Genomic DNA, 43,691 nt, shown 5'->3' on the forward strand with positions numbered 1-43,691 from the left:
GCATTGGCCCTCAGGGCCAGGTTGCCGTCCGTGCGACAGCACGCGGAGGGAACATGAACCCGGTGCTGCGATTACCCTCCACCTGGCTGGGGCTGCCCATCCTGTTCGCCTGCGGCTTGACCTGGTTCACCTACGAACTGCCGGCCGATTACCTCGAGGGTCTGCTCCTGCTGGCGGTGACCGCGTCGGCCATCGTGCTCCTGGACGTGCTGGCCGGCGTGCGCATCCCGGCGGCTGCGCAGTTCCGCGCGCGCCACTACGTCGGCACCCGCGACTCCTTTGTGGCGCTGGGTCTGGCCGGCCTGATCCTGCTGTTCTGCCTGCTCGACCTTGCGCTGTATCCGATTCCCTTGTTCGACAAACCTTCGGCGTACGCCTCGATGGCGGGCGGTCGCGAGCACATCCGGCACGTCTCCGACATGTGTTGGGTCTTGCCTCCGATCGGTCTGCTCTGTGCCCGGCGCCGCTGGCTGCGCAATTTCCTGATAGTTGCCGGCTTCGTGTTCCCGGTACTGGTGATCGACCGAAATCGCCTGTTCGCTTCGGTGTTCTCGTTCGCACTGCTGATCCTGCTGCGACGGGACCCGGAGAGACCGCCACCCTGGAAGGCTGTCGGCGCACTGGCGTTGGCGGGCGTCAGCGTGTTCTCGATCCTCGGCATCGTGCGTTCCGGCACGCTGGACTACGTCACGCTGCCGTTCGGCGCGATGTACCGCGCCGCGCCGCAGGGCATCAAGTGGTTGCTGCTGTACGGCAGCGCGGGCCCCTACAACTTCAGCGCGATGCTGGCCAAGCATTACGTCAATGCCGACTTCCTGATCAACCAGCTCGTTCCCCTGCATGGCTCGGTCGTGACTGCCGGCACAGACATTCCGCTGGATGCGCCGAACATCAACGTGGGCACGGAGTTCTTTCCGTTCCTGCTTGCACTGGGTCCCTACGGCGCCGTGATTTCGGCGTTCGTGTTGTACGCCATGCTGCTGTGGAGCGTGCGGCGGCTGCGACCGACGGTGCCGCTGTTCTCCCTGTTGATCTTTCTGCGCATGTCCTACGTGTGCGTGATGTCGCCGTTCGCGCCGCAGGCTTTCACGTGGACGAATGCAGGTTTCATCGCCGTCTGCCTTTTCCTGCAGCTGTTCGCGGCGTGGCTGCCGAACCGAAAGGCAGGGGATGGCGCCATGACTACACAAGCCGTGTCTTCGTTGTCTCTCCAGCGAGTACAGAATCATGGAACAAGATGAAATCTATCTGGTCGATCTGTGGCGGATCTTCGCGCGCGGGTGGAAGTGGTTCGTACTCGTGCTGGTGCTGACCCTGGCCTGCACCTATGCGTTCGCGCATCTGGTGAAACGCCAGTGGGAGGCGACTGTCTGGATCCAGATAGGGCAGGTCGGAGCGGTGCCGCCAGGGCAGGATCCCAAGGTCGAACCGCTGCAGCGCGTACTGGAGCGGCTGCAACTGGTGCCGTTCCAGAACGAGGTTCTTCAAGATGCCGGCTACGCGCCGAATTCGGCAGTGGCCGGCCTCTACCGCAAGAGCCTGAAGCTGGATCCGCTGCCATACGCAGGTCCGCTGATCAGGCTGAGCGTACGGTCTTATTCCCGGCAGCAGGCAGACGCACTCGCTACCGCGACGGCGCTACGGCTACACACGATCCACCAGCCTCTCGAAGCGGTACAGCTGACGTCGGCACGCGGGCGCCTCGCCGGGATCGAGAGCGACTTGCAGACTGCACAGGCCGACGAAGCCCGGTACCGGAAAGCGAGCCAACCAGAAAGCCTGGGGGGGCCGGGAAGCAAGGATGTCGCCAATCCGATGCTCGCGAGCTTGCTGCTATCCAACAAGGAGGGTGAGATCCGTGGCCTGCAGCAGGCCAAGAATGATCTCGTCGAACGGCTCGGGCCTACCTACACCTACGAGACCTCGACGGTCTGGCCGGTCTACGTCCCGGAGCAGCAAGCATTTCCGAACCCCGCGCTGACGTGGGGCATCGGCCTTCTGCTGGGGATTTTCCTTGGCTCGTCGGCGGCGCTGGCCAGGAGCGTGGCACGACGTTCGGCGTAGCCGCCGCATGCGCTGACTGCCAATCGTATTCAACCAAAGCGAATCGCATCGGCACCCATGGGGCAGGCACATGAAGATGCGTTTGCCTTGGATCGGCGGGGGCCGATGCCGTATGTCGTGGCGCATGGTGAAGGATGTTCCGCCGGAGCAGAGATCGAGATGAAAAGGGAGCACGAATTCGGGCGGCAGACTCTGGAAACCGCGATTCCTCCGCGGCCCGCGCCCCCTGCATGGGACGTCGGCGGTTCCCTGGATGAGGCGAAGCTGCTCGATACGCAGCGTGCCTTCGACAGCGTGGCGGCCGACTACGACGGCCCACGCGGCAACAACGAGCTGATCCAGCGCATGCGCTCGACCGTTTGGGACAGCGTGTGCCGTGAACTTCCCTCCGGCGGAAGCCTGCTCGATCTGGGTTGCGGTACCGGTCTGGATGCGCTCGAATTCGCGCGGCGCGGCTATCAGGTTGTCGCCACCGACTGGTCGCCACAGATGGTCGCGCGCACGCAGGTGCGTGCCGCCGCCGCAGGCATGGAGGCTCGCGTTGCCACCGAGCACCTCGGCATCCAGCAGCTCGACCGGCTCGACGACTCCTTCGACGGCATCTACTCGAATTTCGGTCCGCTGAATTGCGCGCCCGACCTGCATGTGGTCGCAGCCGAATGCGCGCGCCTGCTGCGGCCGGGCGGTCGGCTGATGTTCTCGGTGATCGGACGGATCTGCCCATGGGAACTGGTGCACTATGTGCTGCGCGGACGCTGGCGGCGGGCCGGCGTGCGCGCCGCGCGCGGTGCCACCGCGGTGGGCATGAACCGCCACACGATCTGGACCTTCTACTACACGCCACGCGAGTTCTACCGCGCCTTTGCCGCGCATTTCGAGCTGACGAGCTACCGTGCGCTCGGCCTGTTCCTGCCGCCGCCCTACCTGGTGGACTACTACCGCCGCCACCGTCGCTACTGCGCCGGCCTGGGCTGGCTCGACGATCGCCTCGGGGCATTGCCGCTGCTGCGTGGCATGGGCGACCACTTCCTGATCGTGATGCGGCGACGCTGACGCCATGGGCTTCTTGCAGGCCATGCTGGACATCAGTCTGTGCCGCGCGGTCACGGTCACTCCGTCCGGCGCCTCGCACGCTCCGCTGCCGATCCGGGCTACGCGGATCGGTGCTTCGCTGGCCGCGCGGGCCTGGCGCATCGACCTGCGCGATCACCTGATCTTTCCCGGACTGATCAACGCGCACGAGCATCTGCACGTCAACGCCGTGCCGCCATTGCATGCGGGTGCACCATTCGCCAACAGCTACGCGTGGATACGGGCGTTCCAGGCGCATTTCACCGAACCCGCCGTCGCCGCCGCACTGCGCTTGCCGAAAGCGCTGCGGCTCCGCCATGGCGCACTGAAGAACCTGCTTGCCGGTGTGAGCTGCGTGGCGCACCACGACCCTTGGCATCCTGCGCTGGACGCACTGGATTTTCCGATAGCGCTGTTGCGGGACTACGGCTGGAGCTACGCGCTGGGCTGGCCCGGTTACGGGCCACCGGTGCGGGCGAGCTTTGCCGCCACGCCTGCCGGGCGACCCTGGATGATCCATCTGGCCGAGGGTACGGACGCCATCGCGCAGGCGGAGCTGGCACAACTGGATCGGCTCGGCTGTCTGGCGGCGAACAGCGTGCTGGTGCACGGCGTGGGCATGCGCGCGGCGGACATCGATCGCGTCATCGCCACCGGCGCCGCGGTGGTCTGGTGCCCGACCAGCAACCGCAACCTGCTCGGGCGCACACTCGACCCGCGACGCCTGTGCGCAGCCGATCGCCTTGCGCTGGGCAGCGACTCGCGACTCAGCGGTGCACGCGACCTGCTCGAGGAGATGCGCGGCATCGCCGCCCGTGGCGAGCTCACGCCCGCGCAGGTCGTGGCGCTGGCCACGGCGGCGGCGGCGCGCATCCTGCGCCTGCCGGGACGCGGCAACCTCGCGCCGGGCGCGCAGGCCGACCTGGTCATCGTCGAGGACCGGGGCGGTGCGGCACGCAGCCTGACGGACCTTGAGCGCAGCGAGATCCGCGCGGTCGTGCGCGACGGTGTGCCGTGCATCGCCGACCCCGACTTCGCCGAGTGGTTCGCGGTCGCCGGCGTCGATGCCGTATCCGTACTGCTGGACGGCCGGCCGAAGCTGCTGGCCGCGTTCCTGGCCGAGCCGGACCTGCTCGCGCTCGAGCCAGGGCTCGAACTCGCCACTGCGTGCAACGCGCCCGGGCGCGAGCGCGCCGTGGAAGCGTGGTGCCCATGATGGCGCACGAGCCGCTGCTGGAGCCGGCCGAGGCCTACGCGCTGTGGGCGTCCGCATATCCGGCATACGCCCACAACCCGGTGATGCGCGCCGAGGAGCGCGCGATGCTCGGGTTGATGCCGGCCTCGCTACGCGATCAGGCGGTAGTCGATGCCGGCTGCGGCAGCGGGCGCTACCTGCTGCATGCTTTGCGGCGCGGCGCGGCGCGCGCGGTTGGCGTGGACTTGTCGCCGCAGATGCTGGAGCGCGCCGATGCGGAGCTGGCCAGCTTGCGTACCGCTGCGCAGGTCACCTTGTTGCAGGGAAACCTGGAGGCCTTGCCGGTGCCGGATGCCCAGGCGGACCTGACGATCTGCGGCCTGGTCGTCGGACACGTCGAGCACCTCGGGCAGGCACTGGCAGAACTGCGCCGGGTGACCCGGCCCGGTGGCATCCTGCTGTGCAGCGATGTGCATCCGATCGGGCATGCCCTGGGCTGGCAGCGCGACTTCAAGTCCGGCGGCAGCCATTACGCCGTGCGGCACACGCCGCACCTGTATGGCCATTGGCATGCCGCCTGCACCATGCTCGGGCTGCGCATCGAGCAGGTGCTGGAACCCATGCTCGACCCGGCCGAGATCCCCGCCGGTGCCCATTTCGATCCTCGGGCGCTGGAAGTACCCGTCGCGCTGGTGCTGCGGTTGCGGCGCACCCCCGACGTTGCCGGCATCGATCCCGCTTGCACGCAGGCCTGCCCATGACCGCTCCGCGTACCTTGCTGATCAATCCGACGGTCACCTCGCGCTCTAGCGCGCGATTCCCGCTCGGCCTGCTGCACTTGGCGGCGGCGCTGGACCGCGGCGGCAGCAGCCGCATCATCGACGGCAACGTGGACCGCGACTTCGTCAACGACAGCGTGCGTGCGATGGAGCAAGAGCATTTCGACGCCGTCGGCGTGGGCGTAATGGGCGGTCCACAGGTAGCCACGGCGATCGCGGTGTCCAAGGCGATACGCGCGCGTTTTCCGGCGGTGCCGATCATCTGGGGCGGCTATTTCCCGACCCTGCACACGGACGCCACCCTGGCCGCACCTTACGTGGACTACGCGATCCGCGCGCAGGGCGAGGAAACCCTGCCGGCACTGGTTGCCGCCCTCGTCGGCGACAGGTCCGGGCTGGACCGTATCGCCGGCCTGTCCTGGAAACGCGCCGGCACGGTGGTGCATAACCCGGCCCGGCCCATCGTGCGTCGCGACCCCGCAGGGCTGCTGCCTTACGACAAGCTCGGCGATCCGCGCCGCTATCTGGCGCGCACCTATCTCGGCCAGCGCACGGTGGCCCACCAGGCCGCGATCGGCTGCCGCTACCACTGCACGTTCTGCGGTGTGGCCGCGATGTTCAATGGCGTGACCCGGCTTCCGGCCGCCGAACGGCTGGAGCGCGAGCTTGGCTATTTCAAGCACGTGCTCGGCGCCGATGCGGTGCAGTACTTCGACCACAACTTCTTCGATCGCGAGGCGGACATGGTGCCGCTGCTCGAGGTGATGGCCAGGTTCGAGCTGCCGTGGTGGTGTTTCGCCCGTTCCGATGCGCTGCTCAAGCTCTCGGAGCCCGCCTGGAAACTGGTGCGCAAGAGCCGGCTGCGCATGGCCTACATCGGTGCCGAATCGCCCAGCGGCCAGATGCTGCACGACATCCGCAAGGGCACGCGGCCGGACCAGACCCGGGAGGTGGTCGAGCTGTGCCGCCGCCACGGCGTGATCCCCGAGCTGTCATTCATGGTCGCTCCGCCGGAAAACACGGAGGAGGAAACCGAGCGCACGTTCGAGTTCATCCGCGAGATGAAGCGGATCAATCCGCAGACGGAGATTGTCATCTACGTCTACACGCCGCTGCCGGAGCACAGCCGCCACGAGAAGGACCGCGCCAGGCGGCCGGGTGCGCCGCTGCTGGACGTCGACGGCGAACCGGTGGTGTTTCCCACCACGCCGGACGAGTGGGCGCAGCCACACTGGGTCGACTACGCCTGCCACATGGATGCCCCATGGCTCACCGATCGGCTGCGTCGCCGCATCAATGATTTCGTCACCGTGCTGCGCTGTCGCTACCCGACGGTGCAGGACTTGCGCGCACCGCCATGGGCCAAACGCAGGCTCAGCGCGATGGCCGGCTGGCGCTACCGCTTCCGCAAGTACGACAGGCCGTGGGAGCTGACCCTGGCGAACCGGTTGGTACGCCTGCGCATGCCGCAGGTGTCTGGCCTGTAGACGGGGGCCGGCCATGCACGTGGTGCAGATCAATTTCCTGCCCGCGCCCCGCGGCCTGGATCTCGCGGCGGTGCTTGAGCGCTGGCCGTCGCTGGCGGACATCGCGGAGCTGGTGGCGAGCGCCGGCGTCAGGGTCACCGTGCTGCAGGCGGCCGCTCGGGCCGAGCAGCTGACGCGTGCCGGCGTGGACTATCGCCTCGTCGACATGCGTGGAACCTGCACGGTGAATGGTCGGGGCCGCCGTTTCGCCGATGCCTTGGACGGCAGCGGCGTCGATGTGCTGCATGCGCACAGTCTGGCCTACGCCGACGACGCTTTCGCGGTGGCCGGAAAACTCGCGCCGGGAGTGCCGGTGGTGTTCCAGGATCATGCCGACCGGCTGCCGCGCTGGTGGCGGCGACCGCGCCATCGCCGCCGTTTCGCGGCAGCCGCAGGCGTGGCGTTCACTTCGCTCGATCTCGCGCGCTCCTTCGTCGCCGCCGGCCTGTTCGGTGCGGCGACACGTCTCTTCGCCATACCCGAATCCAGCAGCCGTTTCACACCGGGGGATCGCGCGCGAGCACGCGCGGCGACCGGCGTGCATGGTGAACCTTGCGCGCTGTGGGTGGGTCGTTTGAATCGCGGCAAGGATCCTTTGACGGTGCTCGACGGCATCGCGCTGGCGGCGGAGCGCATGCCCGGCTTGCGCCTGTGGTGCGCCTTTGGCGAGGAGCCGATGCTGGCCGAGGTGCGGGCGCGCATAGATGCCGATCGTCGGCTGGCCGACCGCGTGCACCTGCTTGGCCGGGTAGCGCACGCGCAGGTCGAGGCGCTGATGCGCGCCGCCGACCTGTTCGTCTCCGCCAGCCGCGCCGAAAGCAACGGCTACGCGGCGATGGAGGCCATCGCTTGCGGCCTCACGCCCGTACTCACGGACATCCCTGCATTCCGCACGTTGACCGGCAACGGCCGCATCGGCCGGTTGTGGCCGTGCGGCGATGCGCCGGCGCTGGCCGAGGCGCTGGTCGATGCCGCAGCGAACCGGGCTTCGCCGCAGGAGGTGCGTGCGCATTTCGATGAGACGCTCTCGTTCAATGCCGTGGGGCGGCTCTGGGCCGAGGCTTACGCGCGGGTCCTCGGCGATCGCCGCGGTGACGCGCCATGAAGATCGCACTGGTGGTTCCCGGCGGGGTAGATCGCAGCGGCGAGTTCCGCGTGATCCCGGCGCTGCTGGCGCTGATAGGACGGCTTGCGCGCACACACGAGGTGCATGTCTTTGCCTTGCACCAGGAGGCCACGCCGGGCCGCTGGGAACTGGCCGGCGCGCAGATCCACAATATCGGCGAAGGCCGGACGCGGCTGCGTGCGATTTCGGCGATCCGGACCGAGCATCGCCGCGCGCCGTTCGACGCCATCCACGCGATCTTCTCCGGTTCCTGCAGTCTGGTCGCCGTGGTTGCGGCAAAGCTGTTGAGACGACCGAGCCTGGTGCACATCGCCGGTGGCGAGCTGATCGCGCTGCCCGGGATAGCCTACGGCGGCCGGCGCACGTGGAAGGCGCGGCTGCGCGAGGCGCTGGTGCTGCGCGGCGCCGATGCGATCACCGCCGCCAGCACGCCGATCCTCGATTCCTTGCGTGCGTTGGGGCTGGAGGCCAGGCGCGTACCGCTGGGTGTCGACCTGATGGTCTGGCCGCCACGCGCGCCGCGCGGGCGCGATGCGGGGCCGGCCCGGCTGATCCATGTGGCCAGCCTCAACCGCGTCAAAGACCAGCCGACCCTGCTGCACGCACTGGCACTCCTGGCAGAAGCAGGCCTGGAATTCGAAATGGACATCGTCGGCGTGGACACCTTGCAGGGCGAGATGCAGCGGCTCGCCTGCCAGCTCAGTCTGGACGGGCACGTGCGCTTTCTCGGCTTCAAGACCCAGCGCGAACTGCGCCCGCTGATGGAGTCGGTCGACCTGCTGGTGATGTCATCGCTGCATGAGGCCGGACCGCTAGTGACGCTCGAGGCCGCCGCCGTAGGCGTGCCCACGGTAGGCACGGCGGTCGGGCACATCGCGGAGTGGGCGCCGACGGCGGCGCTGGCCGTGCCGGTCGGCGACGCGGCGGCGCTGGCGGATGCCATCGGCCGCCTGCTGGGCGACGAGGAACTGCGGCTTCGCCTGGCCGCCGGCGCCCAGTGCCGCGCGTTGCGCGAGGACGCCGACCACACCGCTCGCACCTTCGAGGCGCTCTACCGGCGCCTGCACTCCGCATGCGCATGAAGGGCGCCACGGCGTCGCCGCTCGCCGGGCCGACGGGTCCGGCGCCGAATGCGACCGCCAACCGCATGCCGTCGCTGGACGGATTGCGGGCGATCTCGATCCTGATGGTGTGCTACGGGCATCTGTGCGGGACGCGGCATTTTCCGATTTCCATCGCGCAATACGGCCGCTGGTGCGGCGATGTCGCGCATCTCGGCGTGCTGGTGTTTTTCGTGATTTCCGGCTTTCTCATTACCTCGCTGCTGATGAGTGAGCGCGAGGCGACGGGCGGGGTCTCGCTGAAGCGCTTCTACCTGCGCAGGATCGTGCGCATCTTTCCCGCGTTCTACGCGTTCGTCCTGGTCATGGCGATCGCGACGGCGGCGGGTATGACGCAACTGAGCGGCCGCGACTTTGCCTACGCGCTGACCTACACGGTCAACTTCGAGCCGGACCGTTCCATGCAGATCGGGCATCTCTGGTCGTTGTCGGTCGAGGAGCAGTTCTACCTGCTGTGGCCACTGACCCTGCGGGTCTTGCGCGGGCGTCGTGCCTTGCTCGCCGCCGTTGCGGCAATCTGCGTCGGCCCGCTGGTGCGTTTCGCCATGCATGAGTGGATAGCCAACGTCGATCCGCATTTTCCGGCCAGCATGTTGACGAGCTTCCCGGCGATGTTCGATTACCTGGCCGCAGGTTGTGCCCTGGCGTTGCTGCGGCCATGGCTGCTGACCCGGGCGTGGTATCTGTGCCTGACCGGAAGTCGCTGGCTACTGCTCGCGGTGCCGCTGGTGCTGCTGGTCAACCGCATGGGCAGCCAGCCCATGGCGATACTGCTGGGGTCGCCGGTGATGAATCTGTGCCTCGCGCTGCTGATCGAGGCCAGCACGCGTCATGCGCGCAACCTGGTGGGTCGCTTCCTGAACTGGAGGCCGGTGATGTTTCTAGGCGTGCTGAGTTACTCGCTGTATCTGTGGCAAATGCCTTTTCTCGACCACCGATCCAACGCGTGGATGAACGCATTTCCGCAGAACCTGATGCTGGTTTTCCTCGCGGCGCTGGCATCGTATTTCCTGGTCGAACGCCCGTTCGTCCGCCTGCGCAGAAGGTTGAGGAGCGGCACAGACCAAGGCTGCAACCACGACGCGGGCGGCATATGCATCCCCAACTGACCAAGCAGGTGCGAGCGGTTCTGCGATGAAACTCCATGGCCATCTCCCTTCGTGGCGTGGTTCACCGCGGATGCCGGGCCCGACAGGTGCGCGCATGCCATCGTTGGACGGCATCAGGGCGGTTTCGATCCTGATGGTGCTCTATGGACACCTCAGTGGTACGCGGAATTTCCCGGTCTCGAACCCCGGTGGGTATGGGCAATGGTTTGGCGATGTCGCCCATCTGGGCGTGCTGGTGTTTTTCGTGATTTCGGGATTCCTGATCACTTCGCTGCTGCTGAGCGAGCGCGAGGAGACCGGCACCATCTCGCTGAAGCGGTTCTACCTGCGTCGGGTTTTGCGCATCTTTCCCGCGTTCTACGCGTACATCTTTGTCGTGGCGGTCGCAACGTTATTGGGCATGGCACACCTGGCCGGCAGGGATTTTGCCTTTGCGCTTGCCTTCGCGTTCAATTATTCCCCTAGCCATCCGTGGCTGTTGGGCCATCTATGGTCGTTGTCGATCGAAGAGCAGTTTTATCTGCTCTGGCCGTTGCTGCTGGCAAGCATGCGCGAGCGCCGTGCGCTGATGGTCGCGATTGTGGCGATCTTCGCGAGTGCGTTGTTGCGTGCCGCCATGCGCGCGTGGGTGCTCCACGTGGGTCCCAATGTGCTGAGCAACATGGCGACTTTCCCTACCATGTGCGACTACCTGGCCGCTGGTTGTGCCCTGGCTCTGCTGCGGCCTTGGTTGCTCACTCAGACGTGGTATCTGCGGCTGACTGCGAGTCGCTGGCTGGGGCTGACGATACCTTTGGTTCTGCTGCTCAATCGGGTGGGCGGCGAGCCGGTAGTGATACTGCTCGGAACACCGGTGACGAACGTATGCCTCGCACTGCTGATTGAATCGAGTACCCGCCATGCGGGTTCGATGGTCGGGCGGCTCCTCAATTGGAAACCCGTCGTGTTTCTCGGCGCGCTGAGCTACTCGCTGTATCTGTGGCAGGAGGTCTTCCTTGCTCGAGGATCCGAGCGATGGATGAATGCGTTTCCGCAGAACCTGATGCTGGTTTTCCTCGCGGCGCTGGCATCGTACTTCCTGATAGAGCGCTCGTTTGTTCGTCTGCGCGGGCGGTTGCGATACAACGCCGGTCTGCATGCACCCGCGCCGGGCATCGCAGATGGGGAGAACGCGGTACTTGAATCGTCGATACCGAACGCGCGCTGTGGGCAGGGGTGAATGGTGGACGGAGAGAAACAAACCATGGCCGGGTTGCTTGGCGATACCTCGCAACGCGATTACGCGCAGAAACTGGCGCTGTTCAACGCCTTCGCGCGGCCGGAACTGCGCGAGGCGATAGCCGCGCTGGCAGTGCAGGCAGGGCAGCGCGTGCTGGACGCTGGCTGCGGCACCGGCGAGGCGGTCGGCTGGTTCCACGAATCCGCGGAGGATCGCGCGTTGGTGGTGGGGATGGACCTTGCAACCGCGCACGTTCGCGCCGCCCGTCGCGGCGCGCCAGTGCACACGACTATCCTGCAGGCCGACATGCTGCGGCCGCCGTTGGCGGACGGCAGCTTCGACCTGGTCTGGGCCGTCAACGCCATCAATCATCTGCACGATCCGATCGCCGGGGTGCGGACGCTGGCGACGCTGCTGCGGCCGGGTGGCCGCCTGGTGGTGGGGCAGAGCTCGCTGGTGCCGGACATGTACTTTGCGTGGGATGCCCGCCTCGAACAACGTGTCAATGACGCGGTGCGCGCGTACTACCGCGAGCGCTACGGCCGCAGCGAGCACGAATTCACCGCCGTACGTGCGCTGGTCGGCTGGCTGCAGGCGGCGGGGTTGCCGTTGGTGACGGTGCGCACGCGGATGATCGAGCGCACTCAGCCACTCGTCGAAGCGGACGAGCGCTACCTGCACGAGGCGATCTTCTGCGATACCTGGGGCGAGCGCTTGCGGCCCTACCTGCCACCGGAGGATTTCGACGCACTGGCGCGGCTGTGCGATCCGGACGACGAGCGCTACGCGCTGCGGCGGCCGGACTTCCATTTCCTGCAGAGCCTCACGCTGGCGGTGGCGACGAAGGCCTGAACCACGGCGTGCTCAGGCGGTCCGCGGCTCCGTGAAAGGCTGGCCGTGCCGGCGGCGCCAAGCCTGATGGAAGCCTGCCGTGTGGTGCAGCTGGGTGGCCTGGGCCAAGGCTTCCTCGGAGACGACGCGGCCGAGGAAGAGCGTGTGCGAGCCGACCTCTTCGCTGTGCACGATCTCCAGCTCGCGGATGCGCAGCGCCGCCGCCACTGCGGGTATGCCGAAGGTACGCGAGCGTCGTACCGGGAACGGCAGCGCCTCCCAGTCCGTGAGTGGCTGCTTATGGTGCACGCTGAGTGCGTAGACGGCGTCCTTCATCGCCGCAGGCATGCAGGAGAGGGCGACCCGGCGCGATTCGCGCATCGTAGGCACGGAAACGTTGGTGCTGCGCAACGCCAGCGCAAACAGCCCGCTGCGCCCCAGCGGCCCGATCAAGTCCATCGGGAAGATGTTGTGGTGACCCGGCGCGTCGACGGAGACGAGGATGACCGGCCGCGGGCTCAGGTAGGCGATCATCAATTGCTGGGTCGCGGCAGGCGCCATCAGGGAGTGCGGCGATGGAGCGGTTCGCTGCATGAGGCGGTTCTGCAACCAGGTATTCCATGGGCGCAGCGGCCAGGCCAGGCAGCGATGCCCACCGGCCGCGACGTGATAAAGGGTAAGCGTACTGCCTTCGCTGCTGACCGCCGCCGCGCGCGCCAGCTGCAGCACCCCGAGCCGCCGGCCGCTGGCGCGGTCGCGATACTCGAGTGTCGGGTGCGGCCCGGCATCCAGGCTGGTCGCGATGGTGAGCGGCCGCAGCGAGGCCACGGTGTGGTCACTGGTCACGTCTGCCGTGGCACCGTTCCAGCACAGGTTGGCAGCGACTGCCTGTTGCGGCGACGCGACGGCGACCACCGACCATTGCGGCAGCGGGCGGACGAACGGCCTGATCCAGTCCTTCCACATCTTCAGACCCTCCGGAACAACAGGAACATGTAGAGCTCGGAAGCCAACCCGAGGCCGCGGGGAGCGAGGCGCTCCAGCCGGAAATACGGCATCGCCGCCCGCGCCACGATCCGTGGTGCGAACCGGTGGATGCGGCTTTCGCTCGGGATGGCGTAGTGGCCGCGGCGCACGAGATTCAACAGGTTCGCCCGCCACCAGCGATAGCGTGCGTCGCCGAGGCAGTAGGGATTGAGCAGGCTGGCCAGCACGAAACCACCTTGCTGGACCACCCGCGACAGCTGCTCGAACAGCACGGCGTGGTCCACGAAATGGTTGAGGACCGCGAAGTTCGCCGTGACCGCCTGCACCGTACAGGCGAGCGGCGAAGCGACCGCGACGATCGACTTGCTGGCGATCTCGTCGTGGCAGTGCCGCATCAGGCAATCGTGCATTGCCTCTGCCGGTTCGAACACGAACGTCGGGTGGCCGTTGGCGGCATAGGCTTTTGCATCGATGCCTGTGCCGGCGCCGAAATCGAGCACGGCTGCGCCCGCGGGCAGCAGGTCCAGCGCCAACTGCTGGAACCTAGCCCGTACCGCGCGATCCCGCGGCGAGGCCAGCATGAATTCGTGGTACTGCTCGCCAGTGTGCATGCCGTCAGTGCCCCGGGGGCAAATCCGCTACTTGTTCGTCGATAGGGCGCGAGGTTCCAGCGCCGCGCGCACCACATACAAGGTGTCCATGCGCGGCACCGGCCGGACCAGCCAGGTCAGCACGCGCCGATGCCTGGACGAGGTGATCCAGTCCTGCCCCTGCAACCAGAGCTGGGTGCGCGCCATGTCGGCGCGCTCCTTCCGGGCTTCCTCGGTAGGCCGGACATGGCGCGCAAGATGGCGCACGGCCTCGCCAAAAGAGCGCGACCATTCGACGCCGGCGAGTGCGTGCAGCCACAGCTCGGAGCACGACACCCGGGTCAGGGTCTGCCGTCGCGATACCGTGCGCAGCAGGGGAGGGCAGTCGCGCTCGATCCGTGCGAGCACCGTTTCGGGAACGGCATGCCGGTAGTAGCGCGCCACCAGCCGCAACGGCGGCAACGCCCACCAGGGCGCATCGTCACCGTGGGGACCCCACAGCTCGTTCCAGTCGCGCGCGACCATGCGCGTGGCCAACAGCGAGATGTCGTTGAGGTGCATCAGGCGCAGGCTGCGACCACAGATGTTGCCCGCTGCGTGCAGCAGCAAGTGACTCATCAAGGCGCCGGTCGACGGATAGGGATTCAAGCCGGGCCGGGGCTCGCGGGGATAGATCCGTTCGGTGATGTCGACGGCGGCTACGGGCAGCCGTTCCTGGATGCGCGTATGCAGTTCGATGTTCACCGGCGCATCGCGGTGTTCGCCCAGTCCAGCGTACGGCTGGCCGTTGGCGGGTTTGAACACCCGATGTTTCCATTGCGCGAACGAGGCTTCGTAGCCGAGCTTCTGCAGCAATGCGCCCGCGGCCGCGACATCGGCTTCACGCACCAGCAGGTCGATGTCGGCCATCGGTCGTTCGCCCGGCGCATAAATGCCCTCGGCATGCAGCGCCGAACCCTTCAGTGCGACGACGGGAAAGCCCGCGGTGCGGGCTCCCGCATCGATGCGCATGAGCAGTTCGATGATGCGGTGATGGCGCTGCTCGACATGCGCATGCTGGCTGGCGAGGAAGTGCCGCCACGCGGGATGGTCCCAGGTCGAGTATTCGTCGAGCAGCGGCGCTACGCCGTGCGCGACGGCGGCGGCGGCGGCCAATTCCCATTCCAGCTCGCTCCAGGCAGGCGTCTCGCCGCCCGGCCGCGCCAGAGCCAGCTCGGCAGCCAGTGCCTCGGTGGTGCGACGCAGACCGTCCTTGATGGTGGCGAGGGGCGGCAACATGGCAAGGATTCAGTTCGCTTGCGAGACGATGCGTTGTGGCGCCAACGGCGGTGTCGCATCCTTGTTGCGGTGTGCCTCCTCGGAGGAAATCAACACTTCCCAGCGTGCGGCGAGCGCGGCGCTGGCCGCACGGTAGCGTTTCGGTGGCGCGCCGACTTTCGTCTGTTGCAGCAGGACTTGCTCGTGCAACAGGTCGCGCACACGGCGGTAGAACTCCGAGTCGTAGGCGCCCCGGAACATCATGGCCAGGTCGCCGCTGTCCCGCCAATGCGTCTTCCGGCCGAGCTGGGCTTTCACCAGTTCGTAGAACCGCGTCCCGGGCAGCGGGTAGGACACGCTCACACCAATGTCGTCCGGCGCAGCCTGGGCAACCAGTTCGCGGGTGGCCAACAGGTCGGGCAGCTGCTCGCCCAGATAACCGAGCTGGATGAAAAAGCCCACGCGAATGCCGTGCCGGCCCAACCGTTCCCGCGCCACGATCAGCTCGGCAACCCTGGTGCCTTTGTTCATGGCGTCGAGCACGCGCTGGCTGCCGCTTTCGGCACCGAGCCACGCCTCGGCGCAACCGGCCTGCGCCAGCGCTTCGGCCATGCGCTCGCTGATCAGGTCGGCCCGGGTCTGGATGGTGAACGGCACCGCGCCGTCGCTGGCACGCAGGTGTTCAGCGAACTCCGTCACCCAGTCGACGCGGAAGCCGAAGATGTCGTCCGCCATCCAGATGTGGTCGGGCTGGAAGGCGTGCTTCAGATGGCTCATCTCCGCCGCGACATCCGCCGGGGTGCGCTGCATGTAATGGTTGCCCCAGATCGGCTTGGCGCACCAGTTGCAGCGGAACGGGCAGCCGCGCGACGCGGCCATGTTGAGACTGAAGTAGCTGTGCCGTTGGTACCAGGCGGCACGATAACGCTCGATGTCGATCAGGTCCCAGGCCGGGTGCCCGGCTAGACGCGGATCGGGTGGCAGCGCACCGACGCGCGTCTGCTGCAACTGGCCGCCCGCCTGCGCAGCGACGCCGGCGAGACCGGCCACCCAGGCCGGCGCGGCGATGCCGGGTTGGTGCTCCAACCGGTCGACCAATGCAGCCAGGGCCGCGATGCCCTCGCCGACCAGGACGGCTTCCGCGCCTGCCGCGAGAAAGGCCTCCGGATGATCGGAAGCGTCCGAGCCTGCCACGATCACGCGGGCGCCGGCGGTGCGCGCGCCGGCGATCATGCGACAGGCTGCCTCGCGCATGCAGTCCAGGCACATCTTGGTCAGGAAGTTGAAATTGTCCTCATAGAGCACGACCAGATCCGGGCGCACGTCGTGCAGGGATACCTCGAAATCCTCGACTCCCTCGGCGAGCATCGCGTCGAACAGCGCGACCTCGTGGCCGAGCTGACGCAACAGGGCGGCCACCTGGAGGGTGGCGAGCGGGGGATAAGGCTTGCCGCGCTCCCACTGCTTCCGGTCGTACTTCAGGTAGTAGGCGTGGCCGACCAGGATCTTCAGCATCGCTATGGCCTCCGATGGCCGATGGGACGGGCTGTGGTGGCGCCATGACGGGCGATGGTTGCGTTCGAGCCCGCTGTTTTCCGAAGTGAGTGCCCTGTCGCGGGGCTTCGGTTGCCTCGTGGCAACGCGCCGTTGCGCCTCGACACGGCGGCCGTGACGGCGGAGATGGCTGCGTGCGCGCAACCTTTTCCCGCCGCACCCGTACTCACGGGCTATCTGCCGCGAGCTGCGCGACGAGGTTGGCCTTGACGATCCCCCACGGCATGCCAGACACGGATGCCGACCCTTTCCGTGAGCGCAGCGCCCCTGCGTTCTCCGTACGCAAGGCGATCCTGGGTGCCGACTTCCGGTTCGACAGTGCCAGCGCGGCCTTGCTGCAGGTGGTCGAGACCGCTTATGCCGGCCTGCCGCCCCATCGCCTGCCAGTGACTGCACCGGAATTGCACATCGAGCTGCGGCTGTTGCCGCGCAGAGCCGCGCCACCGGGAGCCGAACCATTGCCGGTGCGGACGCAATCCGGCGCCGGTTTGCTGTGCGGCGTGATGGACGCGTCGAACTACGTGGTGCTGGCGCCCGCGCAGCGACAGGCGCTGGTAGTGACCTCGGAAGACATGCTCGACCAGCCCTACCACTTGCGCTACGAGCTCGTGGAATTCGCCGTATTCACCCTGGCGACGCGCGTGCTGGGACTTGTCCCGCTGCACGGTGCCTGCGTGGGTCGGCAGGGGCGGGGCGTGTTGCTGCTGGGCGAGAGCGGCGCGGGCAAGTCGACACTGGCATTGCACAGCCTGCTGCACGGCCTGGATTTTCTCGCCGAGGATGCCGTCTTCGTGCAGCCGGATACCTTGCTCGCCACTGGCGTAGCCAACTACCTGCACGTGCAGGCCGACACGCTGCATCACGTGGGCGACCAAGTAGCCCGGCACTGGCTCGACTGCTCGCCACGCATCCACCGGCGCAGCGGCGTGGAGAAATGCGAGGCGGATCTGCGACAAGGGCCCGGGAAGCTTGCAGCAGCTCCCCTGGATCTGGTGGGGGCGGTGTTCGTGTCCGCCGAGGAGGCCGGCGACGCGGACGTGCTGCTGGGCCCGGTCCGCCTCGGCGACGCGGTAGCGCGCCTGCGCGCCAACCAGTCGTACGCGGCGACGCAACCGGGTTGGGACCGCTTCGAACAGCAGCTGATCCGGCGCGGCGTCCACGAGCTGCGTCGCGGCCACCATCCGCGCGACGCCGTCGCTGCGCTGCACGGGCTGCTCGACGGGGTGCATTGATCGTCCAGCGGTTATGGCCACCACCCGACCAGCACGTGGCGCGGTCGTTGGACATCGTGCAGGGCATGCAAGCGGGCAAGATGCCTGTGACGGGCGGTCACTGAACAGGCCTACCCGCTGAACCGGAGTGAGCGACGGGTGGTCCTGGCGGACTTCGTGATGCGAAGCGTACCGGCGGCGCACAACTTCTTGCCTGGCGACCCGCACTCACCGGCATGCGAAATTCGACGAGGGAGCAACGTTGCACCGAATCGTCGGGCAACGCCTCTGGAACCGTGGCTGCCGACCGGCCGCGCGATCCGGCGACGGGGCCCGACGAACCTTTGATGACGCACGTCCGGTCGCTGGACCTGCTGCGCGCGCTGCTGCGTTCCCTGGCGCACAGAGATCTACTGGAAACCGCGGTGTACGTCGTGTTGTCGCTGGGCGCGGCCATCGCCGGCAGCCTGGCGGCGCTGCTGCTGGTGCCATTGGTCCAGCCGGGCCACGTGTTGCCGTTCGGCGGGGGCCTGCTCGATGCGCGCCGCAGCGTCGGCGCGCAAGCGGCGAGCTTTGCAGTGGCCAGCGGTGCGTTTGCACTATTGCGCTGGCAGGCGGCGCGGCTGGGTGCGCGGCTGGTCGGCCGCTACGGCGTGAATCTGCGCCGCGAGGTGCATGCGCGGTTGATCGACGCGCCGCTGGCGGCACTGGCCGATGCGACGTCCGCGGAAATCGCCAACGTGCTCACCCACAACGTCGAAATCCTGGTGCAAGGCTTCAGCGCCCTGCAGCAGCTCCTGGTGGTCGGCATCACCGCGGCGGTCAGTCTGGGTTTCGCGTTCTGGGTCGCGCCGCCGCTGTTGCTGGCCGTGCCGCTGCTGGCGGGCCTCGGGCTGGCCGCTTCACGCGCCTATGGCCGCGAGCAGGCATGGGTCGCACGTCGCTACGTGGCCGACATGACGCAGCTGTTCTGGCACAGCGAGGACTTTCCGCGACGCCTGCGCCACGTGCGCTCGTTCGAACGCGAGGCTGCGGAGAAGGCGAGCTGCGGCGCGATCGCCGCCCGGCTCGGCCACGGCTATCGCCGCCAGCTGGAGCTGGTGGCCTCCGGAAGGCTGGTGCTCGAACTGCTGGCGATGCTTGGCATCACGTCGCTGTTCCTGCTTGCCGATCGCTGGCGAGGCGTGGACCGGGCCTCGCTGATCGCCGTATGCCTGTTGCTCGGGCGCCTGCTGCCCTACCTGGTGGCAACGCGGCAGAGCTTCCAGCAACTGCGTTCGGCTGCCCCGGCCTTCGAGCTGTGGCATCGCTACATGCGCCTGGACGCCGACCGCCCGCCTGCGCCTGCGGTACCACCGCAGCCAGCGGCGGGTGAGGGGATCCTGCACATCGAGCGGATGCGGCTGACACCACCACTGATGGGTCTCGAAGTGGGCGAACTGGTGCTGGTGCCCGGCGAGCTCACGCTGATTTCCGGCGATTCCGGGATCGGCAAGAGCAGCCTGGTCGACGTACTGGCCGGCATGGCTACGCCCGACGTATTCGTGGCGCGCCTCGATCACCGGCCCATCGCCTTCGACGCCTATCGCGAGCTGGTGCGCCATGGCGCCTACGTCAGCCAGAACGTGCGGCCGTGGCAGCGTTCGGTGCGCGAGTGCCTGCGTTGGGCGGCGCCCGAAGCCACCGATGCACAGCTGCGCAGCGCACTGGCTGACGTCGGTCTCGACCGGCGGCTGGCCGACTCGCCGCATGGGCTGGACACCGCGCTGCACAGTGCCTCCAGTCGCTTGTCCGGCGGCGAATTGCAGCGGCTGCTGCTGGCCCAGGTAATCCTGCGGCGACCGCGCCTGGCCGTGTTGGACGAGGCCACCAGCGCGCTGGATGCTGCCGCAGAGCTGGCTGTCCTCGCCATGCTGAAACGTCGCTTGCCGCGAACCACCCTGGTTGTCGTATCGCACCGGCCCGGCGTTGCAGTGCTGGCAGATCAATGCCTGACGATTGAAAGCGGCTTCCCGGTGTCGGCGACCGGGAACGCCGCGCTGCGCTGCACGGCGCGGCGGCAGGCCTGCAGCGCCTGAACCCGGTGGACTGGCGCTTCCACCGGGCCGGGGGAAGTCCGAAGCCTTGCTATCGGGGGGCCGGTCGTCGGGGCAGATTAGAGGCAACGCAAAGCTGGCACGCCCGAGCCTCGGTAACAGGTGATGACATGCCCGCTATGCATCGAGGGCAGGCATGCCAACCCACGGACGAAGCTGCCGCTACGTAGAACCGATTTACGAAGCGGTGGCTGCTGCCGCGTCGTTGATCAACGACGCCACTTCGCGTGGTTGCGAAGCAAGCGATGCATGGCTCGCATCAAGGTGGATGATCTTGCGGGCCTGCATCCGCGCGGACATCTTCTTCTGGTTCTCGGGGTTGATCATACGGTCGTGATTGGAAACCTGATACCACGACGGCTTGTGCCGCCATGCCGGATCGGTCACCGAGTCGCCGAACGTGGTCGCCAACGGCGCCTTCTGCGTTACGGCCATCACCAGGCCTTCGTCAGCCGTCAGGTCCTGGCAGAAACTCTCATGGAACTTGTCCGGCTTCAGCCAGAGGTATCCGTCGCTGTCCGGCGCGAGGTTCGCCGCGGCTTCCGGCAGATTCTGCTGCGTGATACCACCCGGGCTTTCGCCGGCGTCCGGGGCAAACGCAGCGATGAAAACCAGTGCCCGGACGTTGGGCTGGTTGCCAGCCTCGCTGATCACCGCGCCGCCGTACGAATGCCCCACGAGCACTACGGGACCGTCGATCTGGGCGAGCATCTTGCGCGTACGATCGGCGTCGTCGCCAAGCGAGGTCAGCGGCATCTCGACGGCATGCAGGTTGTCGTAGCCCAAGCGCTTGAGTTCGACGATGACCTTGGCCCAATGGGCGGCGCCACCCCAGAATCCATGTACCAGCACGACAGCAGGCTTGTTGCTCATGACCTTCTCCGCGTCTCGATAAGGTGGAAAGGAAGGCGATCGCGTCTCTGCCTGGCGCTTTGCTGCGCGACACTTGTTCAGTTCATCGAAAGACCGCCCCAGTCGGAATACTCTCCGCCTGGACGCGTAAATGGGCAGTGACAGTCAGCCCCATCTGTGACCGGCAGGCCACGCTGAATCAAGACGGGCCTGCCTGGCGGGCGGGCGCGGGGAGGGCCGTTTGACTGGCCTGAATTCTGGAGCGATAAGCGAGGGCCGCCGATGGCCGGAACCCCCAGGCCGCGCTTTCGATAGTGCCCATGTTCTATCTGCGCCAGGGTGGCGACAGCGGACCGTTCCAAGGTGGCATGCTGTCGGCACTCGAGGTGAGGATTCCGGTCGAGTTGGACATGGATTCCGGTAGGCGCTGAGCACCCCGCTGGTGCTGACCATGAGCGCGTGAGGCGGTTGTGGCTATGATTCTGAAAAGGTCCGCTTTCGACCCATAGCGGACATTACCCAAGGAAGTGCGCAGGGATCTAGGAGAAGTAAGATGGGAGCGAAGACGATTGACTTGATAGAGCTGAGGCGAGCGATCGAGGTGCTGTTTGACCACATCATGATCACTCGCGGCATCCGCGAGGTGGAGATCGAGCATCCGTTTTACTGGGCTGTTTTGCCGGGTGAATCTCGGGCGATGGACGAAAGACCATCTGATCTAGGAGTGGGCGATTTAAACGACGACCTAGACTTTGTCCTCGGCGTCTTACGTCCCGACGCCTCACCGGTTGCACTTACGCTAACGGAGGCCGCTCCATTGCTGGCTTATGTTGGAGAGGCAGTTTCCAACAAGGTCGCAAATCAAGGTGGCTGAACGTCTGCTTCCGACAGTGCGGATATTCCATCGTGGCTGCCAAGGAGCAGAAATGTCGAAGAACTCGGCGAGGCAAATTCTCTACGCCAAGCCCCTGACAGGGCAGGCCATCCGTCGGATCATGTCGCGGCTCTTTCCTAAGAGAAATGACTACGGCGAAGCCTCGCTCGATGAGTTGGTTCCCGAGTTGGCACAGCTTGGCATCATTTCTTTAGGCCAATTCAAGAGGCTGATGACGCGGCATCGGCGGGCCTTGCTTCGGCTAGATCGCAGTCGCCTGTCCAAGGGCGAACTAAGGAACGCAATTGCAGAGTACGGGGAGTCTTTCGTGACCGATGCTCTGCGGCGCCAGTACTGGTTTGCCTACCCGGCATTGGTCCGGACGGCAGCGGAATTTCAGTTCGGCGAAGTCGCAGTAATCTACGAGTGAAGGTGTCCGTTTTCGACCCATAGCGGACCTAAATGCGACTCGGGGAAAATCAAGGACACGTCTTCATGCGTCTGATCAGTCCGTTCTTTATCGCTCTATCAATTTTGTCACTTGGCCAGGCCCATGCGTGCGAACGCAACCTCTTGGGGACTTGGAAATCCGATAGCAAAAGGTCTATGGAGTTCATCGCACGTAATGCGAATCTCCAGCCAAAGACTGAGGCTTTCCTCGGCGTGATGCTTGGTCATATGACATTGACGTTTACAAAGGATGGACTTCATTCGGTAATGCCGAGCGTTGATGTCACTGTTAATGGTCAACCTAGGCATCTGACTGGCTTTGAGGAGAGCAAGCCTTACAAAGTTCTCTTCTGTAATGAATTTGAGATCGTCTGGTCTGCAAAGCGCTCCTTCGGTAAGAAGGATGACGTCACCACTTTTCAATTCGTAGGCCCGGATACGATCTGGGTGTACATGGGTAGCACAGATCCAGTAATGCCCGATCTAAACGCGCGAGAATACTTCCAGCGTGTCCAGTGAGGCCAAGTAGTTGGCCATGGTGGGGGCTGGGCTCAACCGCTTATATGCACAACAGCCAGCAGGTTCGCTTTCGACCCATAGCGGACACATCAAACAACCCAAAAAAGGAAAGCCGGATGATAGGAAACGATGACGTCGCGAAAGCGGTCAGCGGTCTGATGATTGAGTACTCTGAAAAACTGAATGACTCGATCGTACTTGTCATGGAAAATTGCCCTGAGGATGAGTTCAAGCGATATCGTTTGGCGGCCGCAAAGGTCTTGGGCGAGATGCTCCTAGAGGTCATGAATCCTCTTTACGCACGGCACCCTGAGCTCAAGCCCGCCGGGTTGCGTTGATCGGATGAAGTCACAACCTAGAGCGGACATAATAGGGTGACGATCAGGTGATGCGATCAGAGGATGAAATAGGAATAGGAATGCTTAGCCTGGACGATCCGCATTGGAACGAACTGACGCATGCCTTCGGGGAAGCTGCGGACATCTCTGCACTTCTTCTTCAACTGGAGCACCTCCCGGCAGCGAAAGAAGATGCCGAACCTTGGTTTTCGTTGTGGAGTGCTTTGGCTCATCAGGGGGATGTCTATTCAGCGTCCTTCGCAGCCGTCCCGCACATCGTCGAAGCCCTCGCTCGCGATCCCGTTAAGGCGGATGCCACCTACTTTCAATTTCCTGCATGGGTGGAGTGCTGCCGTGTCCGTCGGAGGATGGAAGTCCCCACCGAACTGGTGCAGGCCTATGAATCAGCGCTAGCGCGGCTGCCATTCCTGGTAGCCGAAGCCAGCCGGCGTTCCTGGGAGGATGATGGATTCATGCAGTGTGCATTGGCAGCCATTGCCGCTGCGAAGGGCCAGACTCTGGTGGCCGAGGCTGTGCTGGAGCTTGATCAAAACGTGGCCCAACCGTTTTTGGATTGGTTCCGCGAAAGTTGGGATGGTTAAGGTCCGCTTTCGACCCATAGCGGACGTGTGCAGATTTGGAGCGCGAGGAGATTGGCGGTATGTCTCGCGACATTTCCATGGAAACCGAGGTGACGCTGAGGCAGGTGTTCCTCGTCATGCATGCCTACCTGAGCCTCCAGTACGAATGGAGGGGCAAGCCCGGTAAGGTCGGCGCCATACTTAGTGATATGTCGCTTTGGGATACCGAAAGCGGTGTCAAAGAGCCGATGGACGGAGCCGTGTTTCCGGCTTGGCTGAACTGCGCCAAGGAAGTCCTCGCCGCTGAAGCAATTCCAGAAGGTTTTCGGGATGCCGACATCCTTCTCGACGGCAAACCGCCTACCATTAAGGTGAAACGCTAAGGTCCGCTTCCGACCCGCAGCGGACCTTTCGGATTCGCCGGCTTTGGGCAGCAGCACCAAGGTGATCGATACCAGCGGATTGTTCAGACCGTGCCGGAACGCTGTTCAGCCATTAGCAGCGCTCGCACTCGAGGCCGCGTACGAGAAAGAGCAACCGCCGGACCTGGAAAGCGGCGTCTTGGCTTGCACGATGTCGTGACACCAATCTGAGATGCCCGCTTTCGATTCGAATCGAGCAGCAGCGCAGCACGCGACTACGGTCTGTCCTGAACGGCATATCGGATGGCTGCGTGCGGCAACATGAGCCAGGGGGCGGGCTTGCCTGCAGTGACCAGCACCTGGTCGATGGGAATGGTGTCGTCCCCATCGGCGGCCAGGAATGCCTGAACCAGACGGGTGCCGGTGGCCGGCAGCAACTTTTGCGGAACGGGGCTTGGCGTCCGCCCCAGGCTACGCAGCCAGGTGGGCCGTCCATGATCCAGCACGACGGGTGGGTGGACGACCTGGAGATCGACGGACCCTGCCAGCAAACCTACGGTAAGTGGCTTGCCGTGAAGTAACAGCACCATCGACTGCCGGGGCGCCTTTGGGGCAGCGACAGCATAAAGGTCGACATTCGGCCTGTTCATCGGCAGCGCAGAGAGGCCGGCCTGGTCGATGGTGAGCGGGTCGATTCCAGAAGCTTCCTTCAAGTAATCCGCCATCATGCGCACGTGGCCGCCTTCGATGGCGATCGGTCGTTCTGCCGCGTGGTGTTCGCCCACGTAGATCAGGATCTTTGCCTTCGGAAACGAAGTCACTGTGCGCCGCATCAGCGCATCCGCCTGATCCTTCTCCCGTTGCCCTTGCGCCACTTTGGGATCGGCGGAGTAGTTGGTTCGCGTTGTCTCGTAATTCACCGGCTGGTAGCCCAGGGCCAGCGACTGGCGGAGAAAATCGGCGAATACGGGGTCGTCGAAGTAGTACCCGGTCGAGGGCCGTGCATGCTTGTCGGCTGCAAGCGAAGCCATTCTCGCCCGCGCCTCGCCATCGTCGGCAACGCCTCTCAAGGCTTCGATCGCCAATACTGAGTAACCCAGGGGACGCAACGCGCGGGCCACGTCGAGCGCAAAAGCGCGGCCGCGCGGATCCAGATGGTTCTCGTCGAGGATGACAATCCGCGTGTGTCTGGCCCGTCTGACGATTTCTTCGATCGCGGGAACGGCCGTGGCGTCCCGCAAATCGGTCAGCTGGGACGGTGGGACGTTGAAGTCCACACCCGCGGCCGGGTTGATGGAGGGGCGATTGGTCATGCATGACATGACCTGTGCCCACTGATCGAAGACGTCCGCGTCAGGGATCTGCGACGCCTCGGTGAGGTGCAGCTGGTCCAGCAGGCCGAACGATGCCGCCAAATAGCGGCCTGCGCGCGCCTCTGCTATCGATTGCTTATACGCGGCCACCAGCGTTTTCTGATCCAGCTGATCCGCGGTTTGGCGCTGGGCAGCGGGAGCCTGTGTTGCGGAAACTGCAAAGACGGTCAACGCAAGCGCCAGGCTTGCCGAGGTTTGTAGCGTGCGCATCGTTTCCTCCAATGATACGATTCGGACTATTGACGAGCGGAGTCTACCCATGGCTAAAGTCGAGCGCAACCTGACCAATCTGGAAGCCGCGATCCTCGCGGAGATCGAGCACTTCGGGCCGCAAACCGCGTTTCAGGTCCGCAGTTCCTTTGCGGCCTCGCTGTCACTTGAATGGAAAGGAAGCGCGGGCGCGGTTTACCCAGCCGTCGCCAGGCTCAGCAAGGACGGGTTGATCCTGAGCTCGGAACCGATGGGAGGGCGCAAGGCCCGCACGCTGTCTCTCACCCGCTCGGGCAGGGCAATCCTGACGAAGTGGGCGATGGATGCCGGTGCTGCCATCAGCGTCGGCGTCGATCCTTTTCGCATGCGCGCAAGCCTGTGGGCCAAGTTGCCCCGGAGCGAGCAACGGTTGTTGTTGCTCGATCTGGAACGCGAACTGCAGCGCAGCGTGGCCGAGCTGGAGGCATGCCTGGCCTCGGTTGATTCCGTGGAAGCCGTCCGGATCAACTTGTCGCTTCATGTGCAGCTGACCCGGCTTGCCCAGGTTCGGTTGTGGAAGCAGCAGGGCGTCGTCTAATGGGGCATGGGTGCCAACCAAACAATCTACGGCACTCGACGCGGCGTGCTAGGGAGCCTTGACCTTCGATCCGCCGAGCCTGGCCACCAAGGTGCCCAATTCCTTCATGGCCCGGTCCAGTCGCTGATCCCACAACAGGCCGCAACTGAGCCTCACGTAATCGACGTAGTCGCCACGGCTGGAAAACAACACGCCAGGCGAGATGCGGATCCCCTTCGACAAGGCCGCCTCGAACAACGCACGGCTGTCGCTGCGCTCGGGCAGCTGCACCCACAGCGACATGCCTCCTTGTGGCTCGCATACGCGCGTATCGGCGGGCCAGTAGCGCGCGATCGCCTCCAACAGGCGCTGCCCGTTATCTGCCAGCGTCCGGCGAAGGCGGCGAAGATGCCGCTCCAGATCGTGGCGCTGCAGATAATCCGCCATGGCCAGCTGGGTAAGGCTGGTGCCTCCCATGGTGGAAAAGAACTTGGCGCGCACCAAAGCATCTGTCCATGGGTTACCTGCCAGCCAGCCGACGCGCAGACCTGGCGCCAGCATCTTGGAAAACGAGCCGCAGCTGATCACGATGCCCTGGGTGTCCCACCGGCGAAGCAGTGACGGGCGCTGTCCGGACCAGGCCAACTCGCCATAAATATCGTCCTCGATGAGGATGACGCCGTGCCGGGCGCAGCTGCGCACCAAGGCTTGCTTGTCGGCGTCGCTGGTCAGGCTGCCCAATGGGTTGTTGAAGTTCGGCACCAGAACGGCCGCGCGCACCTTGTTCTGCTGCAACAGAGGGTTCAGGCGCGCTACATCGATGCCGCGACCCGGCAGGTTGGGAATTTCCAGCACCTTCAGATGCAATGCGGCGACCGTCTGAAGAATGCCGTGGTAAGTCGGCGTTTCCACCAGCACCACGTCGCCCGGAGAAGTCGTCACGCGCAACGCCAGGTTGATGGCTTCCATCGCGCCGGCGGTGATCACGATTTCCTCGGGCGATACCGGCGCACCTACCTGGGCATAACGCTGGGCGATCAGGCGTCGCAACGCCAGGTGGCCTTGGGCCGGTGCGTAATCGAACGCCGCCGCGGGCGCACGGCGCAGGCAGCGCGACACCGATGCAATAAGCGCGCCTTGCGGCAGCAGTTCGAAGGCCGGCGTCGCACTGTGCAGCGGCAGCAAGGCACCGTGCGCACCTACTTCCGTGGCGTCTAGCAGCGCAGGGTTCTTGATTTCGCCCGGTGCGCGGTTCCTTGCGGGCCGCGCTGCCGGCAGCGGCGTCGTCGATGCGCGAACGAAATACCCCGAGCGCGGCCGGGCAACAACCACGCCTTCGCGTTCCAGTTGCAGATAGGCCTGGACCGCCGTGGCGACACCGACACCGTGCCCCTGCGCCAGGTGCCGGATCGACGGCAGGCGCTCGCCTGCCCGCAGCGTGCCTCGTGCGATTTGCGTGCGTAGAGCCGCCGCAACGCGTTCATAGAGAAGCATGCGGATACCCCATCTGTACTTGTCTATTTCTATTCTATCTGAATCTGTATCTGTCGCATCGAAGGCCGTACGCTGCTTTTCATCGCCCCGGAAGACCCAGCCGACCATGGTTCCCTCATCCCGGTCCAACGAAACGCGCAGCGTCGTCCTGCAACTGGTGCTCGCCGAGTGCCTGATCGGCTCGGTGGGCGTGTTCGTGCATGAAAGCCACCAGGACGCGGTTACTGCTGTGTTCTACCGCTGCCTGTTTGGCGGCTTGTTCTTGCTCGGCTGGGGGCTGGCCAAGGGCTATTTGCGGGGACTGTGGCGCGAGCGCGCGCTACTCCGTGGCGCGGTGCTGAGCGGGGTGCTGCTGGTACTCAACTGGGTGGCATTCTTCGGCGGCATGGCGCGCTCGTCGATCGGTGTCGCCACATTGATCTATCAGTGCTACCCGTTCGTGATGCTGGTCCTGGCCGCGCTGGTGCAGGGCGAACGTACGCCGCCGGCCGAGCTGGCGTGGACCGCGCTCGCCTTCGTTGGCGTGGTCTGCACCAGCGATCCTGTCCACTTGCTCCGCGGTGCCGGATCGTCCTATCTCATCGGTGTCGGGTTGGCATTCCTGGCAGCGCTGTTATGTGGTGCATCGCTACTGATGTCGCGCCAAGTCGGCAAGGAGCGACCGTTCGCGCTGGTCATGATCCAGTGCTGGGTCGGCGTTGCCATGCTCGCCGGATTCAGCAGCAGCAGCGTGTTCCACCTGGGACTTCACTGGGTGTGGTTGCTGGGCCTTGGGGTGATCCATAGCGGCATCGTATACGTGCTGTTCTATTCCACTTACCCGCGCCTGCCGGTGGCGACCATCGCCGTGGTGTCGTTCATCTATCCGCTGGTGGCGCTGCTGCTGGATTACCTGCTGTACGGGCATCGCCTTGCAGTGGTCCAGGTGACGGGTGTCCTGTTGATCGTGCTGGGCACGCTGGGCGTGAACCTCAAGTGGCGGCCTGGCTTCGCCTGGAAAGCGACATGACCGGATCGTGGCCGCGCCCATTCGCGCGCTTTCAAATATCAACGCTGAAAGAGAGCTATCTGATGATGCATCGCACGCTTGGCTTCGCCACCACCCTGTCGCTGTTGCTGTCCGCAACGAACGCGATGGCGGACAGGTTACCCATGGATATTCCGCAGCTCGACCGGAACCAGGAAATCACCATGGCACTCAGCGCAGCACCGCAGGAGTTGCAAGCGGACGCCGGTGTCTATGTGCTGGAGCGTTCCGGATTCGTCCTGGTCCGAGCCAGCCACAACGGGTTCAACTGCCTCGTCGAACGCGATACTCACGTGACCGCGCCGGTCTGTTATGACGCCGAAGGTTCGCGCACCACGCTCCAGGCAAGCCTCGAACGCGCGCGAATCATGGCGAGCGGCACGGCCGGCCCGGATGCCGATCGCATGATCGACGCCGAATATCACGCCGGACGGCTGCAGCCACCTGCAAAGCCCGGTATCGCCTATATGCTCTCCCGCGACTTCGTGCGGCTGGACCCGAAAACGGGGAAGGCGACGGTGCTGTATCCACCTCACGTGATGGTGTATGCGCCGTTCTTGCGAAACGAAGACATCGGCGTCCCGAAGCAGTTCGTTCGCAGCACCACCCACGTATGGGTGGAGGCTTCCGGCAAACCGGACGCGTGCCTGGTCTTTGCGAGTGCTCACTAAGCCTCATTGAGCATGGACTGATCTGGCAGCGGGGACGGCTGCTGGATCAAGGCAAAGCGATCAGGGTGGGTTGTCGGGGTAGGGCGGGCGTCTGTTTTCGGCCAGAATCGGCCAGGTCGACCGAGGCCTGCTGCAAGCTCCCCCGGGGCATTGTCGATTTCTGGTGCCCAGCTTCGTCGTCAGTGCATCCCCGCCCCTAAGGATCTTCCATGAAATATCTCGGCCTGGCCTATTTCACCCCTGAAAAATTCGCCGCGATGGCGCCAGACGACGTCAAGGCATTGGTGAGCCAATGTCCGGCGTTGGACGAGAAGATGCGCGCTACCGGCAAGGTTCTGGTTTCCGCGTCGCTGGGCGATCTGGACCGCTGGCGGACGCTTCGCCCGCGTGGCGGCAAGACGCACGTCAGCGATGGGCCTTACACCGAGTCGAAGGAAGTGGTGGGTGGCCTGTTTATCATCGAGGCGGACAGCCATGACGAGGCGCTGCGCCTCGCCTCCATGCACCCGGCCGCCATGCTGGGCGAAGAATGCGGATGGGCCGTCGAGCTTGTCCCCATGGATTTCTACCTGGCCCGATGAAGGCTGGGGTGCTCGCCGCAGGAATGCCTGGCGTCCCTACATGGCGCGAAAGCGATGGCGGAACGCGTCGCTCACGCGAAGCGGCTCGGCAATCCCGTGCAGCCATACCAGCAAGCGGCCATCCCCATCCGGCTTGACCTGCCGGATCGCCGACACGCGAACGATGGCATTGCGGTGAACCCGCCAGAAGACTTCAGGATCGAGCTTGGACGTCAAGTCCTTCAGCGGCGTGCGGATGTATGCGCAGTCGGTGGCGGTGGTGACACGGGTGTACTTTTCCTCGGACTGGAAAAGAATCACGTCGCCGATGTGGATCATGCGGAGGGTGTCACCGATGCTGGCGGTAATCCAGCTGATCGTCTCCACGGGTTTCAAGCGGCCGGCGAGGCTGTCGATCAATGCCGTCAGATCGACCTGCGTTGCAGGCTGACGATTGCGCAGGCGCGCCACCGTTTCGGTGAGGCGATCGGTGCGGATCGGTTTCAGCAGGTAGTCGATGGCGCCGGCATCGAAGGCCTTCACCGCGAATTCGTCATGCGCGGTGATGAAGACGACCTGGGCGGGACTTGCGGCCTGCCGTGCCACCTCGAGGCCGCCCAGTCCCGGCATGCGGATGTCGAGAAAGGCGATGTCCGGTTTCTTCGATGCCCACGCATCGAGCGCGCTGATGCCATCGTCGCATTCGGCGACGACGACCAGCTCCGGCCACAGCCGCGCCAACATGCCGCGCAGCTCTGTTCGCTGCGGTTCTTCGTCTTCGGCGATAAGGGCCGTGATGGGCGTGGTCATGGGAACGCCAACGGAACATGGATGCAGGCGCTCACCCCACCGCCGGTACGCGAGGCGATCTCGAAGCGCGCACGCGTTCCGAAACGATCGTGGAGCTGGGCGCGAACATTCGAGAGACCCAGACCGGGCGTGGTGCCGGGCTGCAATCCCTGGCCATCGTCCTCGATGCGCACGCTCAGCAGTCCATCCGCGGTGCTCGCGATGATCCCGATCACGCCAGGGCCGGGTTTCGGCTCGATGCCGTGGGTCATCGCGTTCTCCACCAGCGTCAGCAGGATCAATGGGGGGAAGGGCAGGGCCCGGACCTCGTCGCTCGCATCGACGTGAACTTTGACGCGGCCGGCCGTACGCACCTTCATGATCTCAAGATAGCCCAGGCAAAGATCGATCTGGCGACCGAGCGTGGCTTCTTCGATGCCCGTCGTGCGGATGCGCGGCAACGCGATGCGCAGATACGCCGCAAGCGCGTCGATGGTTGTCGCCGCGCGCCCGGGTTCGCTGGCGATCAGTGAGCGTACCGACGCCAGCGTATTAAAGAGGAAATGCGGCTCGACCTGCGCCTGCAGAAGGGCCAGCCGCATGTCGGCCGCGTTCCGTTCCTCGCGCAGGTTTTCGATCTGGCGAGCGGCTGCGAACTGGGCGATGCGGCGCTGCTCGCCGAGATAGTAGATGGTTGCGTAACCTCCGCCGGCGAGTACCAGGGCAAACACGGATGCATTGACGGTGGAGCCGAGAAAATTCGAAACGGCCAGGCCGAACCAGCTGGTTCGCATGTGATGCCCGGAAAAGGCCTGCATGAGATAGGCGTGATAAGCCCCCACCCAGTTCAGGGCGATGGCCCCGAGCCAGAGCCCCAGCAGGATCGCCAGAACCACCAGCACGCGCTCCACGATGACCGGAAAACGCCGATACCGGATCAACGTGGCAAGCAGGGGGCCGGCCGACACCACGATCAGCGATGCGATGCAAGCCCGCAGTGCCAGCCCGGGCCAATCACCCCAGGCACCCGTGCCTGACGTATGCCAGATGGCATACGTGCAACCGGCGAGGATCGCCAGCGGCCACAACAAGGTTCCGCGGCGCAGCAGCCAGGGCCAGGTGAAGGTGCGGAAGCTCTGGTAGAGCGTCCAGCCACCCAGGTCCGACAGCACGCTTTGCGGCAGTCGGGCATGCAAGTCGTCGTTGGGGAAATCCATGCGTGACACGTTAGCAAAGCGTGCGGTGGCACGCACACGAACCATCGGCGCCATGGCCGTTTCATCGCATGACTGACCGGTTCCGTCGCATGCCCATCCCGCTGCGCTTCTGCGTGCCCTATACCAGTGGCACACACGACCTCGGGAGGAACCATGCAGATCAACATTCTGGCGAAGGCTGCCATGACGTTTGCGATCCTTGTCGGATCAGCGGCCCTGCCGTACTGCGCGCATGCAAAAACCGCCGCGCAGGACGCCACGCAAACCGAACCGTGGGTGTCCACGGCATGGCTGGCCAGTCACCTGCACGACTCGAACCTCGTGCTGCTGCAAGTCGGCGAAGCGTCGCAGGACAAGGCTGCGCACATCCCCAGCGCGCGCTTCGTCCATCTTGAAGACGTCGCCGCCACATCGGGGAAGCTTTCGCTGGAATTGCCGACAGCGCCGGAATTGCGCCAGCGACTGCAAGGCCTGGGTATCTCCGATGGCTCCCGCGTCGTGGTGTACTTCGGAAACGACCAAGTCTCCCAGGCGACGCGGGTGTGGTTCACGCTGCAATCGGCCGGGCTGGGAACGCACGCCGATCTGCTCGACGGCGGCATGCCGAAGTGGCGCCGCGAAGGCCGCCCGCTGACGGATAAGAGCACCGCAGCCGCGCCGCAGGGAACGCTGAAGCCCTTCAGCCTTCAGCCAACCGTCGTCGATGCCGCGTTTGTGCAAGCGCACGTCCGGCAGCCGGATTATGTGCTTATCGACGCGCGTGCCGCGGTGTACTACGACGGTGTCGAGGAGAGTGGTGCGGATGGGCATCTCCGCCACGGCCACATTCCCGGCGCGCACAACCTGCCGTTCACCGACATCACCAACGACGATCTCACCTTGAAGACGCCGGCCGAGCTGCTGGCCTTGTTCCGCAAAGCCGGCGTGAAGCCGGGCGACCGGGTGATTGCCTATTGCCACATCGGCCAGCAGGGAACGGCGGTGCTGTTCGCAGCGCGTGCCGCGGGTATCGATGCGGTGCTGTACGACGGCTCATTCGAAGACTGGACGATGCGCGATCTGCCGGTCGAGCGCTGACGATGCGCCCGCTCCGTCCTTATGCCGAACCCCATCTGACGGGCGTATGCCTGGGCCTGGTGCTGCTTGCCTGCTTCGCGCTGACCGGGCAGGGGCTGGGAGCCTCCGGTGCCTTCGCGAGCGTGGCGAGCGGTGTCGTCGGCACCGTCTCGCCGGGAACGGCGGCGCATAGCGCCTACTTCCACAGCTACCTCCAGGACGGGTCGCCATGGACTGCCTGGATCGTCGTCGAAATCATCGGTGTGCTGGTCGGGGCCGCCGCGTCGGCGGCTCTGGCAGGGCGGATGCGGCTGAGGTCCGTCCACGCCGCCCGCCCGTCCGCCGGCAAGTTGTCCGCCTGCGTCGCCGGCGGCACGTTGATGGGCATCGGGGCAGCGTTGGCGAGAGGATGCACCAGCGGCCTCGCATTGAGTGGTGGTGCGATGTTGAGTGTCGGTGCGTGGATCTTCATGGCGGCACTGTTCCTCGCCGGCTTCGTCGCTGCGCCGCTTATGCGCAGGCTCTGGCCATGAACGATCTGCTGATCGCGGGCGGCATCGGCGTGGCGTTCGGCTGGGCACTCGAATCCGCCGGCCTGGGCGATCCGCCGAAGCTCGCCGGCCAGTTCTACCTGCGGGATTTCACCGTACTCAAGGTGATGCTGAGTGCGATGCTGACCGCGATGCTGGGTGCCTTCTGGGGCGGCCAGCTGGGCTGGTTCGATGCCGGTGCGTTCTACGTGCCCGAAACGTACCTGCTTCCGCAACTTATCGGCGGCCTGGTCTTTGGGCTCGGCTTCGTGCTGAGCGGCCTGTGTCCCGGCACCTCCTGTGTGGCGCTGGCCAGCGGTCGCATCGAAGGCGTCGCGACGATGCTGGGGTTGTTCGCGGGCGTGCTGCTGGTCGGCCTGGCCTTCCCTGCGATCGAAGCTTTCTACCGCTCGACGCCGTACGGCCCATTGACACTCCAACGTCTCACGGGGCTGCCTTACGGCGTCATGGTCGCGCTGGTCACGGTGGTCGCCGTTTCGACGTTGGCATGGATTGCGAAGCGGGAGACAAGACCATGAAATTCGTACGGCAGCTGGGCATCAGCGCACTTGCATTGGGCCTCGGGGCGCCTTTCGCAGGAAGTCTCTTCCGCACCCCGTCGCGAGGCCTGGATCTGGATTCGATCGCCCGGGCGATCGACGACGGCTCCGACCACGTCAGTGCGCGCCAGCTCGCGGAGTGGATACGCGATCGCCGGCCCGGACTCCGCGTCATCGACGTGCGTTCGCCGGCCGAGTTCCGCGACGACGCGATCCCGACGGCAGAGAACGTGCCGGTCGATCAGCTGGCGAAGTCGCACTTTGCGCCTGACCAGACCATCGTTCTTTACTCGCAGGAAGGGGCGCATGCGGGCCAGGCATGGGTCATGCTGCGCTCGCTCGGCGTGACCCAGGCGGTATTCGTGCCGGGTGGCCTTGCCGACTGGCGCGACGAGGTCATGAGCCCGCTGCTGCCGGCAAACGCCTCGCCCGCCGAGCGTGCACAGATCGCGGCATTGAGCCATTACTTCGGCGGCACTCCCCGGATCGGGGTAGAGCAGGGCGGCGACGTTGCGAGTGTGGCGCAGACCGGACAACGCTCGCGGAGGCGCGGATGCTAACGCGTGCCACGGAGCCCATGGATGCGGGCGATGCGTTCGACTTTGCCGCCCTCCGCGCCAGCGAATTCGCGCGCCTGGATATCGCCGGCATCGCCTACCTCGATTACGCAGCGAGCGGTCTGTATGGCGCTTCGCAGGCGCGCGCGCATGGTGATCGGCTGGCACACGGGATTTTCGGCAATCCCCACTCGGAGCATATGGCCTCCCGCAACAGCGCCGCCGCGCAGGCGGCCGCCCGTGCCGCGACGCTCGCCTTCTTCGATGCCGATCCGGACATCTACGATGTCTGCTTTACCGCCAACGCCACGGCAGCCATCAAGCTCGTCGCCGAAAGCTATCGATTTTCGTTGCGCCGCGGTCTGATTCTCGCGGCCGACAACCACAATTCCGTCAACGGCATGCGGGAGTTCGCCCGGCGCGCACAGGCGCCCATCAGCGTGTTGCCGCTGGACACGGAACTCCGGCTCGATCGCGGATCTGCGAACCTGCGTGCCTGCGTCGATCGACAGGGCGGGGGCTTGTTCGCATTCCCGCAGCAGTCCAATTTTTCCGGGGTGCTCCACGATCTGTCGTTGGTCGAAGAGGCGCAGGCACTCGGATGCGATGTCCTGGTCGATGCGGCCGCCGCCGGCCCATCCGGCGCACTCAGCCTGAGGGAGCATTCCGCAGACTTCGTCGTGTGTTCGTTCTACAAGCTATTCGGCCTGCCGACCGGTGTCGGCGCATTGATAGCGAAAAGGTCGGCCCTGCGCCATCTCCAGCGACCTTGGTTTTCGGGCGGAACGGTGGAGTTCGTGTCCGTGGCACACGGGCGGCATGCGCTCAAGCCGGGCCACGAGGGATTCGAGGACGGAACCCCCAATTTTCTCGACCTCGCCGCCATCGAGTCTGGATTCGCCTTTCTCGCCCGTATGCCGCGCTCCTGCCTGCGCGCCCACCTTCAATCCCACGTGCGGCATTTCCTGGGCATGGCAACGGCGCTGCGGCACCGTAACGGTGCTCCGCTAGTACGTCTGTATGGTCCTCATAACGTGGAACGGCGGGGCGGCATCGTTGCGTTCAATGTGCTGCAGGACGACGGCTGCGTGTTGCCCTATGAACATGTGGAGCGGCTGGCGCGGGAGCATGGCGTCGCCATTCGGGGTGGCTGCTTCTGCAATCCCGGAGCGGCCGAAAAAGCATTCGGATTCGACGCCATAGGCGTGGAGCACTGCTTCGACAAACTCGAAGGCAACTTCAGTATGGAAGCGTTCCGGCATTGCGCTGGAGCTGCCGCCACCGTAGGGGCACTACGTTTATCCGTCGGCGCGCCCACCACGCGCGAGGACATCGAGCGTGCCGTGGCATTGATCGCGGCGTGTGGTGAATAGGTCCGGCGCCTGTTTTCGACCCTGAGAAGTCATCCAGCGTCTTGATCTGGCTGCCACAAGTCCGTCGGACAGAGCCACCGGCTGGCGCTTTATCCACCCCCGACATGCGTAGTTTCGGCTCGGATCGGCAGAGGAACTGCGTGCGATTTGCGCCCCTAGGGTCTCCGCTTGCAAATCATCCATGCGCGGCTTACAGTGAACCATATGGTTCACTTTCAAGCCCGCCTCGACGCAACGTTCGCCGCGCTCTCCGATGTCACCCGACGCGGCGTACTGGAGCAGCTCGGGGGTTCAGATGCCTCGATCTCCGACCTTGCCCAAAGGTTTCACATGACCCTCACGGGCATGAAGAAACATGTCAGTGTCCTGGAGCAAGCGGGGCTGGTGATCACGGAGAAGGTCGGGCGCGTACGAACCTGCAGGCTCGGGTTGCGCCGGCTGGAAGAAGAGGCCGCCTGGATCGAGCGGCACCGCCAACTCTGGAACGCGCGCTTCGACGCGCTGGACGAGCTTGTCGAGCAATTGAAAAGCAAGGAGAGGGCAGATGCACAACGCAAAAGAAAGTAGTCCGGCCGCCATGAACCGCACCGTCGTTGAACGCAAGTCCGACCACGAACTTGTCGTGAAGCGAACGTTCGATGCCCCAGCGCACATCGTCTTCGAAGCGTGGAGCAAACCCGAATTGTTCAAGCTCTGGTGGGTTCCGAAGTCGGTGGGCATGACGCTGGTTTCCTGCGACATGGATATTCGCACCGGAGGTATGTATCGCCTCGTGTTTAGCCATCCGGACTTCGATCAACCGATGACATTCTTTGGCACGTACAAAGAAGTAACGCCGCATAAGCGCATCGTTTGGTCGAACGAAGAAAGCGGCCAGGGCGCGGTGACCACGGTGACGTTCGAGGAAAATGCCGGCAAGACGCTGGTCATCTTCCACGAACGCTATCCCACGACAGAGGCCCTAGACGAAGCCCTCGCCGGTTCGGCGGAAGGCTTGCCCGAGCAGTTCGCGCAGCTGGATGAATTGCTCGCGGACAGATCGTGACGACACCGAGGCCGTCGGCGTAGCGAAGGGGCGGCGGCGAAACACACGATCGGCACTGCGCTGGCCAGTTCGGCGCTACGTGAGGACGGTATGCTCAGACGCGATTTCCTGAAGACTGCCATAGCGGCCGCAGTGCTGACTGCGGTCCGTCCCGCTCTAGCCAAGAAGGCGCTCACCATGCCGAACGAGCATTTCGCTGACGTCAATGGCCAGCATCTCTTTTACCGCGTGCATGGCGTCGGCAAGCCACTCATTCTTCTCCACGGTGGCATCGACCCAGACTGCTTCGGGGGCAATCTGGCCGAACTGGCCAAGAGCCGGCAGGTGATCGCTGTCCATCTCCAGGCACATGGGCGCACGCCAGACACGGACAGGCCACTGCGCAGTGAAACGATGGGCGATGACATTGCCGCTCTGATCGGCCATCTGAACCTCAGCAAGGCCGACGTGATGGGCTACTCGCTGGGATCCAGCGTCGCGCTGCAGACGGCTATCCGTCATCCGGATGCGGTCGACCGGCTCGTGCTTGTGTCGGCGGCGATGAGGCAGGACGGCTTTTATCCGGAGGTGGTGACCGCCTTCAAACAGCTGGAGGCCAACGCTGTCACGTTCGGTCCTGGGGTCAAGGCATCGCCGTTAGGGAAGGCCTATCCCGATGTCGATTGGACCAACCTCTTCAGGAAGGTCGGCGACCTGACCAAACGCCCCTTCGACCGTAGCGCCGATGTCGCCAAGCTTCGGGTGCGCACACTGCTGGTCTTTGCCGACGCCGACGCCATCCGGCCCGAACATATGGTCGAGTTCTGGAAGGCGTTGGGAGGCGGCCAGCGCGATGCCGGAATCGATGGCTCCCTGCGGTCCGCAAACGAGCTCGCCATCTTGCCGGGCACCACGCACTACACGCTCGCCGTTGAGCCGATGTTGTCGGAGGTCGTGGAACGCTTCCTCCGAACGGCATCGAAGGCGGTGGGTTAGGGGCCTGTGAAGCGCTCATGGAGCTAGCTTGATCGGCAGAGGGGTAGCCAAACCCTGTGCTGGCGCGAAAGGGCTGTCCTGCGGGTCATGCCATGCCGTGGATTGCCCGGCGTTCCACTCGGTGTTCGCGTCCCTGGCCGATTGAACTTCGTCTGAGGCTGCGAGTTGTAGGTGGTACGCCCCGCCCCGATGAAGTCGTAGAAGAGAAATGGTGCGAAGGGCCGGCGCAAGGCGCCGGCCCTTCCATTGACCACTTCCGGCTCATCACCGCGACTGAATTCGGTGTCTGTGGGGCCGACAGTTGCTCAGCAGCTCATCCTGACGCCGGAAGATGTGCTTTCCGAAGTTCATTCATAAATTCTGCGCGCAGTTCAGGCCCACCTTCTTTCAAGGTGCGAGCCAGACCCTGCAACTTGGACGTGGGCAAATACTCGTCTCCCCATGCAGCCATTTCCAGCAGTAGAGGGACCAGCGCGATGCCTTTCTCCGTAAGGCTATAAATCGCTTTCTGTTTATGAGTCGGGTCATCGGATTTGGTAATGATCCCTTGCTGGACAAGTTTTCGAAGTCGGTCGGCGAGGATATTCGATGCGATACCCTCCAAAGATTTGGTCAAGAGTTCGCGGAAGTGCCTTCGATCAACGAAAACGATGTCGCGAATGACGAGCAAAGTCCATTGATCGCCAAGCACTTCGAGCGTTTGGTTGATGACGCATTCGGATCTATGACTCGTGCGCACGCTGCTTCCAACTCGAATGGATATCCCGGCGCCATTCTACGACAACACGACTAGTTGCATATCGCAACCGGTTGTGATATGAAATTGCCTGTCCCAATGCGAGCTCCGTCCAGCAGGCGCTCGCGTGGGAGGCTGCGTTGTCAGGAACCTGGGGAATGGGACTGAAACCACGTGGGAGGCAAAAACATGAACATGTTCAAGTGGCTGCGCCACCTCTGGATACCTTGCGCGACGGTGTGTGCTCTGACTTGCTTTGGCGATGCCTTCGCTCAGGTGAGCTACCAAGTGACCGATCTAGGCGTTCCGAAGAATGACAATTATTCGATGATCATGTCCGTCAACAATGAGGGCTGGTCGGAGATCATGGCTGGCAACTTTCTACCGGGGCAGGGCGATTCGTTATCCGGGATACCTTTGAACGGACGCGCGCTGATAAACATCGACGGACACTATGCCGATCTCGGAACGCTCGGGGGACCGAACAGTTGGATGAATTTTGGCGAGATCAACGACCTCGGGCAGGTAGTCGGTGATTCCGAAACGGCTGTCCCAGACCCGAACGGCGAAGACATCTGCGGATTCGGTACCCATCTGACGTGTCTTCCGTTTCTTTGGCAGCCGTTCCAGATGATCGCCCTCCCGACACTCGGCGGAAATAACGGGGAGGCGAGCGCGGTCAATAATCGTGGACAAATCGTTGGCATGGCAGAAAACGGTGCCGTGGACTCTTCATGCCAACCAGGCACTATGAATAACCGGGTTCAACTGCCGGTGTTGTGGGAAAACGGAAGGGCTCACGCGCTTCCTACGGTGGATAAAGACCCAGATGGGTTCGCATTCTGGATCAACGATCTTGGTCAGGCCGTCGGCTACTCGGGAAACTGTAGCGGCCCCATTCACGGCATAGTGTGGGAGAACCGCAGTGCGTCTGCGCTTCCTGACCTCGGAACCGGCGGCTTCGGTGAGAACATCAACAACCGGGGCCAAATTGTTGGAACAGTCGGTAGCGCTGACGGATCGACCCAGACCGGCGCGATTTGGCAGATTGTCAAAGGCACAGGCACCGCCAAACTCACCGCCGTGCTCGGACTGCTGCCGGGAGATGCGGCGGGCATAGCTTTCGGCAACAACGACAGGGGCCAGGTCGTGGGAGGGGAGTGGGACTCCAACTTCTACTGGTCTCATGCTTTCATCTGGCAGAACGGCGTGATGACCGACCTCAACACGCTGCTCCCTGCCAGTTCCAGCCTATTCGCGACCTTCGCCGCCAAGATCAACAGCCGCGGACAGATCGGAGGCATGGCAATCGTATGCAGTGGGCCGCATCAGGGCGAGATGCACGCCTTTCTAGCAACCCCTGTGAAGCAAAGCAGGGGTGAATCGATTGCAGAGGCCGCACCTATGTGCCTGGAATCCAATTTTCCCGGAGCGGACGCTGTCAAACGACTTTTGAAGAAATCCGGACCTGGCGGCCATCTCGTGCGTTAGCGATCGCTCTCGAAGCGTAATTGAACCACTTCGGGAATCTCGTAGGCTGCTTGGTGTGAGTCACGCCGAGATAGGCAGCATGGTGTGGTGCGGATGGTAGGCCGCTTCGGCTTCGGCAGGCGGGACATACCCGATCGGCACCAGCAGCCTTCGATGGTTGAACCAGTTCACTCAGGTCAACGTGGCCAGTTCCACCGCTTTCGGAGTTTTCCGCGATTCGCGATGGTGTTGGAACTGTGCCGCGTTCTTTAACGATTCGCGTCCAGAAATGAGGCGCCTCCTTGTCAGGGACCGTCGGACGCCAACAACCCGATGGTCCGCAGCCAGCAGCCAACGAATAGGCCTCGCTCGCATGCCGCAGGGCCAATTTGCGCACAGGCCAGCACCTCCCCCACGGTGACCGCAGGGCCGTTCCCCAACGACTTCCACCTTGCTTCTGGCCTGTGCGCAAATTGGCTCATTGCGAATTGCTTTCCGTGGCTCGCCGTCGCTATGAAAAGCGTGAAGGTCGAACCTTGTGCTGGAGATGAGCTGACCTGGTCATTGGGCCTTCGACTTTGCGCGACTACGAAGCACCCTTGTGTCGCTTCCGTCGGCTCGGCGGCTTCGGCGCCGCGATGCTGTCTGCCTTCCATTCCGCTGCAGCGAGCTTGGAGATAAAGAAATCGGCCAGTGCGCTCACCTTTGCCGGTCGTGCGCGAGCCGTCGGTGTCACGAAGTACAGGCCGCCTTCGGGCAGGCGCCAATCGGCCAGGACGGGCTCAAGCTGCTTGTCCCGGAAGTACTGCGCTGCGATGAACTCGGGTATTTCGGTGATGGCGAGCCCCGCGAGGACGGAGGGCAGCAAGGCTTCCACGCTTGTCGCCCGCAACATGCCGGTGGGTGAAACGGTGCATTCCTCGCCGCTCTTGGTGTGGGTAAAGCGCCACACATCGTGCCGGTTCCGGTTGACGTAGCTCAGGCATTGATGAATGCCGAGATCGTGCGGGTGTTGGGGGCGGCCATAGCGAGACAGATAGCCGGGGGATGCCACCACGAACCGGCGCACCGGCGCAATGAGGCGGGCGACGAGCGACGAATCCTCCATGACGGCAATGCGCAAGGCGGCATCGAAGCCCTCGCCGATCAGGTCGACCTGGGCATCGCCGGCATAGAGGTCGACCGCGATGTCCGGATAGGTTCGAAAGAACTCCGGCAACAGCGGTGCGACCCAGCGGGCTCCGAACGACAAGGGCACGGCGAGCTTGATGAGGCCGCGTGGCCTGCTCGAAGTCTCGCGGGCGAAATCTTCCGTCTCTTCGGCGTCGACATAGATTTTCGCCGCCCGCTCCGCGAGCGAGCGGCCATAGTCCGTCAGCGCAAGGCGCCGTGAGGTGCGGTTGAACAACCGCCCGCCCAGTCGCTCCTCAAGGCGAGTGACGGCCCGGGAAACAGTGGCCACCGAGACGCCCATGGCCGTCGCGGCCGCGGCGAACGAGCCTTCCTCGGCGACCTTTCCGAACATCGCCAGCCCTTCGAAATCCGGCAGTTTCGACATAGACAATCCTGCAACGATGATTTGCATTCATTTCTATTTAGAAAATTAGCACGGCGCCATAGATTTGTCCCGCCAACCCACCGGAGACCCACCATGGCTCGCAAACTCGAAGGAAAAATAGCCGTCGTCACTGGCGGCACCACGGGCATCGGCCTTGCCACCGCCAAGCGATTCGCCGCCGAAGGCGCGCAGGTATTCGTGACCGGCCGTCGCCAGGTGGAACTGGATGCCGCCGTCGCGGCGATTGGCCCGAAGGCCACCGGCGTCCAAGCGGATTCCTCCAGTCTCGGCGACCTCAACCGCCTCTATGAGCGGGTGAAGAAGGAGGTGGGCCGTATCGATGTCCTGTTCGTCAACGCGGGTGGCGGTTCGATGCTGCCCCTGGGGGCCATCACCGAAGAGCAGTACGACGACACCTTCGGTCGTAACGTGAAGGGCGTGCTCTTCACGGTACAGAAGGCGCTGCCGCTCCTCGTCGATGGTGCTGCGGTGATCCTGACTTCGTCCAACGTCAGCATCAAGGGCACGCCGGCCTTCAGCGTCTACGGTGCCTCGAAGGCCGCCGTACGCAACTTCGCCCGAAGCTGGACGCTCGACCTCAAGCCCCGCGGCATACGCGTCAACGTCATCAGCCCGGGCCCGATCAGGACGCCTGGCCTCGTTGATCTTGCGGGTCCGAATCCTGCCGATCAACAAGGCTTGCTCGACTACATGGCCACCACGGTGCCGCTCGGCCGCGTAGGCGATCCGGAGGATGTCGCAGGTGCCGCGGTCTTTCTCGCGTCCTCGGACGCCGCCTACATCGCCGGTATCGAGCTCTTCGTCGACGGTGGCCAGGCCCAGGTCTAGCCATCGCTGCTAAGCGCCTGGCGTGAACCCACGCCAGTCATTCACCCACGAAGCAACCGCAACTCCTTCCCAACTCAATCGCAGAGGAATCTCCCATGAACGCTCAAGTCTTCTCGGCCACCAACGTCGCCTCGTCGCCCGCATCGGGCGCGCTCAGCTCGGTTGTGCCGGCCATCGGCCGCGTACTGATCAGCACGCTCTTCCTCCTTGCCGGCTTTTCGAAAATCGCTGCTCCCGCCATGACGATCGGCTACATCCAGTCCGTCGGTTTGCCGCTGCCGGCGGTGGCATTCGCGCTCGCCGCGTTCACGGAGATCGTCGGCGGCATCCTGCTTGTGCTCGGTTACCGCACGCGCATCGTCGCAGGCGTTCTGTTCGTCTTCTCGTTGGCGACGGCGGCGTTCTTCCACAACCACCTCGCCGACCAGAACCAGTTCATCCATTTCTTCAAGAACGTCGCCATCGCAGGCGGTCTGTTGAATGTGATGGCCTTCGGTGGCGGACGTTTGAGCCTCGACGGCCGCCGCGCCTGAAACCCCTGGCCGGAGCGCTCGGGCGCTCCGGCCGCGAGTCCTCGAAAAGGAAAGTGCCATGTTGGAAGTTCTCGCTTTCACAACCCCCAACAGTCTCAAGGTGCCCATCGCACTGGAAGAGATGGGGCTGGACTACCGACTGATCCCGGTCAATCTGCGACAAGGCGAGCAGAAGACCGAGGATTTCCGGGGCCTGAATCCCAACGCGAAGGTACCGGTTCTCATCGATCGCCATGCGGGACCCGGCGCACAAGATGTCGTGCTTGGCGAGTCGGCCGCCATTCTGGTCTACCTCGCGGAGAAATCGGGCAAGCTGCTCCCGAAGGAGGGCATTCAGCGCGGGAAGGTCTTCGAGCAACTCTTCTTCCACGCCTCCGGCCTCAGCCCCGCCTTTCTGCAGGCTTTCTATCTGACATTGCAGTCATCGCCGGATCCCGAGGCCAAAGCGCGCGCACTCGGCGAGGTCGATCGCGTCCTCGGTGTGCTCAATCACTACCTGGAGCTCCACCCTTACGTCGCTGGCGATGCCTTCAGCATCGCGGACATCGCGCATTTCGGATGGATATGGCGCCATCAGGCGATCGGGGCGTCTCTCGACAAGTTTCCGTTCGTCGCCCGTTGGTACGAGGAAGTGTCGACTCGACCCGCCGTCGTTACCGCCATCAAGAAGACCGTGGCGCTTGCCCAGTAACGACGAGCCCATCGGTAATCCCCCCGTAAATTAGCAGACGCTGAAAGTGGAATTTTCTCGTAATCTTTCCCGAGGAGGTTCCATGAAGAAGTCCCGATTCAGCGATAGCCAGATCATCGCCGTGCTCAAGCAAGCCGAGGACGGTACGC

Annotated in this window: 47 protein-coding genes and 1 pseudogene (1 of these 48 only partly in view); 36 read left to right on the forward strand and 12 right to left on the reverse strand. The window is 64.4% G+C overall.

Annotated elements, in window-relative coordinates:
* The 12 genes from ISP14_RS13515 to ISP14_RS13570 form a co-directional block, all read left to right on the forward strand.
* Positions 1-57: the final stretch of a glycosyltransferase family 2 protein gene (locus ISP14_RS13515; RefSeq protein ID WP_404540824.1), read on the forward strand. Its footprint begins 885 nt before the window's first position; only the last 57 of its 942 coding nucleotides appear in the window; its start codon lies beyond the left edge, outside the window; its stop codon occupies positions 55-57.
* A complete protein-coding gene (locus ISP14_RS13520; RefSeq protein ID WP_404540826.1) occupies positions 54-1,241 on the forward strand; it encodes a hypothetical protein in 1,188 nt (395 codons plus the stop codon). The genes ISP14_RS13515 and ISP14_RS13520 overlap by 4 nt, the downstream gene beginning before the upstream one ends.
* Entirely contained in the window at positions 1,228-2,064 is an 837-nt protein-coding gene (locus ISP14_RS13525; protein ID WP_404540827.1) for a Wzz/FepE/Etk N-terminal domain-containing protein, read from the forward strand. Before ISP14_RS13520 ends, ISP14_RS13525 begins: the two co-directional genes overlap by 14 nt.
* A 57-nt stretch (positions 2,065-2,121) precedes the next feature.
* Complete coding sequence (locus ISP14_RS13530) at positions 2,122-3,117, forward strand: class I SAM-dependent methyltransferase (protein ID WP_404540828.1); 996 nt, start codon at positions 2,122-2,124, stop codon at positions 3,115-3,117.
* 4 nt (positions 3,118-3,121) lie between these two features.
* The gene (locus ISP14_RS13535; RefSeq protein WP_404540830.1) at positions 3,122-4,351 is read left to right on the forward strand and encodes an amidohydrolase family protein; all 1,230 of its coding nucleotides are present in this window, start codon (positions 3,122-3,124) and stop codon (positions 4,349-4,351) included.
* The gene (locus tag ISP14_RS13540; protein ID WP_404540910.1) at positions 4,351-5,091 is read left to right on the forward strand and encodes a class I SAM-dependent methyltransferase; all 741 of its coding nucleotides are present in this window, start codon (positions 4,351-4,353) and stop codon (positions 5,089-5,091) included. Before ISP14_RS13535 ends, ISP14_RS13540 begins: the two co-directional genes overlap by 1 nt.
* On the forward strand, positions 5,088-6,596 hold the full coding sequence (locus tag ISP14_RS13545) for a B12-binding domain-containing radical SAM protein (RefSeq protein WP_404540832.1): 1,509 nt from the start codon (positions 5,088-5,090) through the stop codon (positions 6,594-6,596). The genes ISP14_RS13540 and ISP14_RS13545 overlap by 4 nt, the downstream gene beginning before the upstream one ends.
* Positions 6,597-6,609: 13 nt before the next feature.
* Positions 6,610-7,740, forward strand: a complete 1,131-nt coding sequence (locus ISP14_RS13550; RefSeq protein ID WP_404540834.1) for a glycosyltransferase family 4 protein — start codon at positions 6,610-6,612, stop codon at positions 7,738-7,740.
* Positions 7,737-8,843 carry a glycosyltransferase family 4 protein gene (locus tag ISP14_RS13555; protein ID WP_404540836.1) on the forward strand — a complete coding sequence of 369 codons (1,107 nt, stop codon included), beginning with the start codon at positions 7,737-7,739 and terminating at the stop codon, positions 8,841-8,843. The genes ISP14_RS13550 and ISP14_RS13555 overlap by 4 nt, the downstream gene beginning before the upstream one ends.
* Entirely contained in the window at positions 8,834-9,991 is a 1,158-nt protein-coding gene (locus tag ISP14_RS13560) for an acyltransferase family protein (protein ID WP_404540838.1), read from the forward strand. The genes ISP14_RS13555 and ISP14_RS13560 overlap by 10 nt, the downstream gene beginning before the upstream one ends.
* 94 nt (positions 9,992-10,085) lie before the next feature.
* Positions 10,086-11,210, forward strand: a complete 1,125-nt coding sequence (locus tag ISP14_RS13565; protein WP_404540839.1) for an acyltransferase family protein — start codon at positions 10,086-10,088, stop codon at positions 11,208-11,210.
* A gap of 24 nt (positions 11,211-11,234) precedes the next feature.
* A complete protein-coding gene (locus tag ISP14_RS13570) occupies positions 11,235-12,062 on the forward strand; it encodes a class I SAM-dependent methyltransferase (RefSeq protein ID WP_404540841.1) in 828 nt (275 codons plus the stop codon).
* A 12-nt stretch (positions 12,063-12,074) separates the two neighbouring features.
* Here the strand turns inward: ISP14_RS13570 and ISP14_RS13575 are convergent, their stop codons facing one another.
* The 4 genes from ISP14_RS13575 to ISP14_RS13590 are packed head-to-tail and all read right to left on the reverse strand — an operon-like array spanning position 12,075 to position 16,390.
* Positions 12,075-13,007, reverse strand: coding sequence for a flavin reductase (locus tag ISP14_RS13575; protein ID WP_404540843.1), 933 nt, complete (start codon positions 13,005-13,007; stop codon positions 12,075-12,077).
* A gap of 2 nt (positions 13,008-13,009) precedes the next feature.
* Complete coding sequence (locus ISP14_RS13580) at positions 13,010-13,639, reverse strand: class I SAM-dependent methyltransferase (RefSeq protein ID WP_404540845.1); 630 nt, start codon at positions 13,637-13,639, stop codon at positions 13,010-13,012.
* Positions 13,640-13,666: 27 nt separating this feature from the next.
* Positions 13,667-14,896 carry a nucleotidyltransferase family protein gene (locus tag ISP14_RS13585; RefSeq protein WP_404540846.1) on the reverse strand — a complete coding sequence of 410 codons (1,230 nt, stop codon included), beginning with the start codon at positions 14,894-14,896 and terminating at the stop codon, positions 13,667-13,669.
* A gap of 9 nt (positions 14,897-14,905) precedes the next feature.
* Positions 14,906-16,390 (reverse strand): B12-binding domain-containing radical SAM protein, encoded by a 1,485-nt coding sequence (locus ISP14_RS13590; protein WP_404540847.1) that lies wholly within the window; start codon positions 16,388-16,390, stop codon positions 14,906-14,908.
* Positions 16,391-16,635: 245 nt separating this feature from the next.
* Here ISP14_RS13590 and ISP14_RS13595 point away from each other — a divergent pair, with 245 nt between their 5' ends.
* Entirely contained in the window at positions 16,636-17,661 is a 1,026-nt protein-coding gene (locus tag ISP14_RS13595) for a phosphoenolpyruvate carboxykinase (ATP) (protein WP_404540849.1), read from the forward strand.
* A 326-nt stretch (positions 17,662-17,987) separates the two neighbouring features.
* Complete coding sequence (locus ISP14_RS13600; protein ID WP_404540851.1) at positions 17,988-19,718, forward strand: ATP-binding cassette domain-containing protein; 1,731 nt, start codon at positions 17,988-17,990, stop codon at positions 19,716-19,718.
* Positions 19,719-19,913: 195 nt separating this feature from the next.
* Here the strand turns inward: ISP14_RS13600 and ISP14_RS13605 are convergent, their stop codons facing one another.
* Positions 19,914-20,609: an alpha/beta hydrolase gene (locus tag ISP14_RS13605; RefSeq protein ID WP_404540852.1), complete on the reverse strand. Its 696-nt coding sequence runs from the start codon at positions 20,607-20,609 to the stop codon at positions 19,914-19,916.
* Between the two features lie 532 nt (positions 20,610-21,141).
* Here ISP14_RS13605 and ISP14_RS13610 point away from each other — a divergent pair.
* The 6 genes from ISP14_RS13610 to ISP14_RS13635 all read left to right on the forward strand — a co-directional run bounded on the left by ISP14_RS13610 (position 21,142) and on the right by ISP14_RS13635 (position 23,733).
* A complete protein-coding gene (locus ISP14_RS13610; protein ID WP_404540854.1) occupies positions 21,142-21,462 on the forward strand; it encodes a hypothetical protein in 321 nt (106 codons plus the stop codon).
* Between the two features lie 52 nt (positions 21,463-21,514).
* The gene (locus ISP14_RS13615; RefSeq protein ID WP_404540856.1) at positions 21,515-21,892 is read left to right on the forward strand and encodes a hypothetical protein; all 378 of its coding nucleotides are present in this window, start codon (positions 21,515-21,517) and stop codon (positions 21,890-21,892) included.
* A gap of 65 nt (positions 21,893-21,957) precedes the next feature.
* Positions 21,958-22,431 (forward strand): hypothetical protein, encoded by a 474-nt coding sequence (locus ISP14_RS13620; protein ID WP_404540858.1) that lies wholly within the window; start codon positions 21,958-21,960, stop codon positions 22,429-22,431.
* A 116-nt stretch (positions 22,432-22,547) separates the two neighbouring features.
* Complete coding sequence (locus ISP14_RS13625; RefSeq protein WP_404540860.1) at positions 22,548-22,769, forward strand: hypothetical protein; 222 nt, start codon at positions 22,548-22,550, stop codon at positions 22,767-22,769.
* Positions 22,770-22,849: 80 nt separating this feature from the next.
* A complete protein-coding gene (locus ISP14_RS13630; protein ID WP_404540861.1) occupies positions 22,850-23,371 on the forward strand; it encodes a hypothetical protein in 522 nt (173 codons plus the stop codon).
* 59 nt (positions 23,372-23,430) lie between these two features.
* Positions 23,431-23,733: a hypothetical protein gene (locus tag ISP14_RS13635; protein ID WP_404540863.1), complete on the forward strand. Its 303-nt coding sequence runs from the start codon at positions 23,431-23,433 to the stop codon at positions 23,731-23,733.
* A gap of 254 nt (positions 23,734-23,987) precedes the next feature.
* Here the strand turns inward: ISP14_RS13635 and ISP14_RS13640 are convergent, their stop codons facing one another.
* Entirely contained in the window at positions 23,988-25,295 is a 1,308-nt protein-coding gene (locus ISP14_RS13640) for a hypothetical protein (protein WP_404540865.1), read from the reverse strand.
* A 49-nt stretch (positions 25,296-25,344) separates the two neighbouring features.
* Between ISP14_RS13640 and ISP14_RS13645 the strand changes: the two genes are divergently transcribed.
* A complete protein-coding gene (locus tag ISP14_RS13645; RefSeq protein WP_404540866.1) occupies positions 25,345-25,872 on the forward strand; it encodes a PadR family transcriptional regulator in 528 nt (175 codons plus the stop codon).
* Positions 25,873-25,920: 48 nt separating this feature from the next.
* Here ISP14_RS13645 and ISP14_RS13650 read toward each other — a convergent pair whose 3' ends face one another.
* Positions 25,921-27,345 (reverse strand): aminotransferase-like domain-containing protein, encoded by a 1,425-nt coding sequence (locus tag ISP14_RS13650; RefSeq protein ID WP_404540911.1) that lies wholly within the window; start codon positions 27,343-27,345, stop codon positions 25,921-25,923.
* Positions 27,346-27,451: 106 nt separating this feature from the next.
* Between ISP14_RS13650 and ISP14_RS13655 the strand changes: the two genes are divergently transcribed.
* From ISP14_RS13655 to ISP14_RS13665, 3 genes are all read left to right on the forward strand, one after another.
* Positions 27,452-28,354, forward strand: coding sequence for a DMT family transporter (locus tag ISP14_RS13655; protein WP_404540868.1), 903 nt, complete (start codon positions 27,452-27,454; stop codon positions 28,352-28,354).
* Positions 28,351-29,043: a hypothetical protein gene (locus ISP14_RS13660; RefSeq protein ID WP_404540870.1), complete on the forward strand. Its 693-nt coding sequence runs from the start codon at positions 28,351-28,353 to the stop codon at positions 29,041-29,043. The genes ISP14_RS13655 and ISP14_RS13660 overlap by 4 nt, the downstream gene beginning before the upstream one ends.
* A gap of 209 nt (positions 29,044-29,252) precedes the next feature.
* The gene (locus ISP14_RS13665) at positions 29,253-29,624 is read left to right on the forward strand and encodes a YciI family protein (protein WP_404540872.1); all 372 of its coding nucleotides are present in this window, start codon (positions 29,253-29,255) and stop codon (positions 29,622-29,624) included.
* A 36-nt stretch (positions 29,625-29,660) separates the two neighbouring features.
* On the opposite strand, the gene ISP14_RS13670 is transcribed toward ISP14_RS13665, so the two are convergent.
* Positions 29,661-30,413, reverse strand: coding sequence for a LytR/AlgR family response regulator transcription factor (locus ISP14_RS13670; RefSeq protein ID WP_404540874.1), 753 nt, complete (start codon positions 30,411-30,413; stop codon positions 29,661-29,663).
* Positions 30,410-31,663, reverse strand: coding sequence for a sensor histidine kinase (locus tag ISP14_RS13675; protein ID WP_404540876.1), 1,254 nt, complete (start codon positions 31,661-31,663; stop codon positions 30,410-30,412). The genes ISP14_RS13670 and ISP14_RS13675 overlap by 4 nt, the downstream gene beginning before the upstream one ends.
* A 72-nt stretch (positions 31,664-31,735) precedes the next feature.
* Here ISP14_RS13675 and ISP14_RS13680 point away from each other — a divergent pair, with 72 nt between their 5' ends.
* From ISP14_RS13680 to ISP14_RS13715, 8 genes are all read left to right on the forward strand, one after another.
* Positions 31,736-32,686 (forward strand): sulfurtransferase, encoded by a 951-nt coding sequence (locus ISP14_RS13680; protein WP_404540878.1) that lies wholly within the window; start codon positions 31,736-31,738, stop codon positions 32,684-32,686.
* 2 nt (positions 32,687-32,688) lie between these two features.
* Complete coding sequence (locus tag ISP14_RS13685; RefSeq protein WP_404540879.1) at positions 32,689-33,198, forward strand: YeeE/YedE thiosulfate transporter family protein; 510 nt, start codon at positions 32,689-32,691, stop codon at positions 33,196-33,198.
* Positions 33,195-33,734 carry a YeeE/YedE thiosulfate transporter family protein gene (locus tag ISP14_RS13690; protein ID WP_404540880.1) on the forward strand — a complete coding sequence of 180 codons (540 nt, stop codon included), beginning with the start codon at positions 33,195-33,197 and terminating at the stop codon, positions 33,732-33,734. Before ISP14_RS13685 ends, ISP14_RS13690 begins: the two co-directional genes overlap by 4 nt.
* Positions 33,704-34,315, forward strand: a complete 612-nt coding sequence (locus tag ISP14_RS13695) for a rhodanese-like domain-containing protein (RefSeq protein WP_404540882.1) — start codon at positions 33,704-33,706, stop codon at positions 34,313-34,315. The genes ISP14_RS13690 and ISP14_RS13695 overlap by 31 nt, the downstream gene beginning before the upstream one ends.
* Positions 34,316-34,332: 17 nt before the next feature.
* Positions 34,333-35,685, forward strand: a complete 1,353-nt coding sequence (locus tag ISP14_RS13700; protein WP_404540884.1) for an aminotransferase class V-fold PLP-dependent enzyme — start codon at positions 34,333-34,335, stop codon at positions 35,683-35,685.
* A gap of 168 nt (positions 35,686-35,853) precedes the next feature.
* A complete protein-coding gene (locus ISP14_RS13705) occupies positions 35,854-36,252 on the forward strand; it encodes an ArsR/SmtB family transcription factor (RefSeq protein WP_404540886.1) in 399 nt (132 codons plus the stop codon).
* A complete protein-coding gene (locus ISP14_RS13710) occupies positions 36,230-36,730 on the forward strand; it encodes an SRPBCC family protein (RefSeq protein ID WP_404540889.1) in 501 nt (166 codons plus the stop codon). Before ISP14_RS13705 ends, ISP14_RS13710 begins: the two co-directional genes overlap by 23 nt.
* A gap of 90 nt (positions 36,731-36,820) precedes the next feature.
* Positions 36,821-37,705 (forward strand): alpha/beta fold hydrolase, encoded by an 885-nt coding sequence (locus ISP14_RS13715; RefSeq protein ID WP_404540890.1) that lies wholly within the window; start codon positions 36,821-36,823, stop codon positions 37,703-37,705.
* Between the two features lie 313 nt (positions 37,706-38,018).
* Here the strand turns inward: ISP14_RS13715 and ISP14_RS13720 are convergent, their stop codons facing one another.
* A complete protein-coding gene (locus ISP14_RS13720) occupies positions 38,019-38,444 on the reverse strand; it encodes a winged helix-turn-helix transcriptional regulator (protein ID WP_404540892.1) in 426 nt (141 codons plus the stop codon).
* A gap of 186 nt (positions 38,445-38,630) precedes the next feature.
* On the opposite strand from ISP14_RS13720, the gene ISP14_RS13725 reads away from it, so the two are divergent.
* Positions 38,631-39,932 (forward strand): hypothetical protein, encoded by a 1,302-nt coding sequence (locus ISP14_RS13725; protein ID WP_404540894.1) that lies wholly within the window; start codon positions 38,631-38,633, stop codon positions 39,930-39,932.
* A 60-nt stretch (positions 39,933-39,992) separates the two neighbouring features.
* Here the strand turns inward: ISP14_RS13725 and ISP14_RS13730 are convergent.
* A pseudogene (locus tag ISP14_RS13730) lies at positions 39,993-40,142 on the reverse strand (IS3 family transposase); the annotation flags it as partial.
* A 355-nt stretch (positions 40,143-40,497) separates the two neighbouring features.
* Positions 40,498-41,469: a LysR family transcriptional regulator gene (locus ISP14_RS13735; protein WP_404540896.1), complete on the reverse strand. Its 972-nt coding sequence runs from the start codon at positions 41,467-41,469 to the stop codon at positions 40,498-40,500.
* A gap of 93 nt (positions 41,470-41,562) precedes the next feature.
* On the opposite strand from ISP14_RS13735, the gene ISP14_RS13740 reads away from it, so the two are divergent.
* The 3 genes from ISP14_RS13740 to ISP14_RS13750 all read left to right on the forward strand — a co-directional run bounded on the left by ISP14_RS13740 (position 41,563) and on the right by ISP14_RS13750 (position 43,542).
* Positions 41,563-42,318, forward strand: a complete 756-nt coding sequence (locus tag ISP14_RS13740) for an SDR family NAD(P)-dependent oxidoreductase (RefSeq protein ID WP_404540897.1) — start codon at positions 41,563-41,565, stop codon at positions 42,316-42,318.
* 95 nt (positions 42,319-42,413) lie between these two features.
* Entirely contained in the window at positions 42,414-42,851 is a 438-nt protein-coding gene (locus ISP14_RS13745; protein WP_404540899.1) for a DoxX family protein, read from the forward strand.
* Positions 42,852-42,909: 58 nt separating this feature from the next.
* Positions 42,910-43,542 (forward strand): glutathione S-transferase family protein, encoded by a 633-nt coding sequence (locus ISP14_RS13750; protein WP_404540903.1) that lies wholly within the window; start codon positions 42,910-42,912, stop codon positions 43,540-43,542.
* Positions 43,543-43,691 lie beyond the last annotated feature (149 nt).

The organism is Dyella agri (assembly GCF_044904705.1).
Classification (GTDB): domain Bacteria; phylum Pseudomonadota; class Gammaproteobacteria; order Xanthomonadales; family Rhodanobacteraceae; genus Rhodanobacter_A; species Rhodanobacter_A agri.

What these genes read in the sequence shown, in the direction of transcription:
- ISP14_RS13735 (WP_404540896.1), bottom strand. Translation starts at nt 41,469, where the DNA reads ATGTCGAAACTGCCGGATTTCGAAGGGCTGGCGATGTTCGGAAAGGTC.
- ISP14_RS13590 (WP_404540847.1), bottom strand. Translation starts at nt 16,390, where the DNA reads ATGCTGAAGATCCTGGTCGGCCACGCCTACTACCTGAAGTACGACCGG.
- ISP14_RS13645 (WP_404540866.1), top strand. Translation starts at nt 25,345, where the DNA reads ATGGCTAAAGTCGAGCGCAACCTGACCAATCTGGAAGCCGCGATCCTC.
- ISP14_RS13695 (WP_404540882.1), top strand. Translation starts at nt 33,704, where the DNA reads ATGGATTGCGAAGCGGGAGACAAGACCATGAAATTCGTACGGCAGCTG.
- ISP14_RS13745 (WP_404540899.1), top strand. Translation starts at nt 42,414, where the DNA reads ATGAACGCTCAAGTCTTCTCGGCCACCAACGTCGCCTCGTCGCCCGCA.
- ISP14_RS13585 (WP_404540846.1), bottom strand. Translation starts at nt 14,896, where the DNA reads ATGTTGCCGCCCCTCGCCACCATCAAGGACGGTCTGCGTCGCACCACC.
- ISP14_RS13610 (WP_404540854.1), top strand. Translation starts at nt 21,142, where the DNA reads ATGGGAGCGAAGACGATTGACTTGATAGAGCTGAGGCGAGCGATCGAG.
- ISP14_RS13725 (WP_404540894.1), top strand. Translation starts at nt 38,631, where the DNA reads ATGAACATGTTCAAGTGGCTGCGCCACCTCTGGATACCTTGCGCGACG.
- ISP14_RS13560 (WP_404540838.1), top strand. Translation starts at nt 8,834, where the DNA reads ATGCGCATGAAGGGCGCCACGGCGTCGCCGCTCGCCGGGCCGACGGGT.
- ISP14_RS13620 (WP_404540858.1), top strand. Translation starts at nt 21,958, where the DNA reads ATGCGTCTGATCAGTCCGTTCTTTATCGCTCTATCAATTTTGTCACTT.
- ISP14_RS13540 (WP_404540910.1), top strand. Translation starts at nt 4,351, where the DNA reads ATGGCGCACGAGCCGCTGCTGGAGCCGGCCGAGGCCTACGCGCTGTGG.
- ISP14_RS13665 (WP_404540872.1), top strand. Translation starts at nt 29,253, where the DNA reads ATGAAATATCTCGGCCTGGCCTATTTCACCCCTGAAAAATTCGCCGCG.
- ISP14_RS13545 (WP_404540832.1), top strand. Translation starts at nt 5,088, where the DNA reads ATGACCGCTCCGCGTACCTTGCTGATCAATCCGACGGTCACCTCGCGC.
- ISP14_RS13640 (WP_404540865.1), bottom strand. Translation starts at nt 25,295, where the DNA reads ATGCGCACGCTACAAACCTCGGCAAGCCTGGCGCTTGCGTTGACCGTC.
- ISP14_RS13520 (WP_404540826.1), top strand. Translation starts at nt 54, where the DNA reads ATGAACCCGGTGCTGCGATTACCCTCCACCTGGCTGGGGCTGCCCATC.
- ISP14_RS13655 (WP_404540868.1), top strand. Translation starts at nt 27,452, where the DNA reads ATGGTTCCCTCATCCCGGTCCAACGAAACGCGCAGCGTCGTCCTGCAA.
- ISP14_RS13710 (WP_404540889.1), top strand. Translation starts at nt 36,230, where the DNA reads ATGCACAACGCAAAAGAAAGTAGTCCGGCCGCCATGAACCGCACCGTC.
- ISP14_RS13690 (WP_404540880.1), top strand. Translation starts at nt 33,195, where the DNA reads ATGAACGATCTGCTGATCGCGGGCGGCATCGGCGTGGCGTTCGGCTGG.
- ISP14_RS13575 (WP_404540843.1), bottom strand. Translation starts at nt 13,007, where the DNA reads ATGTGGAAGGACTGGATCAGGCCGTTCGTCCGCCCGCTGCCGCAATGG.
- ISP14_RS13530 (WP_404540828.1), top strand. Translation starts at nt 2,122, where the DNA reads ATGGGGCAGGCACATGAAGATGCGTTTGCCTTGGATCGGCGGGGGCCG.
- ISP14_RS13675 (WP_404540876.1), bottom strand. Translation starts at nt 31,663, where the DNA reads ATGGCGCCGATGGTTCGTGTGCGTGCCACCGCACGCTTTGCTAACGTG.
- ISP14_RS13685 (WP_404540879.1), top strand. Translation starts at nt 32,689, where the DNA reads ATGCGCCCGCTCCGTCCTTATGCCGAACCCCATCTGACGGGCGTATGC.
- ISP14_RS13670 (WP_404540874.1), bottom strand. Translation starts at nt 30,413, where the DNA reads ATGACCACGCCCATCACGGCCCTTATCGCCGAAGACGAAGAACCGCAG.
- ISP14_RS13660 (WP_404540870.1), top strand. Translation starts at nt 28,351, where the DNA reads ATGACCGGATCGTGGCCGCGCCCATTCGCGCGCTTTCAAATATCAACG.
- ISP14_RS13605 (WP_404540852.1), bottom strand. Translation starts at nt 20,609, where the DNA reads ATGAGCAACAAGCCTGCTGTCGTGCTGGTACATGGATTCTGGGGTGGC.
- ISP14_RS13740 (WP_404540897.1), top strand. Translation starts at nt 41,563, where the DNA reads ATGGCTCGCAAACTCGAAGGAAAAATAGCCGTCGTCACTGGCGGCACC.
- ISP14_RS13580 (WP_404540845.1), bottom strand. Translation starts at nt 13,639, where the DNA reads ATGCACACTGGCGAGCAGTACCACGAATTCATGCTGGCCTCGCCGCGG.
- ISP14_RS13570 (WP_404540841.1), top strand. Translation starts at nt 11,235, where the DNA reads ATGGCCGGGTTGCTTGGCGATACCTCGCAACGCGATTACGCGCAGAAA.
- ISP14_RS13555 (WP_404540836.1), top strand. Translation starts at nt 7,737, where the DNA reads ATGAAGATCGCACTGGTGGTTCCCGGCGGGGTAGATCGCAGCGGCGAG.
- ISP14_RS13565 (WP_404540839.1), top strand. Translation starts at nt 10,086, where the DNA reads ATGCCATCGTTGGACGGCATCAGGGCGGTTTCGATCCTGATGGTGCTC.
- ISP14_RS13525 (WP_404540827.1), top strand. Translation starts at nt 1,228, where the DNA reads ATGGAACAAGATGAAATCTATCTGGTCGATCTGTGGCGGATCTTCGCG.
- ISP14_RS13630 (WP_404540861.1), top strand. Translation starts at nt 22,850, where the DNA reads ATGCTTAGCCTGGACGATCCGCATTGGAACGAACTGACGCATGCCTTC.
- ISP14_RS13600 (WP_404540851.1), top strand. Translation starts at nt 17,988, where the DNA reads ATGACGCACGTCCGGTCGCTGGACCTGCTGCGCGCGCTGCTGCGTTCC.
- ISP14_RS13700 (WP_404540884.1), top strand. Translation starts at nt 34,333, where the DNA reads ATGGATGCGGGCGATGCGTTCGACTTTGCCGCCCTCCGCGCCAGCGAA.
- ISP14_RS13750 (WP_404540903.1), top strand. Translation starts at nt 42,910, where the DNA reads ATGTTGGAAGTTCTCGCTTTCACAACCCCCAACAGTCTCAAGGTGCCC.
- ISP14_RS13615 (WP_404540856.1), top strand. Translation starts at nt 21,515, where the DNA reads ATGTCGAAGAACTCGGCGAGGCAAATTCTCTACGCCAAGCCCCTGACA.
- ISP14_RS13715 (WP_404540890.1), top strand. Translation starts at nt 36,821, where the DNA reads ATGCTCAGACGCGATTTCCTGAAGACTGCCATAGCGGCCGCAGTGCTG.
- ISP14_RS13650 (WP_404540911.1), bottom strand. Translation starts at nt 27,345, where the DNA reads ATGCTTCTCTATGAACGCGTTGCGGCGGCTCTACGCACGCAAATCGCA.
- ISP14_RS13535 (WP_404540830.1), top strand. Translation starts at nt 3,122, where the DNA reads ATGGGCTTCTTGCAGGCCATGCTGGACATCAGTCTGTGCCGCGCGGTC.
- ISP14_RS13625 (WP_404540860.1), top strand. Translation starts at nt 22,548, where the DNA reads ATGATAGGAAACGATGACGTCGCGAAAGCGGTCAGCGGTCTGATGATT.
- ISP14_RS13550 (WP_404540834.1), top strand. Translation starts at nt 6,610, where the DNA reads ATGCACGTGGTGCAGATCAATTTCCTGCCCGCGCCCCGCGGCCTGGAT.
- ISP14_RS13635 (WP_404540863.1), top strand. Translation starts at nt 23,431, where the DNA reads ATGTCTCGCGACATTTCCATGGAAACCGAGGTGACGCTGAGGCAGGTG.